Here is a 57,671-nt window from a genome sequence, read left to right as displayed (position 1 = left end):
AGTACAAAATCCATCATTGTAGATGAATAACCAAGTTGACGGATCATTGCTGTTATATTCCCTCTATGATATGTACCATGATTTACGACGTGTTGCACTAACTCTAAAATGGAAGTGTCTAATGCACCTGCATATGGGTTCTCAATAACAAATACAGTATTTACGTCTTGTATTGTACTTAAAAATTCTTTATATTGATTTGCCATGTTTTCAAACATTTTTTCTAATTCATGTAACGATTTAGTTTCGATTTGTTTTCGTAATTTTTCTCGATCTTGTATTACTTCACTCATACTTTTACCATGCAATATGTGTAACCACACTTGATCTGTAATATAAATATGCGCAAAAGTATCCTTAATTGATGGAAATACACTCTGTATCTGTTCATTAAAAATTGTCTCATAGTTTGGTAACTCTTTTAGTCGATTGAATAATCGTGTATTAGCCCAAGCATGGTAATCAAACTGTTTTAACATATAATCTTTCAATTTAAATCGCCTCCTTATTGTATGAAACGAATGTTTTGTTCCTTCATTTCCGATTCTCTATCAGCTTTTACAATCCCTTTTTCATTCATTTCATGTTTATTTATAGTTTTATATTTTACGTACGTATGAAATTCCGTTTTAAATGGAAACGGTGTAATTTGAATTGTTTCTTCATCCACCCATTCAGCTTGAATAGGCTTCTCCCTCTTACTATTAAACATTTCTGTTCCTTCAAAACCCTCTTTAAATAAATCAATTTCATCTTTCTTTTTTACACCAGGTTTATTCATACATACATATAAAGAAAGTTCATCACAAAACTTTAATAATCTATAATGTTTATCGAACATCGCATATTGTTCTTTTGTTAACGTTTTCAAAATTCTTTTTTGTCGTTCCAATTCATGTTTATAAAAAGACATCATCTCTTCATTTTCCTCATTTAATGGAAATGATAAAAAGTGCTTACTACAAAGTAGCGCCCCGTATGGATTAGAATCTTCAATTTCATTCAAACCAATCGTATAAAAAACAAAGCGTAATGAACTTGGACAATCCATAAATGTATATGGAATATTTTTAGCATCATTCAAAATTGGTACTTTATCAAGTTCTATCCATCCTCTATCATGTTCATATATTGCATCAATTGTCTCTTTTAAGTATCTTTTATCTTCAAAGAACTCCTCTTTTATATAACTTGCAATCTCACCAGCTAAAAAACCATGATCATGTTGACGAATTAATATACTTTGTTTCTCATTCTTTTCACGAAAAATCATCCGTATACTCCCCCTCATCTTCATATTATAGCTTGTCGTATGCATCAATTCTTAATAAATCCCTTTTAATTTGCAGGGATTCAGTTTCTTTCAACGAAATTAACATAACTATATAGCATTCTTTCTAACAATATAAATAGCTTTATCTTTATTATCCATTATACTAAATCATTCATTCCAAAAAATTTTTTTATGAGGTGAAAACATGAACAAAACAGAATTAGTTAAAAACGTGGCACAATCCGCTGATATTTCTCAAAAGGAAGCTTCTGCAGCTGTACAATCTGTATTTGACACAATTGCTACTGCATTACAATCTGGCGATAAAGTTCAATTAATCGGCTTTGGAACTTTTGAAGTGCGCGAAAGATCTGCTCGTACAGGACGTAACCCGCAAACTGGCGAAGAAATTCAAATCGCTGCTGGTAAAGTTCCAGCATTTAAAGCAGGTAAAGAGTTAAAAGAAGCTGTTAAATAAACAAAAAACCAGCCATTTTATAGGCTGGTTTCTTGTTTTATTTAAGTAATTCCTTTATATTCTCAGCATGATATACTTCACAAATATAAAATATGCATTTGCAATTACTTACAATTTGATATTTTCTAGTTGGATAAACATTTGCCGTAACAGAGCATCCATCAAACAATTCAATAATATTCCCAGATGGCTGATATCCTTCGTATAATACGTTTCTTCTTACTTCCATCTTTTCTATAAGTTTTTCAACTGGAATATTTCCACTCTCTAATTCACTCTTAATTGTATTTGGTAAAAACGAAGTGTCCGCAAAAATTAGATTTTCAGATAACACTTTTCCTTTATAACTAACATTGGATACACGGTAAAGAAATGTTCCGTTTTTATCAAAGAAATTCTTTGCTTCTTTCGGGATGTACTGTCTATCAATTACCTCTTGTTCGAGAACATCAAACTGAACTGTATCATTCAAAAGCTTCTCTAAAGCATGAATAGATGATGTATCTTCAGAAAATAAAATATTTTTAATTGCTTGTACATTATAAGTAAATTCACTTTTTCTATTTTCCGCTACTAACATGAGGAACACCTCTTCTATAAGATTTTTTATTTAACTTATTTATAATTTAAAAGCGCTACTGCGTCTAACTGTGTAATTTCAGTTACTTCTTTACTAAATATTGCAACGGAAGCCATATAATCTACACTTGGCCTTATATCCTCCATCATTGTATTTTCTACTAACTCTTGCCTATCCTTAAAAACCAACAAATTTGGAGGATCATTTGGAGCTGATACAATAATACCTACTGGTGGAATCATTAGACCTTCACCTGTCGCTTTGAGTACCGCTTCTTTTCGAGTCCAATATGTTAAAAAACCTTCTATTTTCTGTTCATTAGGTAACTTCATAACTTGCACTATTTCAATGTCTGTTAATACGCCCTCTGCCATTTTCATAACATCTACATTTGGATTCATTTGTTCAACATCAACGCCTACAGGTGCAGACTTTGTAAATGCAACAACAACCCACTCACCCGAATGTGAAACAGATATTTGTGGCATACCTTCTGGTAATTGTGGCCTACCATGTTGTAACTTACATACTGGGCACATTCGATCAATCGGCACTTGAACGGGTGACATAGAAAGTATCTTTCCAAGGACTAATCTACTAATTACGCAACCTATTATAAAACGTGCACGATCTGCCGAATGATGATATGAATTTGCTTTCTCTCGTTCAACATCATTTAGTAAATTGTAATGCCATGATTGTAAATCTGAAATTCTCGCCCACCATATTTGACAACTATTCTCATTAAGAGTTGGTACAGAATCTACAACTTTACTCTCCATCATGTAAACTCTCTCCTTTTAAATGCCAATATCACTTTATTTCAAAAGAGTATTAGCATGCTACAACTTATTCATTTACAACTTCTTTCTCTTTTTGTAATACAGATAACGGCTTTTTATTCTTCTTTGACATTACTTCTTTATCAGAAATACGTAAAGAAAATAGTAATGCTATAAGTAAAAATATTGCTGATCCAATTAATGCAGCTTGATATGGTAAGAAATCTGACTGTGCATTATTCTGTATTTCATTACTTCCAAATCCAGATAATATGCTAGCTAAAACAGCAACTCCTATCGCTGAACCTAAACGGTTTTGCACATTGAATATAGTAGTCGCTCTCCCCATAGAAGGTGGTGCGATATTGTTAAATGCAGAAAATTGAACTGCTCCAACAGACTGGCCTAAGAAAATACCGATACCAAACAATAATGCCCGAATTTGCCATGGGTTCGTATCGTGATTTACAAAACTTAATAAAACAAAGATAATCGCCGTACAAATTAATCCAATAGAAATTACCTTTCGAGCTCCTAATTTCTTATATGACCATGGCACAATCTGTGACGATATCATTAACCCAATCGCCTCCGGGAATGTCGTAAGACCTGATTCCAATGCGGAAACTCCTATTACATTTTGATACATAAGTGGAAAAACAAATAACATTCCTAGTAAACCAGCGGATGAAAACAATGAAATAAGACTCATTTTTCTAAAGACTGGTTCTTTTAATAAGCGTAAATCTAACATCGGTTGCTTTACTCTAAGTTCTACAATGATGAACAAAGTAATGAATACAATCCCAGCTATCCCAGTACTCATAATTTCTGGAGAAACCCAGCCTTTTGATGCTCCTTGGCTAAGTGCATAGATTAGCATCGCAAATCCTGGTGCTGAAAGAACAAAACCTAGAGAATCAAAGCGACCAGCTGATTTTTCAATATGCTCTTTTAAAAATAGAAGACCGAATAGTAACGCTACGATTCCAAACGGTAAATTAATATAAAATGCCCAGCGCCAAGACATTTGATCTACAAAAAAACCGCCAATAATTGGTCCTACTGCCGGTGCTACAGCAATTGGCAACACAATAAACCGTGAAATTTTCGGCCTTTCCTCTGGTGAAAATGTTCGGAATAACATCGCCATCCCAACTGGTGTTAAAAGCCCCCCGCCAGCACCTTGCATAATACGAAAAATATTCAATGAAGTAATATCGTTCGCTATTCCACATAATGCAGACGCAGTTGTAAATACGAAAAGAGCGGTTAGAAATACTCTTTTCGTACCGAAGCGATCTCCTAACCAACCAGAAATCGGAAGGAAAACAGCTAAGCTAACTAAATACCCAACATTAACCGTCCCCATTGCAGATGGAGGCACTTGTAATTCTTTACTTATCGTTTGCAGTGCTACATTCACAATTGTTGCATCCATCGCAGCCATAAACATCGCTGTTATATATACGATACTTACAACTACTTTTGGATTTATTTTTGCCTTCATTATCGTTTTCCTACTAATATTTTTTCGCCAACTTGATTACTTTTTGGATTCAAATCTTTCCAGGTATTTTCAACATATTGTAAACAATCATTCCTACTTGCCTCTTCATGTACGACATTCCAACCAATAGGTACATCAAGAAAGACAGGCCAGAGAGAATACTGGCCCTCCTCATTTTTTAATACCTTATATGTGTAATTATCATTTTCAAATGGATTCGTCATACTGTACTTACCCCTTTCTTATTCTGCAAATATTTCGCTAATACTTGTCCAATTTCTGTAAGTGGTCCTGGTTGACATAAATCTTTATGTCGACAATCAATATCGTGTTGCACAATTTGCCCATCTAAATAATTTAGCCACGTATTTGGAGAAATAGGATCAAACCAGTCTGGTATAACAGTAGATCTAAAGAATAAAATATCTCCGTTATAAACTTTCGGTACATATTTCCCTAACAATCCTACCGAATTTATATATGTTTCTTTCAAGTTCAAAATAGTCTCTTCTTCCAGACTTGCTAATGCACTTCCATCTTTACGAAGTATTTCCACCGCACTTTCCATAGTAAGTGGTTTCCCATCCATGTTATCTGGATCGTATCCCCCTAAAGCAAGTAATGCGATTAACGCTTCTTCTTCAGTAGGTGCTTCCGTATTCGGTAAGAAGTGACCAGGATAAGAATCTAGCATAACGAGTAATTCTACTTCTTCCCCTTCATTTTGCAGTTGCGCCGCCATTGCATGCACAACATTTCCTCCGAGCGACCAACCGAGTAAACGATATGGTCCGTAAGGCTGTACTTCACGAACGTGTTTTAAATAATCGGCCGCCATCTCCTCTAAACTTTTTGGAAGTTCTTCATTTTTAGCGATACCACGTGCTTGGACACCGTAGATTGGATAATCTGTTCCTAAAGATTTCATAAGTCCTGCATAGCACCAACTTAATCCACCTGCTGGGTGTACACAAAATAGTGGTAATTGGTCTCCGCTTGCTCGTAATGGAAGCAACACATCGAGTGCACTTTGTCCATTTCCCACTTCAAGTCTTTCAGCAAGACCTGCAACAGTAGGTGCTGCAAATAAAGTTCCGATATTTAGTTCCACCCCAAGTGCTTCTTTAATACGGCTCATAAGCTGCACTGCAAGAAGTGAATGGCCACCTAGATCAAAGAATCCGTCATCAATTCCAATTTGAGACACACTTAAAACTTCTGTAAACAAGTCACATAACATTTCTTCTTGCGGTGTTCTTGGTCCACGACTAGAAGATGATGCGATAAATTCTGGAGCTGGCAATGCCTTTCTATCTAATTTACCGTTTGGAGTTAAAGGCAACTCATTTACTACTACAAAAGCGTATGGAACCATGTAATCTGGTAAACTCCCTCCAGCATACTGACGCATTTCATTCGTATCAATCGTTTCATTATTTGAAGCGACGATATAAGAAACTAATCGTTTATCCCCTGGTTGATCTTCCCGGACAATAACGGCTACTTGTTCAACTTTATCGTGTTTCATTATGACCGCTTCTATTTCCCCTAATTCAATTCGGAATCCACGAATTTTAATTTGATGATCTGCACGTCCTATATAATCTAACGTCCCATCTTGACGCCAGCGTGCTAAGTCTCCAGTACGATACATTCTTGTACCTGGCTTACCAAATGGATCTGCGATAAACCGTTCAGCCGTTAATCCTGCTCTTCCTAAATATCCACGAGCTAGTCCGGCACCTGCAACATACATTTCTCCAACTACTCCAGGTGGCACTGGTTGTAAATAGTTATCTAATACGTATACTTTAAGGTCAGGTATACTGCACCCAATTAAACTATTTGCTCGTAAAGAAACGATACTCTCATCTAACTCAATATAACTAACATGTACCGTCGTCTCGGTTATACCGTACATATTAATAAGCTTCGGTGCGTTATGAGGATGACGACCATACCAATCTTCTAATCGACTTAGTTCAAGTGCTTCTCCTCCAAAAACAACATATCGTAAAGATAATTTTTGACCAACCTCTTCATTTTCACGATCTGCTTGCATCAATTGATAGAACGCTGATGGAGTTTGGTTTAATACAGTAACCTTTTCCTTAACAAGAAGCTGTAAAAATTCTTTCGGCGAGCGACTTACAGTATGTGGTACTACGACTAAACGCCCTCCGTATAATAATGGTCCCCAAATTTCCCAAACCGAGAAATCAAAGGCGTATGAATGGAACATCGTCCAAACATCGTCTGCGTCAAATTGGAACCAATGATCAGTTGCTCCTAAAAGTCTTACTACATTTTGATGAGGTATCATAACGCCTTTCGGTCTACCAGTTGAGCCTGACGTATAAATAACGTAAGCAATATGTGAAGGAGATAATGGTTTAATGCGCTCCATTTCATCAATATTGTCTTCACTATATTTCTCAATTTCTTCTATTACTTTCACATCATCAACTAAAATCTTTAGTGCCTCATCACATTCAATTTCCACATCTGAATTTGTTAAAACACATGATGGTTTCGCATCGTGGAGCATAAATGAAATACGATCAGACGGGTAATCTGGATCTAACGGAAGGTATCCCGCACCAGCTTTCAGAACAGCTAGTAAGCTTACAACCATATTTAAAGATCTCGGCATCGCTAAAGCAACGAGTTGATCAGGGCCTACTCCTTTTGCTATTAACGAACGAGCTATTTTATTCGCTTTTCTATTTAACTCTTCATAAGTTAGCTTTTCATCTTCAAAGACGACAGCAATAGAATTTGGATTTACATGAGCCTGCTTTTCAAATAATTGTGGCAATGTCATTTCAGGTACAATTTGAAAACCGCCATTCCACTTTTCTAAAACTGTATTTCGCTCTGCTAAAGTTAATATTTCTAATCTACCAATTGATTGATCCGGGTGTTTCGCTGCATCATCTAATAACAGAATAAATCGTTCTATTAGTTTTTGAACTGTTTCATGTTTATATAAATCGGTACTAAACTCTAACAATCCGTGTAAGCCGTTTGGCGTACCATCAACTCCGTTACTCTCTCTAATTTCAAATGTTAAATCAAATTTTGCAGAGCCAACACTTTGAATTTCAAGGCTCGCTTCTATATCCGGTACATTAAACGTTGCTTCTGGCGTATTTTGGAAAGCTAACATAACTTGAAACAGCGGATGACTATTTCGAGTTCGTACTGGATTTAACACTTCAACAAGTCGTTCAAATGGAACATCTTGATTTTCATAAGCTGCAAGGTTTACCTGCTTCACTCTATCCAATAATTCTTTAAAGCTTGGATCTCCTGATGTATTTGTACGTAAGACTAATGTATTTACAAATAAACCGACTATGTCAGAGAGTGCATCATCGTTTCTTCCAGCAATTGGACTTCCAATCGGTATATCAGTACCTGCACCTAATCTTGTAAATAGCGCACTAAGTCCTGCTTGCAACACCATAAACAAACTAACTCCATTTTTCCGTGCGAGCTCTACTAACCTACTATGCATACCTTCATCTATATGAAATTGAATTGTTTCCCCGCGATAACTCGTTTCAATTGGACGCTGGTAATCTGTAGGTAACTCCATTTGATCTGGTAAACCTTTTAGCTCTTCTTTCCAAAAATCTAATTGTGTTGAAATAAGACTCTCTTGTGTAGTTTCATCACCTAGTAGTTGCTGTTGCCAAAGTGAATAATCTGCGTATTGAACTGGAAGGGTTTCTAATTGAACACTATCACCTTGACATCGTGCTTTATAAGCTACTGTAAAGTCTCTCGTTAACGGTTGTAATGACCAGCCATCTCCTACAATATGATGTAAAAGAATTAGTAATACATGCTCATTTTCACTTACTTTAAAAAGTTGTAAACGAACTGCTGGCTCAACATCAAGGTTAAAGCTATATTTTACCGCCTCTGAAAGTACACTTTCTAATTCATCTTTACATGTTTTTGTTATAATCATTTCTAGATTTAAGTCTTCCATATTTAAAATTTTCTGATAGGAACTACCTAATACATTAGGAAAAATTGTTCTCAGTGTTTCATGTTTCTTCACTACATCATAAAAGGCACCTTGCAATGCTTCCTCATTCAATTTTCCAGACATACGAATGACTAACGGAATATTATAAGTAGGACTTGGACCTTCTAAACAATTTAAGAACCATAACCTGCGCTGTGCAAATGAAAGTGGAACTTCATTTGGTCTTCTTACTTTCTTAATTGCTGGTCTTGCAGTTTTTGCTTGATCCAATTGCTTCGCTAGTTCAGCAACAGTTGGCGATTCAAATAGTTTTCCAATTCCTAATTCGACACTTAACGTTTCACGAATTCTTGCCATTAAACGAGATGCAAGAAGTGAATGACCACCCATTTCAAAGAAATTATCATCAATGCTAATGCGAGAAACATCAAGTATTTCTGCAAATAAATCACATAATATTTCTTCTCTCGGATTTCTAGCAACTCTCTCCTTGTTCATTTCATTAAAATCAGGAGCAGGTAATTTCTTTCTATCAACCTTTCCATTTGGTGTTAACGGTAATACTTCAAGCACAACAAATGCTGATGGTACCATATAATTCGCTAAACTTTCTGAAACATAAGAACGAATTTCCGCAAAGTTAATTGTTTCCTTCTCTTCAGCAACGATATACGCAATAATTCGTTTATCATTTGGGCGATCTTCTCGTACCATTACTACCGCTTGTTGAATATTTTCATGTCGTTGTAATACCATTTCAATTTCAGCTAATTCAATTCGGAAACCACGAATTTTAATTTGATAATCTGCGCGACTAACGTACTCTAATACACCATCGTTACGCCATTTCACCAGATCACCTGTGCGGTACATGCGCTTCCCTCGTTTTCCATAAGGATCTGCAACAAACCGTTCAGCCGTTAACTCTGGTTTTCCTAAATATCCGTTCGCAAGCCCTTCCCCTGCAATATATAGTTCACCAATTACTCCAGGTGGTACTGGTTGTAAACCTGCATCTAATACATACACGTCTGTACTCCAAATTGGCTTTCCAATAGGAGGTATACCAATTCCATTTTCATCAATGTTCATGACAGTAGACCAAATAGTCGTTTCAGTTGGTCCATATAAGTTTGTAATAGAGCAACCTAATTCTTTTAATGTATTTGCTAAATGGGCTGGAAGTGCTTCACCACCAACGAGCGCTTTTAGCCCTTGTAGTCTCTCTGGATATTCCGTTACTAACGCCTGCCAAAGCGTCGGTGTAGCTTGCATAATTGTCGCTCTTTCTTCTTGTAAAAGTGCAGTTAACGCAGTTGGTTCTTGAATTACCTCTTTTTGTGCGATTGTTAAACTTGCACCACTAATAAGAGGTAAATAAATTTCTAGTGCAGAAATATCAAATGCAAACGTTGTAACTGCTAATAAATGATCGTTTTCATGTAATGAAAACATATCGTCCATAGCCAATAAAAAGTTACTTAAAGCTTTCATAGGAACAATTACACCTTTTGGATTTCCGGTTGATCCTGAAGTGTAAATTGTATACGCAGGCTTTAGAAGTGATCCATCAATTCTAAATGGTAGATTCATATGAGAATATGCTTTTAATGCTAGTTCTGTTTCTTCGCGATCTAATTCGATTTTTTTCATATCATTTTCTATAACTAAATTAGATGAAACAGATGAATGTGTGATGAAACAAACTGGTTTTGCATCATTTACTATATAATTTATTCGCTCAGCTGGGTATTCTGGATCTATTGGTAAATACGCTGCACCTGCCTTTAAGACTGCTAGCATACTAATTACCATTTCTATTGATCTTGGAAATACTAAAGCCACAAACTGATTTGGCCCTATTCCTTCTTCTACTAAATAGTGCGCCAGTTCATTCGCTCGCTCATTTAGCTCTTTATACGTAAGGTCTACTCCGTTACAAGTAACCGCTATTTTATTTGGATTTTTTTGTACTTGTTTTTCAAATAATAAAGGTAGATTAATTAGCTCTTCAGCTTCCTTCGTTTCATTCCATTTCAATAAAACTTTATGATTTTCTTCAGGAAGAGTAATGTTTATTTTTCCAATTGACTCGTTTTTCTCATAATTATTTACTACTAATTCGAATAGATTCATAAATCTTTCTTTATGCAATGCTAGTTCCGTATCGCTATATACTTCCGGATTCGCATCAAAATGAATCATTAACTCATTTTCATCGAAGCGCTTATATACATTTATCGATAAATCATCGACAGGTCCTGCTGATAAATTATGTGTAATGCCACGATTCCCAGCAAAGTTAAGCCCATAATCAAAAGGCAGAACATTCACTAACGGCCCAAATAACCTTTGATTTTCACCTAGTAACTTTAAGTCTCTTCTTAATTCCTCATGACGATATTTATGATGACGACGTACGTCTCGGATTTCTTTAGAAACTTGCTGTATGAATTCCGCAAGAGTTATATTTGGAGTTACAGTGAGCCGAAGTGGAACTAAATTCATTACCATGCTTGGTGTATGAATAGATGCAGAACCTAGACGCCCCATCATTGGTAAACCTAAAACAATATCATTTGCACCTGTTAATTTATGCATGTAAATACTTGTTACAGCGACAATAAATTCTGGCCAACTTGTTAACGAAATATTAATATCTTCTAGTAAAGTTTTCGTGCTAGAACTGGATAAATAAGCTGTTTCTCGTAAAAATCCATTTGATGTTCTCGGCGCTCGTTCTGCCAAACTTACAACTTCCGGTTCATCTGCAAACTTCTCTAACCAAAAAGTACGATCTTCCTGAAATTGTGTAGATTCACGATACTCATTATCTTCTTGTACAATTTTTGCAAGAGAGCCAAATGACTTTCCATTCTTATTTGTTTCTTCTATAAGTGATGTATACTCATTGGCTACCTTTTGGCTAAGAATTGAAAACCCATAACCATCCATCACAATGTGATGGATGCGCTGATACCAAAAGAAACGATTATTTTCAACTTGAATAAGTACTTCAGTAAATAATTTATCTGTTTTCAAATCGACTGGCATAGATAAATCATTTTTCATCCATACTTTAGCAGCCTCTTCAGGATTTTCTTCTTTACGAACGTCAATAAAATGCATATGAAACTGTAATTCTTCAATAACTTGCCATGGACCAATTTCATCCTCTTCGAAACGAACATGCAGTGCTTCTGCTTCCATTACAACTTTACGTACTGCTAATTCAAAAATATCTTGATTAATATTTCCGTTTATTTCTACATATTCCCCAGTATTATAAATTGGATTCAGCGGATCTAATTGCTGTGCAAACCACATACCAGTCTGCGCAGATGATAACGAATGGCGAACCTTTTGACTATTAGGCATTCTTTACTACCCCTTTATTATGTAGTCTATTTGTTACAGTACCTGTGCTGTCTGTGAAGATAGTAAACTGTACCAATCTGAAACAGTTGGACGTTCTGCTAAATCTGCAAAAGTTATTTCTTTCCCTTCGCGACGCCACTTCTCTACTAAACTCATAATTCTGACCGAATCAAGTCCTCTATTTAGTAAGTCCTCATCAATATCAATACTCTCTACTGGCTCACGAAGTAGTTGTGCAACTAGTTCATGCACTTCCTGTATAGTGACTCCTTCACTCTCATCACCTTTTACACTTTGTAAATTTTTTAATAGTAAGTTTGTTGATGTCGTTACTGCACATCTACTAGATGCATACTCTAATGCTTGTTTATGATGCTCTAGTGAAAAATCAGCAACTGCATCTGCTATAAAGAACGGCTCTATTCCATCCATAAATGCTTCACAAGCTGTTAAAAGGCAGCCAATATGTGCATAAATACCGCAAATAATAAGTTGATCTCTTCCCTGTTCATTTAAAATTTCTAATAGATTTGTCTTTTTAAATGCACTATATCTCCATTTTGTTAAGAATATATCATCCTCATCAGGAGTAAGTTCATCGACAATTTTCTTTTTATCTGGTCCAGCAGGAATACCGTCCCCCCAGAAATCTTGTAATAACCCTCGTTGTTCTAACGTTTGTCCACCTGGTTGTGCTGTATAAACTACTGGTATACCAAGTCCCTTACATCTTTCTCTTATCACCTTAATATTTGAAATGAGTTCTACTTTTGGTGATTCTTTATCGCTATATGCATCAAGAAAATATTCTTGCATGTCATGGATTAGAAGAACCGCACGCTTCGGATCTGGTGTCCAGTTCACTTTATTTTTTGGTAGTTCTGATTCAACTGGCATTTTGTATACTGAAATAGATGGGATAGCCATCTAATCACTTCCTTCCAATTTTTATATTTTTTATCGTTTTGCCGTAATAAGTTTTTCAGTAATGACTTTACGTAACTCTTTTTTGCTTACCTTTCCAACACCTGTTTGCGGGAATGATTCAATAAATTCAATTCGATCTGGAATCTTATAAGCTGCTATACCGCGTTCTCTTAAAAACATTTTTAATTCGCTTACTGTTGGAGCTTGTCCTCGAGCTATAACAAAGGCACAAGTACGTTCTCCTAAATAATCATCAGGCATCGATACAATCGCTACATCATGTATCGCATCATGTGCTAATAGATGATTTTCCACTTCTTCCGCAGCAACTTTCTCACCACCACGGTTAATTTGATCTTTATCCCTACCTTCTACAATGATGTAACCTTGTTCATTTACTTTTACAAGATCACCTGTGCGATAAAATCCATCCTTTGTAAATGATCGTGCATTATGCTCTTCTGCTTTATAATAGCCTCGAATTGTATATGGCCCTCTTGTTAATAAACTCCCTACTTCACCAGGTTTTACATCGTTATCATTTTCATCAACAACCCGTACTTCATCGAATGTAGACATCGGTCTACCTTGTGTATGAATGATGATTTCTTCAGGATCATTTAATCTCGTGTAATTTACTAACCCTTCTGCCATACCGAACACTTGCTGTAACGTACATCCAAATGTAGGGCGAATACGCTTTGCAACTTCGGCACTAAATTTCGCACCTCCTACTTGAATCACTTGCAAGCTCGATAAGTCGTTATTACGGGAAGATGCCGCATCCAGCCAAATCATTGCTAATGGCGGAACGAGGGCGGTAATCGTAACTTTTTCTTTTTCTATAAGTGCAAATGCCTCGTCTGGACTCCCTCCAGTTGCCAACACTACTTTTCCACCTGCATAGAAAGTTCCAAATGTCCCTGGAGAACTCATCGGGTAATTATGTGCTACTGGAAGAATTGCCATATAGACGCTCTCTGCATTTAAATTACAAATTTCAGCGCTAACACGTAAACTATAAATATAGTCATCATGCGTTCTAGGAATTAATTTAGAAAGCCCTGTTGTCCCTCCCGATAATTGGAGAAACGCAACATCACTTGGCTTAACTTCTGGTAATGGAACGGAATCTATATATAGATCACTTATGTTCACAAACTCTTCTTCTTCTCCCGCTACAATTACATGTTGTAAAGTGGGCACTTTCTCTTTCACTTCTCTTGCTAGTTTTCGATAATCAAAGCCGAGAGCCTTATCTGAAATAACGTATGCACTCGCCTCACCAAACTCACAAAAATAACTAATTTCACTGCTTCGATGTGAAGGTAGTGCAAAAACAGGAAGTGCTCCAATGCGAAATAGCGCAAAGCATATTTCGAAAAACTCGATAATGTTAGGTAATTGGATTACAACTCGATCCTCTTGCTTTACTCCTAAATTCAGTAAGCCTGCAGCTAAGCGATCTACTTTTTTATCAAGCTCACTATATGTTATATGCGTATCACCACTTACAACCGCAATTTGATCTCCATATTTTTCAGCACGCTCTCTTAATAACGAACCAAATGTTTCTCCAAGCCAACATCCTTCTTCTCGATAACGATTTGCAAATTCTTCTGGCCATTCCGTATAACCTGTTAACATTCTTTCTTCCCCCTATTTTTCATTCAGCGAATTATCTCTTAGTCCTAAAGCCTTCAGCATTGTTTGGAACTTAGCTGATGTTTCTGCTAACTCATCTTCTGGTTTTGACTCAGCAACAACTCCTGCTCCTGCAAATAATCGAAGTGTATTTTCTTGCACTTCAGCACAGCGAATTGTAACAATCCATTCACCATCTCCATTTAAATCGCTCCATCCTAGCATTCCTGTAAAGAATTCACGGTCAAATGGCTCAATTTTTTGAATAGCCTCTCTCGCTTCTTCCATCGGCGTTCCGCAAACTGCTGGCGTAGGATGAAGAGCAATCGCTAATTCCAAAGAAGTAGTATTTGGATCCTTTAGTTCACCTTTCACTTCAGTAGACAAATGCCACATCGCTTCACTATGAATAACGGATGGTTTTCCTGGAACATGTAATGTATGACAGTATGGACGAAGCGCAGCAGCAACCGCTTCCACTACTACCGCATGTTCATGTAAATCTTTCGGAGAAGAAAGTAACTCCTCTGCTCTTTTCTTATCTTCCAATGGATCATCACTACGTGGTCTTGAACCAGCTAATGGATTAGAAATAACTTGCATACCATTACGTGAAACGAGTAATTCAGGGCTTGCCCCAATTAATGTCTTACTATTCCCGTTTTCACTTTTCGGTAAATTAACAGCAAATGTATAACCGTGCTTATTATGCTCTGCTAATTCGCGAAGTAGTTTTTGTTTATCAATCTTCTCTGAAGATTTAACATCTAACGATCTAGATAGAACGATTTTCTTTAAATCTCCGTCCTGAATTTTTTCAATTCCTTGCTTCACACCATTCATATAAACTTCAGGAGCTGGAACCGGTGTCATTTCGAATGTCAGTTTCTCATTTCGTTTTATCTCATTTGTTGTCTCTAACTGTAAACGCTCAGTAATTCTACTATGTTCTGGTACGATAAGTTGAACTTCTTTTCTACGATCAAAAGGCAAAGCACCAACAACGATAGGATTCGGATTTCCAGCTTGTTTTGCATTGCTTAATACCGCTTGTACAAGTTCTGGAAAACTTTCAATTTCATGATGCTTTACTGTAGTAAACTCTCCTTCTGTCAATATCGTTCGAGTTGGTGAAGCGAAAAAGAACGAAGATTCAGTTTTATAATCTTCTAATAATTCTTCTGACAGTTCCTTTACGGCTATAAGTTCATTCATAGTATTAAAACCTCCTGAATTTTTTATTAAACTCCTAATGTAGCTCCGCCATCGACACATAAATTGTGCATTGTAATATGACTCGCTTTATCAGAGGCTAAAAACAATACTGCTTCAGCAATTTCTGAAGGTTGTGCAATTTTTTGTAACGGTATACCGATTCTATATGTATTTTGAGAACCAGCAATTATATTTTCAGCTCCATTCTCATCAGCCCATAATAATCTTTGCATTTCAGTTTCAGTAGAACCTGGAGAAACTAAGTTACAGCGAATGTTATACGCTGCAAGTTCTAACCCTAAACATTTCATAAACATCGTCGTTGCAGCTTTTGATGCAGCATACGCAGCCATCTCCATTCTCGGAGTATTTGCCGCATTTGAGCCAACTGTAACAATTGCCCCTGACTTTCTTACCATCATACGTTTACTTACTGCTCGGGACATATAGAAAACTCCTGTAGTATTTACAGAGAATGTTTTATGCCAATCTTCATCACTTAAAGAGTGAATCGCTCCCATGCGTAAAACACCAGCAACATTTACTAATATATCTATTGGTGCTATATCATTTTCAATACCGTTTATCATATCTTCAACAGCGGCACTATCACTCACATCTAAATGAAACGTCTTAATACGGTTTTCATTTAGTGCATAATGATTTAAGAACATATTAAGCCCTTCTGCATTTTGATCAACCGCAATAACTGTAGCTCCTCTTTCTAAAAACATTTTTGCTACAACACTACCTATACCTTGCGCTGCACCTGTTACTAAAACGGTTTTTCCATCAAATTCCCCTAGGCTCATTTCCTCTATCCTTTCATATAAAAATTAATCAAGTTTAACAACACAAATGATAACGATTTTCATTATCACTTATGATGTAAAAAATAATACACTTACTAAACTAATTGGTCAAGTGTACTTTTCATCAAATCAAACCCGTTGATAATGATTTTCATTTTCTCTATCTACATCGAAATGATAATGTTTCTCAATATACTTGTCAATCTTTTTTTATTTTTCAGATAAAATATTTTTTACGTTTCTATGCCAGACTGCATCCATAAGCATTAAAACGTACTTTAAATAAAAATTTAATCCATAATTCCTTATCATCTTTTTTGAAATTGAAAAAGAGAACCTGTAGATTTCTTCGCCCACAATACTTTATCAAAAATTTAAGTTTTTCTTTTCTCAATATTTTTCTGAAAATATTTTACTTTACATCTTTCATTTCTCAATGCATATCTTATATATAATCTAAGATTTTCATATATTATGCGTGACTCAATAATATTCCAATATAATCCAATCAGGTATTTTAATAACTCTTTTATCAGTAAAATTCCGTAAATAATAAAGACCGGTTAGAGAAAAACTATTAAAATTAGTTCATAAATAAAAAAGGAAAGTGGTTCGATATCCACTTCCCTTTCGTAATTTTATTATGTATCGGAAAAAAGCACCCTATTTTATAGGGTACTTTTTAGTTGCCTTAGTGCTATAGAAAATTTAAATACTTACGCTACACTGCGATACTCTTCTTCTTTTTCTTTTTTCTGATTAGGTGCTTGAATTAAAATTGCGATAATAAATGATACGACACATAATACGCCGATCACCATGAATGTTGGTTTGAATCCACCTAGAACTGCACCGATAAAGGAGCCAGCGAGCGCTCCAAATCCAAATCCTTGATACACAATTCCGTAGTTTTTACTATGGTTTTTCATACCGAAGAAATCACCAACAATAGCTGGGAAAATAGTGATATTTCCACCAAAGCAAAACGCTACACTTGCTACACAGACGAAGTAGATACCATAATTTAAATCTACGAAACTTAAAACTAAGACTGAAGCCGCCATAACAACAAAAGTACCAGTAACGATTTTTAAACGGCCGATTTTATCTGATAACGGTCCTAGAATAATACGACCTAATGTATTGAAAATTGCAACCATAGCCACCGCATTAGCTGCTGTTGCTGCGCTAAGCCCTACAAGTTGAACACCGATGTCTTTTACCATACCAATTAAGTATAAGCCACTCATACATGATGTAAATAACATAATAAATAATAAGTATACTTGTTTTGTGCCTAACATTTCTTTTGTTGTATATTCCTTAGTTTTTGTTTCATGAACTGCACCTTGATCAGCAGCTTGATGGATTAAACATGCGCCAATTACAATCATAGCTGTAACAATTAAACCCCAGTATATAAACGCTTGTGATACACCAACTGATTCAATCAACTGTGCATTAATGTATTTAAAGATTAAGCTACCCGAACCATATGCAGAGACAGAAATACCAGCAATTAAACCTTTACGCTCTGGAAACCACTTTATTAAATTGGATAGTGAAGTGATATATGCTGTACCATCTGCATAACCTACAACAACTCCCGCTAATACATAAAGCAATATTAATGAGGAAGCTTGTGAACTAAGTATTAATCCTAGTCCTAATGCTAGTCCAGCTATCATAATAAGTTTACGAAGTCCCCATTTTTCTTGCAATTTACTCGCAAATAAAGTTGAAAATGCTAAGGAAAGACTAGTAATTGAGAAAGTTATAGCAACAGCGTTTAGACTCCAACCGTATTTACTAACTAATGGCTGATTGAATAAACTCCATGTATATATCGTCCCAAGCCCCATTTGTACTATGACTGTGCCAAGGACAACAAGCCATGGATTAACAGTTGATTTTTTCATATCATTCCGCCTCCTCTTTCTATTTCAATGCTATTCGCTAAATATGCTTTTTTTATTTTCATTTTCGCCACCTCATTCGATTTAACAACTTCATTGTATAAGATGTTTTCACTTATGTAAGCACTTACAAGATAGAGCGTCAAAAATATGGAATCAGTTACAGAAAACGAAGGGTGAAATACAAAAAACTACTTGTTAAATACGTAACAGCTTTTATAATGTTTTACATCAATACGACTTATGTGTGTTTTCATATCCTCTTTTATAAAAAGTTATGCGCCCTGTTACACCATGGCTAGACTCCAAAATTTTGATTATCCTATACAACAAAAAAACACCATATTCTTTTTAACGCTCCAGCTTTGTAACCTGTTGCGCCCGCATTCCTTGATACAAGTCATTTAATAGTCCTATAAACTGGCTTTTCGTTACAAGGCTTGTGCTCAAAAATCCCACTCTTTTTGTATTTCCAATTTCGTACATAAAAATAGAAAATATACAATCTATTTACATAATGTTGCACTTTCAGTTTATTAAACAACAAATATTTTATTGATAAATAAAACTAAACATTCACTAATATATCTATACGTGGTTTAATATATATAATAAACAAACAATTCCGTCTTTTATAAGGAGGTACTATGAAAGCAAACGTAGGGGATACTATACTATTTCAACGAAGTAACTTAAAGATTACAGGATCTGTACTAAAACTATACACTGAATCGGTCTTAGTTGAAGTTACAGATGTGAGCGGTGGTACTTTTGAATTTGACCGAACAATTGTAAATCATAAAAATTATAAAATTTTAAATGCAAATAAATAAAACAATACAAAATAGCCCCTGCTTAACAGCGGAGGCTATTTTGTATAATAACACTTCATTAATTTATATATCCTAAAACACTAACAATCTTGCTTGCTTTTAAATTATTAATGTAATAATAAATTTCTAACCCTCTTCTCTCAGCTCTTAACACTTTACCTTTCATTTTTGATAAATGCTGCGAAACAGTCGATTGAGGAATATTTAATATTTCTGTTAATTGTGTTACATTACAAGTTTTGCGTGCACTTAATTCATTTACGATTTGTAATCGTATTGGATGCGCCATTATTTTTAAAATATCCACATCTTCTTCAGTTACTACACTTTTTTTTATCTCGCTCGTATGTGTTGTCATAAGACATTCCCCTTTTATTTGAATTCCTTTTTATTTATAACTGCTTCTAAATAAAATGATATCTCTAACATACAATTAAGACCCTTATATAGGAATAATCGGATTTTCATCATTTAAAAACACAAATGTTATAAAATTTGATTTATTTGGTACATATACATAATATAATTTCAATTTGTGCTGTATGTGAAGTTCGCATAAATTTAGGGTGAAGATTTTTCAAATAATTATAACGTTTTTTGATACTATAGGATTCATTTAACTTTCTATATTTTTTTACAGAACTAATAATTCTACCGATAATTAACTATCTAGCGTTTTTAACACATGTTAGGCATTTGTATATACTATTACAAAACACATTATTATTGAGGGGGAATTATAATGCCAACACCATCACAAGAACAAGTTGAAGAAGCTCGTGAAACATATGTCAGTCGTATTATTTTAGTTGGTGGTTCAGCTTTATTTTTAACAGGTGGTGTTATATCTGCGATTTCAGCTTTTAAAAGTTATAACCGTTTGGCAAATACGCCACCTTCTTCAGACAACTCATAGATATATAGTAAAAGGCAGTCTCAATGTGAAACTGCCTTTTGTTTGTCATAATGTCCACATTTAATCCACTTGCAGAAATTATCTACTTCTCTTTTGCAAGATTTCTAGTAAAGTTAGAGATCGAGCAGAACTCGTTTCACAAACTTTGAAGAAAAACGCAAAAAATGAGGAAGGGAACATATAATCTCTCCCCTTCCTAAAGTAATTAACATTAAAGAACAATTTCAGAAAAGCTCGACGAGGTATTCGAAAAGCGTGACCAAAACTGTGACTAGTAATAAAAACCGAAAAAATCGACCTATTTCACTACAAACCTCGTCTGACTACACCCATCCTTCTGCTTCGTTACTTCTAATACAGCTGGCATTGCGTTTTTCAGCTCTTGAACGTGTGAAATGACACCGATAAAGCGGCCTGATTTTTGTAAGTCGATTAGGGCGTCAACTGCCTTCGTTAATGACTCTTCATCTAATGAACCGAACCCTTCATCGATAAACATCGTTTCGATGGAAATACCACCTTCATACGCTTGAATTACGTCTGCCATTCCAAGTGCTAGGCAAAGTGATGCGTTAAATTTCTCACCGCCAGATAATGTTTTTACATCTCGGGTTTGACCTGTGTATGCGTCATATACATCTAAGCCTAATCCACTTTGTCGATTTCTCTTTTCAACTCGTTCACTTCGTTTTAAATAAAATTGTCCATTTGATAATTTACGTAATCGTTCGTTTGCGATTTGAACGATTTGTTCTAGATACTCAATTAAGATGTAACGTTCAAAGGATATACGACTTTCATTATCGCCTTTCATTACTTCATATAAATCAACAAGTTCTTGGAATGCTTTTTCTTCCTCATGAATTTGTTCATCAATTCGTTTAATGTTTTCATGTAAATCAGAAATATATGTTACCGCATTTTGCGCACGTTGACGTTTTTCTTTTATTATATCAAGATTAATTTGTAATTCTGTTATGTGTTCACCTAATGCCGTAATATCCATGTACTCTTTATCTTTTAATTCAGCATGTAACTCTTCAATTTGTTTTGCAAGCACTTCAAGAGATGAATAATAACTTTGAATTTCTTTTTGTAACATCTCCATCTCGATATCATTTAATTTAGCTTCTTTATACATGATTTGATCTGTAAATCCGCTCTGTTCAAGCTCTTTCATAAAGCGCGCGAAAGTCTCTTCTTTCTTCACTTTTGTACTTTCAAATTGATTAGAAGCACTTTCCTGTTCTGCTTGAATACGTATATTTTCATTTTGCCAATGTTGATACGCTTCCTGCACTTTCTTCCATTCGTCTTCCATTAATCTGAGTTCATGCATAGCTTGGTCAAACTGAACTTTCCAAGCTTGTACTGTTTGTAAGCTTTCAGGAATACTTTTCTTATCATGTTCATATGACGTACGAAGCTGCATACACTCAATTTCTATACGGTGCTGCTCTATTTCTACCTCACGCTTTTGTTTCTGAAGTACATCTACTTTTTCTTCTACGCTTTTTATATTCACAGCAGTTTGCTTACGCGTTTCTTCGCTTGCTTTTAACGTATTCACTTCAGTTGCTACTTGTTTTCCCTTTTGAACAAGCGCACTGTATGTTTCAACTAATTCTTCCGAGCGATAGCCTCGCTTCTTAACTTCTTCTATTACCTGTTCATATTGAAGCTGATAGAAATTCCATTTCTCCTCTAATTGAACATGTAATTTTTCAGCAACATTCTTCTTGTCTCTTAAATCATTTAACTCTTTCTCATCAATCGCATCACTTTGCTCTGTAGCTTTTTTCGGATGGTTCGTACTACCACATACTGGACAAGATTCACCATCATGTAAATGAAGAGCTAATATACCAGCTTGTTCACTTAACCAGCGACGTTCCATATTTTCATATGCGTTAACTGCCAATTGCATCTTATTATATGCCGCTTCTTTTTCTTGCTCGAATTTTTGTTTTTCTTGCCAAACATCATATGCTTGCTTTAAAATTTTTGCATCTTCTCGCATATTCGTTAGTTCTTCTACTTTAGCTACATATTGTTCAAGCGCTACTTCTAATTGCTGTAATTCATCAGACATTAGCTGTTTTTGATTTGTATGCTCCTCTAATTGTCGATCTAAGTTTTGCATACTTTCTTTTAATTTCTCTACTTGAATTTCTGTATTTTGTAAATTCAACTGTTTCTCAGCTAATGATGCAATGATCGGTTGTAACTCTTCTAATCTTTGAACGAGTTTTTTTGCATTTTCTCTCTCAGGCTCTTTATTCTTTACTGCTTCATATTTCTCCTGAGCAAGTTCAAAGTTATTCGTTATATTTTCTTTTTTGGCGATTATCTGTTTTAACAAACTTTCAGCCTTCCGCTCATTTTGCATTGCTTCTTCGTACCATTGTTCAAATGGTAATAAGCGCTTTGCTTGTTCCGCACGTTTAAAAGATTTTTCTTTCATTTCAATAACTGTACGTTTTTCTTGTAAAGTATTATATTTCTCATTCTTTTGTTGTAAATCTATAAATTTCTCATTTACAGATTTCGCTGCATGAAAACGTGTTTCAGCATCCTTTAATTGCTTCGTTTGAACATCTTGTTCTACTTGTAATTGCTCAACCTCTGCCTTATACGCAGCTGTTTCTTGTTCTAATGCTTCTACTACTTGATGCGTATTTACATGTTCTTGTTCCACTAATGTCTCTAATAATGATCCATCGCGAATTGGTAATTTAAAAACATTACGGAAGTATAGCTCTCGTTCTTTCTGCTTTTCTTGTAAGACGTCTTTCCATTGTTTTCGTTTTTGATCAAGTAACTCACGCATTAACTTATAACGATCTGTTTTAAAAATACGACGTAAAATCTCTTCTTTATTTTCTGTTTCAGACGTTAATAGCTTTCGGAACTCTCCTTGCGGTAACATTACTATTTGGCTAAATTGATGTTTACTTAATCCAATTAAATCTTCAACTTTATTATTTACATCCGTTACATGAAAACGATCGACACAAGGAACCTTTTCTTCATTAATTACTTCATATAATTCAACTGCATGTCCTGTAATTGTTTTATTCCCTTGTTTTTTATGCCCCAGTTGTCGCTTTATTTCATATCTTTTCCCTTTTAATTGAAAGGTTAATTCCACACTTGTATAAACATTATCATCAGCAAATTGACTACGGAGCATGCTTGTATCACTACGCTCTTCCCCACTAGCTTCTCCATATAACACATAACAAATCGCATCAAAAATCGTTGTCTTTCCAGCTCCTGTATTCCCAGAAATGGCGAAGATACGATGATCTCCAAGATCGTTAAAATCGATTACTTCTTTCTGTTTATAGGGCCCAAATGCTGTCATAATTAGCTGAATCGGTCTCATTCTCGCTCACCTTCCCGTTCTTGCACTGTTTGTAATACCTCTATAAATAGACGTTCTTTCTCTTCTGATAACTCTAACCCTTTCATTTCTTTATAAAAAGCTTTTAAAAGTGATAAATCATCCGTTTTATGTCTTGAAATAGTTACTTCATTTTCATCTGTGAACTCTCGTCTTTGAATAGATCTTTCAACATGCATTGCATTTAGGTATACAGAACGTATTTTTTCCATTGGCTGCAAGACTGGATTTTCGTCTAATAATTTCACAAATACATAATCCTCATTTACTGGATGATGTAATAAGTCATCTATTTTTGCTTCTACTGTACGCATTTTACGACGTGGTGTAAGTAACTGTTTTTCAATTGTTGTTTCACCTTTTTCATCCAGTTCCACAATATAATATCCTTTTTTATGTTTTTCTTCAGAGATAGAATAGGCAAGTGGCGAACCTGAATAACGAATTGTCTCATTACGTACAAAATGCGCTTGATGTAAATGACCAAGCGCCGTGTAATGAAACTTATCAAAATAATGGCTATTTACATATTCAGCACCACCAATTGAAAGTGGTCGTTCCGCATCACTTGTATTTTCCTCAGCCTCTCCTGAAGAAGTTACAAATGCATGTCCTACAAATACATGTCTCACTTCTTTATCCATCGTTTCAGAAAGTTCATTCATAAAAATACGCATCGCATCATCATGAGAACGAATATCTTCATTTTTCAATATATGTCTAACAATACTTGGATCCGCATACGGAATGAGATGGAAATGAACCTCTCCGTATTCATCATTTAAAACAACAGGATTATATGGAAACTGGAATTGTCCAACAATATGTAATCCTTGTTTTTTCATTAAATTACTACCAAAATGTATACGGTCCGGACTATCGTGGTTTCCTGCAACTGCGATTACTGGTGTTTGTAAATCAATAACTATTTTTTGTAATACATCATTTAATAAGTCTACTGCTTCTGTAGGTGGAATTGCTCGGTCATATAAATCTCCTGCAATAATTACAGCATCCGGTTTTTCTTCTTCAACAGCTTGTACAAACTGATCTAACACAATTTTTTGATCTTCAGTCATATATACACCATGAACAAGCTTACCTAAATGCCAATCTGCTGTATGAAAAAACTTCATATTATCCTTCTCCTTTTAGTTTACTGATTGTAGTGAAACGAGCTGATAGTTTAGTGTAGTTTTTCCGTTCTCCCATTCTAACTTTTGGACAATTGCACTACCGATTCTTTCTTCGTTTGATTTATATAAAGGCAATATTTCTTGAACAGTAAATAGATGATAACCATCTAAATTTAATTGGAATAAATTATCTTCTATATGTAATCTTACTTCTTTTTCATTTGAAATAATTTTTGTGTGCATCTCAAATTTCATGCTAGATACAACCCCTTTTTTTCTAATCTCTACATTTTAATAGTATAGTGGTCATGCAAGATTGACAAGTAAATACACTACGATGTACACACTTTTTTAATTATAAGTATTTTATGTTTTTTTTACATAAAGTACGGTATGTGAAATTTTAAATCTACAAAAATAAAAATGCCATTTAGGCATCCTTATTTTTGTAAGTACTCTTTCATAACGTAGTACAATACAGTTATTAAGACAATCGCTACAAAAAACGCGAAGACGGCCACTACATACCCATCTTTATTTAGTAAAAAACATATGGAAATAGATATTATAAAAATCGGAAACACGAGACGCACCTTATCCTTCACTTCTTCTGTCGTATCTGTATGATGAAAATACTGTGTAATTCCTACCATAAGAGATGACAAAATAATTACCGACAATAGTAAAGGTCCTGGCATTCCGATCTCTCCTTTCTCTATTTCTAATTATATACAAACCCCACGTTCTTTAAAAGTTAGACAATTCAGCTTTTTAATCTTTTCTACATCCACTCTTTAATAAATTGTTACGCCACACATAATAACTCAATATAAATTATACATATAATAGCGCCTTCAACACTATAATTCCAAATAATTGCGCTTACAGTAATGTTGTAATATTCCTCTTCATTCTTCAAAATCCTGCAAATATAACTCGTCAAAATATGCGGAGTACCTATTAATCCTTATAGCGCCAATATTAGACAAATTTATAAAGGACATTTCATCATGTATCAAGAAATAAGAATAGGAAGATATGTAAGGGAGGATTTATAATGACTGAACACGTTTTATTTTCTGTTAGCGAAAACGGCGTTGCATCTATTACTTTAAACCGTCCAAAGGCACTTAATTCTTTATCCTATGACATGTTAAAACCAATTGGGCAAAAACTTAAAGAATGGGAACAAGATGATCAGATTACAGTTATCGTTTTAAAAGGAGCTGGAACGAAAGGTTTTTGTGCAGGTGGCGACATTAAAACGCTATACGAAGCACGTTCAAATGAGATTGCATTACAGCATGCAGAACAATTTTTTGAAGAAGAATATGAAATTGATACATTTATTTATCAATATAAAAAACCAATTATCGCCTGTTTAGATGGAATCGTAATGGGCGGTGGTGTTGGTCTGACAAATGGAGCTAAATATCGAATTGTAACAGAACGTACGAAGTGGGCAATGCCTGAAATGAACATCGGTTTCTTCCCAGATGTCGGTGCTGCTTATTTCTTAAATAAAGCTCCAGGATCTACTGGCCGATATGTTGCTTTAACAGCATCCATTTTAAAAGCTCCTGATGTATTATATATAAACGCTGCTGATTATTTTATGACATCAGATTCATTACCAAATTTCCTTACCGCACTTGAAAATGTAAATTGGAATAAAGAAGATGTACATACTCATTTAAAAGAAGTTATTCGTACATTTGCAACTGCTCCAAACTTAGATGGCAATCTTTCTTCTTCATTAGAAGAAATTAATTCGCATTTTGCATTCGATACAATTGAGGGAATCATTCAATCGTTAGAGAAAGATCCAAGTTCCTTTGCCCAAGCAACGAAAGAAAAGCTATTATCAAAATCCCCTGTTTCATTAAAAGTAACATTAAAACAATTTATTGATGGCCAAGAAAAGTCAGTTGAAGAATGTTTCGCGACAGACCTTATACTCGCTAAAAACTTCATGCGACATGAAGATTTCTTTGAAGGAGTACGCTCCGTTGTAGTTGATAAAGATCAAAATCCAAATTATAAATATAAACAATTAAGTGATGTTTCAGAAGAAGATGTAAATCGTTTCTTTAACTTACTTAACGCCTAAACAACGAGGCCATATATTGTAGCTTACTCTCAGCTACTCTATATGACCTCTTCTTTTTAGTTAAATAATTTTAAATATAATTTAATTTTATTTAACTAAAATATATGTTAAACTAACGTTAATCGAATTTTCTAAAAACAACAAAGGAAGGCGGATAACATTATGGAAAATTATTTTTTGTTTATTATCATGTCTATATGTCTTATTATTCTACCCGGTCCTGATACAGCAATGGCTACGAAAAATACATTGGTTGCTGGAAAAATCGGCGGCGTAAAAACTGTTTTTGGTACTTGTGTTGCACTTTTAATTCACACTTTAGCTGCTGTAATTGGTCTTTCTGCACTTATTGTAAAGTCTGCTCTTTTATTTTCTATTTTTAAATATGTTGGTGCTGTATATTTAGTCTATATTGGTATTAAAGCCCTTTTAGCAGTAAGAAGCACAGAAGACTTAACTACAAATGAAGTTCCAACAAATAATGAAAATAAACATACTTCTTGCTTTCGCCAAGGGTTTCTTACAAATTTACTAAACCCTAAGGTTGCAGTTTTCTTTTTAACTTTTTTACCACAGTTTTTAAACCCAAATCATAATACATTTATACAACTTCTCGTTATGGGACTTACTTATCTCATTTTAACAGTCATTTGGTTTGCATTTTATATATTTTTAATTGATAAAATTAGTGCTTTTATGAAAAAACCGAAGACACAGCGTTATATTCAAGGGGTTACAGGACTCGTCTTAATTGGATTTGGTATTAAATTAGCCTTTGAAAGAAATAATTAATACACAATAAAAAACCACTCTTTAGAGTGGTTTTTTATTGTAACAACTTACATACTACTTCTTAAAACCAACGCTCAGTTACGACTTTTTTGCGTGTATAAAATTGAACGCCATCCGTACCATTTGTACCAAGATCTCCAAAGAATGAAGCTTTGTTTCCTGCAAATGCGAAGAATGCCATTGGTGCTGGAACATTAACATTTACACCAATCATACCAGCATCAATATTGTCTCGGAATGTTTGTGCATGTTTTCCATTTGATGTATAAATAACAGCACCATTCGCAAATTTCGATTGATTTGTCAGCTTAATACCTTCTTCTAGATCTTTTACTCTTACAATACTTAATACTGGAGCGAAAATTTCATCTTGCCAAATTTTCATTTCTTGATTTACACCATCAAAGATCGTTGCACCAACAAAGTAACCTTCCCCAACTTCTTCATTGATTTTACGACCATCGACCAGTAAAGTTGCTCCATCTGTTACACCGCTATTAATATAGCCTAAAACACGTTCTTTATGAGATTCACGGATTAATGGTCCAACATAATTATCTTCGTTGAAACCGTCACCTACTTTTAGCTTTTTCGTCTCTGCTACTAGTACATCGATGAACTCATCAGCGATTTCATCTACTACTGCTACAACAGAACATGCCATGCAGCGCTCGCCACTACTTGCAAACGCAGATCCAATTACACCTTGTACTGTTTTTTCAAGATTGCAATCTGACATTACAATCGCATGATTTTTCGCACCTGCTAACGCTTGTACACGTTTTCCATGTTTCGTACCTGTTTCATATACGTAACGAGCTACCGGTTCAGACCCAACGAATGAAACAGCTTGAATATCTTTATTTTCTAAAATGCTATTTACAACATCTTTTCCGCCTTGTACTAAATTTAATACTCCTTTTGGGAAACCAGCTTCATAGAATAACTCTACAAGTCGCTCTGCTAAAAGTGGCGTTCTTTCAGATGTTTTTAATACGAATGTATTACCGCAAGCAATTGCAAGTGGGAACATCCATAATGGAATCATCATTGGGAAGTTAAACGGTGTAATACCAGCAACAACACCGATTGGATAGCGCCAAATCGACCCATCAATTCCGCTAGCAATATTCGGAAGAGCTTGTCCCATCATTAAATTTGGTGCTGATGTTGCAAGTTCTACTGCTTCAATACCACGCTGCACTTCACCAGTTGCATCCGTTAGTGTTTTACCATTTTCTAGCGTAATGATTTTTGCAAGCTCTTCTTTGTTTTCTTGTAAAAGCTGTAAATATTTATACAATTGTCTTGAACGATTCGGAACTGGTACTTTAGACCATGTTTCATATGCTGCTTTTGCCGCTTCAACAGCTTTTTCAACATCTTCTTTCGGAGATAGCGGAACGTAAGCGATAATTTTTCCAGTCGCTGGATTTGGAACTGCTTCTACTTCTGTACCAGTAGACTCTACCCACTCACCATTAATATGATTTTTTACTCGTTTAATTTCAGTTGTAATCATTATATTCTCTCCTTTTTTATCATGGTTTTTATAAGTGCACTATTTTTGATTAGAAATTAATTGTTCGCTAACTTTCTTATATAAAGCAGCCATATCGTTTTCACCATATCCTGCCTCACTTGCTTCTTCATATACGCTTAATAGCATTTCGCTTACTGGTAAGTGAAGTTCGCTTTCTTTAGCTAAATCTACTGCAAATCCTAGATCTTTCTTTAATAAATTTACAGTAAAGCCAGGCTCATAATTTTCTGATGCAATGAAACTTTTATAATTACGCTCATAAATTCTACTTTGACCATAACTTACATTTAAAATATCAAACATTTTATCTAAATCCATATTGTTCTTTTTCGCTAATGTTAAAGCTTCACTCACACCAGCTGTATAAAAACCAATTAATAGATTGTTAATTAATTTAACAGTTGTACCGCTATCAATCTGCTCACTAACATGGAAAACATTCGCTCCAAGTACTTCCATGACAGATTCAGTTTTCTCATATACTTCTTTCGATCCACCAACCATAAACGTTAATGTACGGTTTTCTGCACCAATTACCCCGCCACTAACAGGTGCTGCTAAAAAGTCTACTTTCTTTTCCTTCGCCGCTTCCTCTAATTGTTTGTTTAATTGTGGAGATACTGTACTTGTATCAATTAAAGCAACATTCGAGTGGCTATTTTCAAATAATCCTTCTGCCCCAAAATATACCGCTTCCACAGCACGAGGTGAAGGCAAACTTGTAAAAATCACATCGCACGTCTCAGCTAGTTTTGAGATTGATAGGCCGATAATTCCTCCTTCTTTTTCAAAGGAAGCTTCCGCCTCTTTATTCAAGTCCACTCCATATACTGTGTAGCCTGATTTAACTAAATTTTTAGACATCGGAAGACCCATGTTACCTAAGCCGATAAAACCAATCTTTTTCATATCGCTTTCCTCCTATTTACACAATATATTTCCCGCGATTTATAATAACTTTCGCAATGTCTCTCTTTTTCGTAAATAAGTTCGAGTATAAAGGCACTAATAATTGACGGATTTCAGCTAATATTTCTTGTCTATTTTGTTCTTCTGTGACAGCTGCTGAAAGAATGGAAATCGCAGCTTCTTCTACTTTACGATATCCTTCTTCACAAATAACATCTGTTATCATTTGCTTCGTACGCTCTTTTTCTTCACCATTTTTATTAATTGCTTTACTCGTACGTAAAAATGCTGATTCCATGACGTACACGTCCGTCAACATATTTGATAATACACGTGAATATTCTTGCTCCTGATCAATTTTTAAGCCCGGAGTTTTAGAGAGCGTTTTCAAAGATTGTTTCAACAATTTTTTCGCTAATAAAATGTAACGATGGTTTCTTTCTACATTTGATATCTCACTTTCTACTACATGATCTTCAATTTGCTCGAATTGTTTCATTAACATTTTAGCAACCGTTAATCTATTAATTTCGTTCGTTCCTTCAAAAATACGACTAATTCTAGCATCACGATATAAACGTTCTACTTCGTATTCTTGCATATAACCGTATCCACCATGAATTTGTACAGCCTCATCTACGATATAAGCAAGTGTTTCAGAAGCGTTCACTTTATTCAGTGCACATTCAATTGCAAATTGGGACATTTTTTTCATAAGGTCCTCATCACTCTCATGAATTGCTTCATCAATTACACCTGCTGTACGGTAAGCTGCACTTTCTGCTCCATATGTAGCAATGATCATATTTGCAATTTTCTCTTGAATCATCGTAAAATCTACTAATTCCGTTTGGAACTGTTTTCGCTCTTTTCCATATTGAACTGACAAACCGATTGCTTGTTTTGCTGTTCCAATATTTCCAAAAGCAAGTTTTAGTCTAGCGAAGTTAAGAATATTAAGAGCTACGTGATGCCCTTTCCCAACTTCCCCTAAAACATTTTCAGCAGGAATAACAACATCTTCTAAAATAAGAGTCGCTGTTGAAGAACCTTTTATCCCCATCTTCTTTTCTTCTAATCCAATAGATACACCTTCACATGTTCTTTCGACAATAAACGCTGTCATTCCTTTATTTGTCTTCGCAAAAACAACGTAAACATCTGCCATATGAGCATTTGTAATCCACTGCTTCTCACCATTCAGCTTCCAAGCAGTACCATCTTCATTCAATACTGCACTCGTTTTTGCACTTAATGCATCCGAACCAGCATTTGGCTCAGTTAAAGCATAAGCACCAATCCATTCTCCTGATGCGATTTTCGGCAAATACTTTTCTTTTTGTTCTTTCGTTCCGTAATATATGTAAGGCAACGTACCAACACCTGCGTGTATATTAAAAGAGACGCTAAATGCACCAGCGTAACCCATTTTTTCTGCTACAAGACCTGAGACAGCCTTTCCTAACTCGAACCCGCCATAATCTTCTGGTACCTCAATGCCTAATAATCCAAGTTCCCCAGCTTTCTCAAATAATTGACGAGAAACTTTATAGTTATGTTGTTCAATATTCTCAATTTGTGGAACAATTTCTTGTTTAACGAATTGTTCTGTCGTTTTTGCAATTAAATCTTCATCCCCTGAAAAATCTTCAGGTGTAAAGTAAGTATTGTTCACATCTTTATTGAGTGAAAAAAATTCATCCCAAGGTAACTTCGTTTTCTCCATCTGAATCCCCCTATCATTTCGGCCTTCATTGCTCTTTGCATATGCTCGTCTACGATGAGTGGAATATCTTTTTATTGAAAACAGAAGGCGATGAATTTTCACATCAAGCAGTTCGTTTTGCCAAAGATGTATTCTCATCGCCTTCGTTGTTTTATCTATTGATCCTCTGATAATACTGTTTTTGCAATTCCAGTATCTAGTTCTTCAAAGTCATGATATGAAATTGTTTCATATAACTCACTTCTCGTTTGCATATTAGAAAGTGCATCTTTTTGAGAACCTGTTTCCTTAATTAAAGTAAACACATTCTCATACGCTTTCGCTGCAACACGAAGTGAAGTTACAGGATAAATAACCATTTGGAAGCCCATATTCGCAAATTCCTCTGCACTATAATACGGCGTTTTCCCGAACTCAGTCATATTCGCTAATAAAGGTGCATTTACTTTACTATTAAATAGACGGAATTCCTCTTCTGATTGAAGTGCTTCAGGGAATATTGCATCTGCCCCTGCTTTTACATATGCGTTCGCTCTGTCAATCGCGGCATCTAATCCTTCTACACCGCGAGCATCTGTGCGTGCTACAATATATAAGCTTGGTGCAACTTCTTTAATCGCTTTTATTTTTTGAACTAATTCTTCTGTAGTAACAAGTTTCTTACCATTTAAATGTCCACATTTCTTTGGTAATTGTTGATCTTCAATTTGAACTGCTGCTACTTTCGCTTCTACCATTTCTACAGCTGTTCTCGCTACGTTTAATACACCGCCAAATCCTGTATCAATATCAACAAGGACTGGTAAATCTGTAGCTCTTACTAAATCTCTTGCTCTCTCTGCTACTTCAGTAGACGTCACGATGCCTAAATCTGGTAGCCCTTTACTTGCAGTGTAAGCAGCTCCCGATAAATAAAGAGCTGAGAAACCTGTATTTTTCGCAACAAGAGCCGCCATTGCATCATGAGCACCTGGAATTTGCAAAATTTCATTTGCTTCTACTAAAGCTCGGAAGCGATTCGCAAGCTCCTCTTGTGTTGACTGTTTATTCACAACCCAAGCCATTCTAAATTCCCCCTATTATTAAATTAAGAATAGATCTACAAATTCGTTTACATTCATATTTTCTAGTTTTTCTTCATTTAAACAAACTTCATGAATTTGTTCTTGTTGCTTACTAGAATAATGACCTGCCATATTTGCAGTGAATTTTTGAACAACTTTTGGAATCGCTTCGTCTCTACGGAAACGGTGACCAAGTGGGTATTCACATTCCACGTTTTCTGTTACAGTACCATCTTTAAAATGAACTTGAACAGCGTTGGCGATTGAGCGCTTGTTCGGGTCAAGGTAATCTAAACTGTACTGTTTGTTTTCAACAACAACCATCTTATTACGTAATTCATCTACACGTGGATCATTTGCTACTACATCTTCATAATCGTCCGCAACGATATCTCCTTTTAATAAACCAATTGCCGTAATATATTGTAAACAATGATCACGATCAGCTGGGTTATTTAATGGACCTTCTTTATCGATAATACGAATTGCTGACTCATGAGTTGTAATTGTAATACGATCAATTTCATCTAATCTTTCTTTAATTTCCGGATGTAATTTCACTGCACATTCTGCCGCTGTTTGTGCATGGAATTCTGCTGGATATGATACTTTAAATAATACATTTTCCATTACATAAGACTCTAGTGGTCTAGCTAATTTTAATTCTTGTTTGTTAAATAATACATCTTGGAATCCCCATCCTGGCGCAGATAATGCTGTTGGATAACCCATTTCACCTTTTAGAGCAGTCATTGCAAGATGAACACCACGGCTCGTTGCATCACCTGCTGCCCATGATTTACGTGAGCCAGTATTTGGAGCATGACGATATGTACGAAGACTAGAATTATCAATCCATGCATGTGATAATGCATTAAAGATTTCTTCACGTGTTCCGCCAAGCATTTTCGCAACTACAGCAGTTGTTGCTACTTTTACATATAATACATGGTCAAGACCAACACGGTTTAAGCTGTTTTCTAAAGCAAGTACACCCTGAATTTCATGTGCTTTAATCATCATTTCTAGTACTTCACGTACTTTTAATGGTTCTTTTCCTTCTGAAATACGAACGCGACTAATATAATCTGCTACTGCTAAAATTCCGCCTAAGTTATCAGATGGATGTCCCCATTCTGCTGCAAGCCAAGTATCGTTATAGTCTAACCAACGGATCATACATCCGATATTAAATGCACCTTTTACTGGATCTAGCACATAAGATGTTCCTGGTACACGTGTACCATTTGGTACGATTGTTCCTGGTACAACTGGTCCTAGTAATTTCGTACACTCTGGATATTGTAGTGCTAAAATTCCACATCCAAGTGTATCAAGTAATACGTAGCGAGCCGTACTGAATGCTTCGGCACTTGTAACCTCTTTATTTAATACATAGTCCGTAATTTCTTCTAATAATGCATCTTTTTGTTTGATTTCATTTGTTTTAATCATGCTAATCTTCCCTTTCTGTCGAAAATTCGTTATTATTAATGATGGGTGTCGGTCAAACACCCATCTGGCGGGCGGCGCTAACAACTCCCCAGTTGTTTTTATTTACTAAATGCATGTCGCTCGCCTATATAATTTACACGTGGACGGAACAAACGATTGTTCGCATGTTGCTCAATAACGTGCGCACATAGTCCTACTGTTCTAGAGCTAAAGAAGATTGGTGTGTAAAGTTGAATTGGAATACCAAGCATCCAATATACTGGAGCTGCGTAATAATCAAGATTCGGATAAATTCCTTTTTCCTTCTCCATGATTTTCTCTCCGGCTTCACACATTTCATATAGTGTATAATCACCTTTTACATCACAAAGCTGTTTTAAAGCTTCCTTCATCATCAGTGCTCTTGGATCCATCTTCTTCATATACACACGGTGTCCAAAGCCCATTATTTTTTCCTTGTTATAAAGTTTCTTCTGTAACAACTCTTCAAACTTCTCAACATTTCCAGCTTCTAAAAGCATGTACATAACCGCTTCATTTGCACCGCCATGTAAGCTTCCTTTTAAAGATGCAACTGCACCTGTTAAAGCACCGTATAAATCCGATTGTGTTGATGCAATTACGCGAGCTGTAAATGTAGAGTTTGGCATTTCATGTTCACTATATAAAACAAGGGAACGATCAAAGATCTTTTCCTCAAGTTCAGTTGGTTTTTTACCAGTTAACATATAGAAGAAATTCGCACTATATGACAATTCCCGAAGAGGCTCAATTGGCTCCTCATTATTTAAAATATGATAGCTATTCGCTACAATATTTGGCACTTTACTTAAAAGCTTGTACCCTCGACTTTTATTCACTTCTAACGAGCGGTTTTCGATATCACTATCGTAACCAGCTAATGCAGACACACCTGTACGTAACCCATCCATAGGATGCGTTTCCTTAGGCAATGCCTTTAGCACGTTGAATACACCTTCTGGCACTGCATATTCTTCTTTTAATTTCTTTTCAATTGTTGCTTTTTCATCTTCATTCGGTAGATGTTCTTCCAATAAAAGGTGCACAATGTCTAAATACTCTTTTGTTTTTGAGAGTTCGATTAAATCATACCCTTGAATTACAATTTCACCTTTCACTGTGTCAAGAAACGAGATCTTCGTCTCCGCTGCCACTATACCATCTAATCCCGGGGAAAATTTTTCTTCAGCTTTCATCATTATTTCCTCCAATCCTAATAGATCTTCGTGCACATAACTGTAAGCCTTTACAATACTGTGAAACTACATTTCTATTTCAATGTATCAGAGTTTTTAGAAGATTTCAATTTATTTTATAATGATAAGTTTTCTATACTTTTACCGATGTAACAATACAATTTTTCGAAAATAATTTTCATATTTTACAAAAAATTACTGCTATCTTTTTACGATTTTTTAAAACGAAATATAACGATCATCCATATAATCCCACTAAATATACCTTTAACCTCTTTTTCTTTAACAAATATAAAAAAACGAGCTGTACTCATGCACAGCTCGTTTTTGATAATATTTATTTCACATTCCTATAAATATAATTCTTATATAAAATTTATTTATTTTTAATAAAGTTATTATTTTACATAATTAAATTGAATTTCTTCCGTTTTTTTACGATAGCTGACAACTAAATCATAGTTTTGAAAGTACGAAAGATCATCAAAATCTATAAAAATAAACTATCACCTTTCTCAACTGACACTATTTCCCGAACTAGTTTCTCAGAAACAATTCCTAAGAATATCCTAGATAAATTGTACTATTTCCTCCGCACATTACAATAAAGTGAAACTTTAATCAGTGGGTTTTTTGTTCATCCCCTACTGCTTATTAGCCTTCATCAATCGGACGTTTACGGGCAGCAGGGCTTCCACCGAATTTTGAGGTGAGAGTCTTACTGCCCGCAAGTAGCGGGATAAATCAAATTGATTCATCATACTTTATACGCAATTCTTCCTTAAAGCATCGTCGAGCATCGTGTTCAATTGAAATTTTCACCTTCGCTCTTCCTATTTACGCAAAATCTTTTTTGCCTAATCGTTGTTTTACAAAAATGACAAATATAATTAAAGCTATTAACCCTGAAATTGCACTACCTGCGAATAAAATACGGTAACCAAACATTTGTGAAACAACTCCAAGTAAAATCGCACCTAATCCAATCCCTAAATCAAAAGCGGTAAAGAATGAAGCGTTAGCAACTCCTCTTTTACTAGGATCAACAATTGTCAGCATCGCTGCTTGCAAAGCAGGCTGTGCTGAACCGAATCCAACACCATATAATGCCGCTGCAATCATTACACCTGTCAAACCATTTGAAATCGTTAGTACAACTATCGCTAAAATAGTAATACATAGTGCCGGAAGTATGATAAAAACTTCTCCATATTTATCTAATAGTTTTCCTGAAATAGGTCTTACAATTGTTAAAGCAATTGCATATACAAGAAAGAATGTCCCAGGATTCACATCAATTGATGACGCGAATAACGGTAAAAATGTTGTTATTCCTCCATATGCAAATGATAAAAAGAAAACAACAATCGTTATTGATAAAACGGATTTTTCAAACAGCTGAATTTTCCCTTTTTCTTTTTGTGGCGTGAATGGCATCTTCGTTATTAACGATAATACGACTGCCATAAAGGATAAAAGAGTTGCTAACAAGAATAGACCATGAAATGAATAATTTTGTACAACCCATAATCCAATCATCGGGCCAATTGCCATCGCGATCGTCATCGCCATGCCATACCAGCCCATTCCTTCACCACGACGTGAATCTGGAATAATATCAGTTATCGCTGTTCCAACCGCTGTTGTAGAAACAGCCCACGTCACTCCGTGAATAACGCGTAAAACAGCTAAAAGGACAATAGTCGATGCTAAATTATACGAATACATCGTTATCCCAAAAAATATGAGTCCGAAAATAATAAAAGATCTTCTACCATATTGATCTAACATACCTCCAATAATCGGCCGTATTACAACTGCTGCTATTGTAAACATTCCCATCATCAGTCCAACTTGCGATTCATTTCCACCAATCTCTTTAATAAAGAGCGGGAGCGTTGGAACAAGTAAATAAAACCCCGTAAATAAAAATAACATCGCGATAGTCATTTGTATAAATGATTTCGTCCATAATCGTTCCATTAAAATCCCTCCATAAACACGTAAAATATTGCAATCAACACATCAATTGTATATTTTTCATGTTCCCTTGCCCTCCGCTAATAGACGTATCTTTTCATAATAAATGGTCTACCGTCAATTTAAGTTGGTCTTACGACTTTATACCTATGTTTTAAGCAAAAAACCTATATATGTACCTTTATATGTTCTAAAAGAATATACTATTTTATTATTAAACTTAGGAGTGATCGTTTTCATGTGGGTATCACCAAGAATAACCGCCGTTGTACCATCAGCTCCCTCAATACATGTTCCTGTCGTTCATACAGCTAGTTCCGATGTTGGTATCGAGCTTCCTGCCGCTTGGCAACAATATCAATCGACTGACCAAGTCACCCCTTCATTTTGGCATCATGGTACACACCCTAGTAGTACTACTTTTTATAGCCCTAGTTATCCAATACCTCCGACTCAAATTTTTTATCATTTCCCATCAATTTACTTTCAAAATTTCTATGGTACTTTTAACATTTAAAAATAATATTACTCTTTATAATACAAAAAGCACCAAAGAAACCGTTTTTCCCGGTACCTTTGGTGCTTTTAAAATGAATTATTTATTGTCCATTATTGGAAGGAGCCTCTCCTGTGTTCCCACCAGTAGTTGGTGGGGTTGGAGTTTCCTGCCCACCCCCAGTGGTTGGTGGATTTGGAGTTCCTTGGCCACCTCCAGTGGTTGGTGGATTTGGAGTTTCTTGCCCACCCCCAGTGGTTGGTGGATTTGGAGTTCCTTGGCCTCCACCAGTGGTTGGTGGATTTGGAGTTCCTTGGCCTCCACCAGTGGTTGGTGGATTTGGAGTTCCTTGGCCTCCACCATTGTTCGGTGGAGTTGTATTTCCTTGACCATTTCCATTGTTTTGTTCATTTTGCTTATTCTGTTCATCTTGTTTCTTTTGCTCTTCTTGTTTCTTTTGCTCTTCTTGCTTCTTAAGTTCATCTTGTTTCTTTTGCTCTTCTTGTTTCTTAAGTTCTTCCTGTTTCTTTAATTCTTCTTGCTTCTTCTCTTCTTCAGTTTTTTGCTGTTGGTCTTGCTTTGGTTGCTCAGTTGTATCCGGTACGCTCGTATTTGGAGATGAATCACGTTTTTCACCTTTTATACGTAACTCACTACCTTCTTGAATAACACTACTTGGCATTTTAAAGCGTGATTTATCTGTAGCCATCTCGCTCATCATTTCTTTAAAGATCAACTGTGCAATTTTCGTATTTTTACTACTAATATACTCGTCTTTACCATCTTTCATATATCCAGTCCATACTGCCATCGTATATTGCGGCGTATATCCTGCAAACCAACTATCACGAGTTGCACTTTCTGGAATTTTATATTTCGCTATTTGTTTTGAATCATAGTTTGTTGTACCTGTTTTACCAGCTACATCTAAAGAGCCCACATTTGCTGCTGTACCAGTACCAGATGTCACTACTGAACGAAGCATATCAGTAATCATATATGCTGTAGAATCAGCCATAACTTGTTTTGGTTTTTGTCCAAAACTTTGCGACTTGCCGTCTGGATAAACTACTTTCTTAACAAAGTGCGGCTTCGTATACTTACCATCATTACCAAATGCCGCATAAGCACCCGCCATTTCAGTTGGTGATACTTCGTTTGTACCAATAGCTGTAGATTCTGCTGGCGCTTTATTAAATGTAATACCTAATTTCTCAGAGAATTCCTTTGATTTATTAAGTCCTACTTCTTTTGCAGTTTTAACCGCTGGAACGTTACGTGACATTTTTAATGCTTCACGCATAGTAATTGGGCCTAAATGACTTCTGTCCGCATTTCGAAGTTCTTGTCCAGTTGAATATTTAAATGGAGAATCATCAATTTGATGATACGTAGCCCATTTTAAGTATTCAATAGCAGGGCCGTAATCAAAGATTGGCTTCATTGTCGAACCAGCTGCACGATCTAATTCAATCGCCATATTATGCCCTTTAAATACTGCTTTATTTTCACCACGCCCACTACCTATAGCGCGAACTTCTCCTGTCTTTGTATCCATAAATGTGAAAGCACCTTGGAATTTATCATTTGGGTAATCAATAATATTTGTATTTAAAATATTATCAGCTAATTTCTGTGCTTTTGGATCCAATGTTGTATAAATCTCTAAACCGTCAGAACCAATATTAGCATCTGGTAGTTCTTTTTCTACTTCTTTCACAACCGCATCCATAAATGCTGGATATGGCATTGCTTGTAGTTCAGTTGCAGTCTTAAGTCCCTTTTCTACGTCAACTTTCGATGCTTCTTCCATTTCTTGTTTTGTTATATACCCATGTCGATTCATTAATCCTAGTACAGTATTTCTTCTTTCTGTTGCCCTTTGAACATTTTCTTTTTTCGTTGGGTCATAGTTATTCGGTGCTTTTGGTAAGCCAGCTAGCATCGCAACTTCTGGTAATGTTAAATCTTTTAATTCTTTACCGTAGTAGTTTTGTGCCGCTGTTGCGATTCCATATGAACGGTTACCTAAATTAATTTTATTTAAATACATCTCTAAAATTTCATGTTTTGAATACTGTTGTTCTAGCTTATACGCTAAATATATTTCCTGAACTTTACGTTTTGACGTTTTTTCCATCGATAAGAAGTAGTTTTTAATAACTTGCTGCGTTATCGTACTTCCACCTTGAGAGCCATAATCTCCTTTAAGACTGACTAAAACCGCACGTGCAGTACCTTTAAAGTCTACTCCACTATGCTCATAAAAACGTGCATCTTCTGTCGCTAAAAATGCATTTTCTACTAATTTAGGAATTTGATCATACGTTACATTCGTCCGCTTTTCTTTCCCATATTCATATACCAAATTCCCGTCTTTATCATAAATTTTTGAGGATAACGGATTAACAAGTTTTGCTTTCTCAAGTTTTGGCGCATCCTTTATCATAACGAAAAAGGTAGCAACCCCCGCCACTAAACCAACAATACCAAGTAATAAACAACTAATTAAAAACTTACGAAAGAATGATGTTTTACCTTTTGGTTTTTGTGTTTTAGAAGCTGGCTGTTTTTTCTTTTGAACTTGTCGTCGCTCCTCTCGAGAACGATAATTTTCTGACATGTTACTTTCTCCTGCCTTTCAATTCTCCCGTTGATTTACTTAAAAATATTGAGGTCACTTTCTAAACTGAATTTAATTAAGAAAGTATATTGACCTGGAGCATTCAATATTTTCCCAATTCACAGATTATAAATTTTAGAATACTTCTTATACAAACTATTTTCACTTCTATTTTTTCTAATAATGCTGCCCCTTAAAGCATAGAATGTAAGAAGTGAATTTTTAATACCTCGTATAAATAATATACCTTTTTTTCAAATGGTCAATATTTTCTTATTTATAAATCAAAGGTGAAATAAAAATAGCACAACGATATGTACTTCGTGTGAACTTCCTTATAATTACGTATAAAGAACATTTGATATATTGCATATAAATATAATACCTCTTTAATTATTAGGATTTCAACACGACAATCCCCTTATCAAGAAGAAACCACCTAAAATGAAAAGTAAGGAGTTGCGTATTGATGAAGCTCTCTCCCGTTATCTCAAAAAATATAGTTGCTGTTGGCTATAATCCTTTTTCGATGATTTTACGTATTCAACTGAAGAATGGTATGTATGATTTCTTTAACGTACCAGAAAGTATTTACACCGGTTTATTAAACGCACACTCTAAAAGTTATTATCATAATACCTATATTAAAAATTCTTACCGCTATACTAAAATTTAAACTTGATTGGCATACAAAAAAGAAAGGCGAATCAAATTCCCTTTCTTTTTTGTATGTTTTCACTTGCAATTCACCTTCTATCTTCTTTTATTAATTTCATCGTACGCTTGAATTTGTCTTTTAAGTCGCCTGTCGGCTTTTTTATCATGTACGACAAGAACTGCGTGTATCGCTCCTGGAACCCAAAAAATTAAAGTTAAAATGAAATTAATAATCGCTTGAAACGGCTTTCCGCAAAATAAAACAGCTACCGGCGGAAGTAAAATTGCTAATAAGTACATCATGTCTAAAAAACTCCTTAATGTTTATTTTTCAATTCTCACCCATCCATCTCCTATACTAACAAACCTATGAAATTATGTTATTTCTAAAAGCATATATAAGAACTCATCATTACAAAAATCACATATAATAGTACAACTAAATGAGGAGCGTCTCACTAACGTTATCAAGTTATTTTCACTTGTTCATTTATATGTATATTCTACACCTATATGAAAAAGCCTACAAAACAATTAACACATCCATCTTGTCCTACTTCTAAAATTGAAATACTCCAAACTTCATTGAAATGAGTATTTCATCACCTTTTCTTAGATTCCAATCGTTGTTCCTCTACTATTTCGGTTAATCCAATTGCTGAAATTACAGTACCTATTGCCTGTATCCAAATACCTATTAGCCCTATTATACGTTGATCTTCTTTATCTATATTACTGTCTTCGTTTCCCTTTTCTTCTTTTGATACATTTTGAATACCTTGATATGCTTGTAATCCCGCACCTAGACTTTGCATTGAATTCCCTAATACGATAATCCACTGTATTCCATTTATCTCATTCAATGCTACTTCTACTCCTAAAAAAGCGCCAATTGATTGCAAACTATTTCCAGTAATTATAAGGAAATCATTTTCTTTCATTTGTTCATTGAGATTAAAATACGTTCCTATTACATTAGAAATATTACCTAAAGCTAATAACTCAATCCCCGTTTTTGCTAGCGCCTTATTTTTGTTATCTATAGTTACCTCTTGCTTCTCATCTTCATCTTTCGCATCATTAGTTGCTATAATTTGTAATATATATCCGAGAGCTTGTAATGAACTCCCTACAATAACAAGATCCGACTCAATCTTTTCTTCCCCTGCAAACCCTCTAGTTGTTCCAATTGCTGCTATAAGATTTCCTCCTACTTGAAACCAAGCCCCTGTCAATTCTAAATCGCGTAGGTTCATTTCCCATCACCTATATTTAAATTTTCTAGTACATTCGAAACAAACAAATATCACCTTTAATTCATTATTTTATTTTTCATATGTAATTTTGTGCATCACATAATGTACTAATAATACAAAAGAGCACCTTTCAGGTGCTCTTTTTTGACAAGGGCTTTCTCGATAAATGTCTAATTTGCAAATGCTTTCTACATACTTCAATATATACTTGTCCTTCAAAAATGTGCATATCACATTTAATACCTATCTAAACATTAAATGCATACCGGACATGTCAATGAGTCACCGTTTTTATCTATTGATATATTTAATATATAATGAATTGCTTTATGTGACCACATTTCAGGTGTAGGAGATTCTTTTACATATTGAGGTGCACATAAGTGAAGCATTGGAGTGCTAATACTGCCACCTGGATCTAAGGCAACTACAGCCATGCCATTTGGTAGTTCCATTGCCATGGACTGCGTGATACCTTCAATAGCAAACTTCGAAGCACAATATGGCGCAAGTTCAGCCTCACCTTCTCTTCCCCAACTAGAGCTCATATTAATAATAATCCCTTTTTTTCTAGCTATCATCGCCGGGACGAACGCCCTAATGACATTTACTACCCCGTTCACATTTACACTCATTACACTTTCAAATTCTTGAGCGGGAACTTTCCATAACGGTGCGTTTTGATTAACAATCGATGCATTATTTATTAACATATCAGGAGCCCTATACTTATTAAGAATACTACTTGCCCATTTACTAACTTGTTGATGATTTGAAACATCAATTATTTGAAAATCATGTGAAGCACCATAATATTTATTAAGCTCTTCAATTTTATTTTTTGAGCGTCCACAGCCTACTATGTTCCATCCCAATTCATGAAACCTATCAACCAATGCACGTCCTAGCCCTTGCGTTACTCCAGTAATAATTACAAGTTTTCCAATGTCGTTTCGCTCCAACTTCATCTCCTCCTTTCAATTAATGTTACTCTTTTTATTCTTATTCAAATTCTTACTTAAGTATCAATTCATCTCATACTTTAGAAGTATTTTTGATAATACATATTACAAACAAAAAGAGTAACCATCATAGTTACTCTTTTTGTTTGTATCTTTATTATTTTTAAATTATATCTGCACTTTCCTACATTTCTCATATCAATAAATCTAGGTTACACAATGATGAAAGTATATTTATGTTTACGGTTCGATTTATCCAAATACTTTTCAATCCACATTTTCAACATAACATGGTCCACCTTTATCCAAGTATTTTCACGTAGACTTAAACACGCTTTTATTTAAAGTCTCAATCTCATTTTGCAACTTTTTAAATTGTTCAAAATGCATTGTTATAGATTGAGTACTATTCCTTTCAACATTTTGCTTCACTAATAAAACGCCTGTATCGTGAAAAATCGCTTCAAGTTCTTTCCTTATAGATACTTTCGTAATATATGCTGTTTTAATCGCCGATAAAATCGCTATTTCATTAAACTTTAATTTTATTTCATTAGGACAAAATGCTTTTTCGATCAATGTAACATCATTACTACAAATAAAAGCAACAAGTTTACTTGATTCTGCATCTGTTAAATCTACTGTTTTTATAACATTATCCATTACATTTTGCCTCCTTTAATTCCGTATATATTGATTATTCAAATTTATACTTTTTAAAATTCAACTCTTCGTTAATTCTAACATACTTTTTGCCCAATTAATTAAATAAAGCTTCAAACGTTTTCATATCCCACAATATTTGTCAAACGAACCAATTAGACTATACCTTCATATAGTAGTGCAAACAATTACTTATAAAGTAGGTGAAAATTATGCCCTCAGTTGTTGGGAATTTAGTTGTACAAAATAGTAACGGGTCTTTCAACTTAGGTGATTTCTATAACGTTTCTCCAAAAGAGAATACAAAAGCTTATAACGGTTCTGGCGCATCTAACGTTGGTTTCGTTGTGAACACTTTTAGTGGGGTTAGCGCGACTAATACATTTGATTCTGATTTAGCAGATCAAAACCAAGTTGGTACGGCCTAACCAGATCTGTATAATATTTTTAAATTTGTCTATACTATACTCAGGCTGATAAACAGCTATCGTTGATTTTTTGAGTACCCAATCTTTTTCTCCCTTTCCCTGGGGCTAAGCAGCTAGTTTGCATCTAGCTGCTTTTTCATTTCATTCTTCACCGCTTCAAAATAGTAAGGGGTTTGTCCATTATCCATTGACTATTAACCCATAACAATTGGGCTTTTGCAGGCAGCCTGACGTACAGTCAAATTTTGGGGTATGAATCTAACTGCCCGCCAATAGCGAGACAAATTAAAAAAGCTAAATTTCAAAATTCAGCTTCTTTTAGGTTACATCAATTATGTCCATTGTAGAAAATATATATGTTTTATAAAATGCATCTGTACATTTTACAATTTGTTGAATAGGATTTATATGAACCACTGTCATATAACTTGTAAGTATGTATCCTTCTTCAAAATATGTCACTAACATCTCTTCTTCAGACAATAATGAAGTTAATAACTTGTCTGAAATACTTTCTTTCGCTTCATTCGTTATTAGCGGTCTTTGGACTTTTAATTTCTCTCCAATAATTTTTTTCATACTCAATAATTGTTCCGACATTACTGTAAACGGAACCCACTCTCTTCCTTTTTCTTGAATATTTACATAATTCATTTTCTTTACTCCTCAATTTTCTATATCTATCCATTCACAAAATAGAAATTTCACTTCTAAATACACTTTGTCCATCTCTTATTTAATATATAGCGTAGCTTTCCAATTCAAAACTATTTATGAATTTGTAGAAATCTCCACTACCTAAAGAACGTTTGTTCTTATTATACACGAACGAACGTTCTTTAGGTAGTGCAACATGTAAATTTTTCAAACAAAATGTAACTTTAATCTATGAAGTTTATCCATACTCATTTATTACTTCCTATTATTAATCAATTTTCTTTGCACTTCCTATCGCATCATTGAATACGTGTAGCAACAATAAAAGCGACTCCACCCAATGTGGAGTCGCTTTTATTTTTCTACTTTTCTATCCTAACTAACGTTCTTTCTGGAATACAAATTTCAGCTACATCAAAATGATTTATTTTCAAGTTTAATTCCCAAACTTTTTTCTGATCTTCATCACCAACCCAACAACTAAATAATTCAAAGTATTCCCCTTCTTTTAAATACTCTTTCATAATTGAGCATAAAATTAAAAGTTTATTTTGAGCTTCTTCCTTCTCTTTTAAGCTTTGCCACTCAACTAGTTCAATTACCCATCCTGATGATACTTCGTAAATATAATTTATTTGAAATTGATGCTCTTTTACAACTTCAAGTAAACCTTCATCTGAAAAGCACGGTCCAATTATGATTAAATCATTGGAATCTTCAGAGGTTAACGGCACTTCTACATTACAGCCTATAACTAGCTAAACTTATTTTTAACTCCTCCAATATTGTTAAACAAAGCACTTTATAAATACATTTATACATTCATCTCCTGCATAGATAAAAGAAGTTTTAGTTTTACTATTCATTAACCATCCAACGACATAAGCATATACTTTTATTATGAATCAGTAAGGACGAACAAAATCAAAACTAATCATTTCATTACTTTATTTTCTCTATTGATTAAGTTTAGGTTTCATAATAATATGTAATTCTCTCTCTGTTTCTGTTTTTTTCGGATTCCGATAATATTCCAGTTTAAATTCTAATACTTCATACTCAATCATCCCAATCTTTATCCCTTTTGTTTCTTTTAATACATCTAGTAGAATACTTATATTTTCATTAGCTGATTCGAAAATTTTCCCTCCGCCTTCTCTTTTAAAAATAACTTTCATATATTCTCCTCCAAGTTAATTTAATAATTTAGTAAATCTAAAATTATTCATATCATAATGTAGAACACTTTTTGCAATAAAAAGAGTTCTACATTTCATTTCGTATAAAGTCAATTTACTCTCCGATAATAGGGTATGTATCATTCTTTAAATTATGTCTTCTATTCATTTTCTAAGAAAATACAAAAAATATATTTAGTTTATATTTAACAAGATTAATTAACAAAACATTATCATTTCAACATTTTGCGAATTAAATTGCTTATTCCTTTTATCTACATCCAAAATTTCCCATTGTAATTCTTAATATTTAAATGTAATATTGTGTTGTCTTACTATTTATTTATAACTCACACACTAACGCGAAAAGGGAACTCTATATGAGTTCCCTTTTCTATTGAAAATAAAAAAACAGAAATATAGCATTATGCTAAATCTCTGTTTTTCTTCTAAACCTTATTTCTCATCTAAGAATTTAAATGTATCTTTAAATTCTTTATCTGTTACTTTAATATCCGCTTCTTTCAATAGATCATTGATTACTTGTTGTTTCCATTTACCTGTCGCATCTTGCAGTCTTTGTTGTTCTAAATCTTTTCGAATCGTATCTTTTACTTCATCAAATGGTTTCAATTCTTTTTTATCCGTCACTTTTATTATATGATAACCATAAGATGTTTTTATCGGTTCACTTACTTGTCCTGCATCTAATTTATACGCAGCTTCCTCAAACTCTTTCACAGTTTGACCAGGAGCAAAACCAGCAATTTCTCCGCCCTGTTCCTTTGAACCAGTATCTTCCGAATATTGTTTCGCTAAAGTAGTAAAATCTTCACCATTATTTATTTTCTCTTTTACTTCTTTCGCAGTTTTTTCATCTTTCACTAAAATGTGACTTACCTTCATTTCAGGTTTATGGTTATCTTTCACATCTTTATCTGTGACAGTCGCTTTAATCGCTTTCTCAAGTGCAATTTCTGGCTTCATTTTCTCTTTTAGTTCATCCTCATTTTTTAACCCTACTTGCTCTAAAGCCACTTCAAACTTGTCACCCATTTGTTCCTTTGCTGCGTCTACTTGTTTTTTAGCTTCTTCATCTGAAACTTCATATTTATCTAGCAATGCCTTATTTAACATCATTTGAGATAAAGTACTTTTTCCATATGTTTGCCTTAATTCTTTACTTAACTCTTTCTCTGTCACGTTTCCTACTTTTGATGTTGCAACATTTTCTGAGGAACCACACGCAGACAATGCTAGCGCCACACATGTAATAATAGTTCCCATAAATAACTTATTCTTTTTCAATTCAAATACCTCACTTTGATAATTGTATATTAGGAACTATACAGCGCTATTGTGAAATTAATGTGTTTTCCGCAAGTATTTCTCTTCATGTCAGCGGCAAGCTTTATTAAACACTATAAGCTGGCATGAATCCGATTTTTTCACATCATTTAATCTGAACATGTTCTTCTTTGATCCATTTGTTTCCACCTAGATCTACATATCCATCCTGACGATTCCAAATACGATAAGGAATTTTCCCATCGACCGCACCTGTATCATTCCCGTTTGGTCCATCGTACGTTCTAATTTCATATCCAGGTGTGTATTTTGAGTACGCATAGTACCATTGCACATTAAAATGCTCTAACTTAGCCCACTGTTGTTCTCCACCTAAACAAATCATATCTTTTTCGCCACCTCCCCAATAACCTTTATAGATTATATATGGGATTTTTTTCGTAAGTCTTCCTGTAAACTGTGGATTCGCAGGGTTCTCATATAAATTAATACCGTATCCATCATCATATTTTGAAACTGCAATACCAATTCCATTTGGTTGCTTACTATCTCCAATACTAGATTGATTTGTTTGATTTGAACCTATAAACCAAGAAAGATTTTTATTCCCAATTAATTGATTCAAATCACATTTTCCGATACCAGGAACATTTCCTGAATCAGTATATTGCCAAATATCACAAGGATATGCTGGTTTATTCCCTCCATAACGAGGAATCCATATAAAATCAGCATCAATATTGCGTGCTCCAAATGATACATACGTGTGATGTCCTACATATAAACCAATTTTTTTTGCACCTAATCGGCGTAATTCATCAATAAATGCTTGAGTCCCGCCTTGCATATCTACCATTGTTTGAACTTCTACGTCTGCTACCCAAAATTTAGCATTTTTATCGCCACGATTCCAAAAATCTTGCGCTTCTTTTTTTGCATCTGAAATAGATATAAAACGACAAAATGCATAATTCCCAAATGGGATACTACGTTTCTTCATTTCTTTCACATAACCTTGATACATAAAATCGACCGTATTCGAACCATCTTGAACTCTAGCAATAACTAAATCTAGCTGAGACGCTGCAATATCCCAATTGATATTTCCATTCCATTTCGAAATATCTACAATATAACCCATTACTAATCAACTCCTTTTTTATTAGCTTATTCAAGGCTTGTTTTATTGTTAGACCCATATGCCTAATAACAAGCTTCTATAAAACAAATAAATATATTTTCATTATTTTTTATACTATATAATTTCTTTTTATCCATAATAAACAAATTCTTCTCTTTTGCATTTATTAACGAGAGGTTTGCGTTTTCTTCATACTAAATAATGGGATAAAACTATAAATAATGTGCATACTATATATAAGCAATTTTTGCTTATACTCATGAATGACCTCCAAGATTTTTCAATCTCCCTGTAAAAAGGTAGCTAAAAAAGCTGCCTTTTTACAATTAATATTTAATTATTGCTTACTCCCTCGTATTCATATTTTTTAAGCTTTGTATTAGCATGGTATATATTTTTTCACAGCGCTATTTTGATACGTATTAGAAATAACTTTTCCTATTTATTGAAAATGTCCTTTCCTTTACATAGTTATTAAACAATTTAGAAACAGCATTTTAAATTTCCACATCTTACTTTCAAATAGCATAGTGAAATAACACCCCATCTACTAATACCGTATATATAATAATCAAATACAATAAAATTACATATTATATTAATATGTCTTCCTAATTAAAAAGTAATAAAAATATAACCCCTATTATAGAAGGAGTTGATTCAATGAAAAAAATCCCTATCGTATTCAAAGTTCCCCCGAATTCAAAGCTAAAAGTTACATTCTACGGTCCTTGTAACGAAGTAATTACAAACGTATCTTTAATTAATCAACTACTCATCCCTAACTGCCAGACTGTATCTCAATATCCAGACTTCAAGAAATATATAACTGAAGTCCGATCATTATCAAATGGTTAATCATATAATTTGTGATTTTTCCTTTCGAACCGTTCGATAATAAAAAAATAGAAAGAGCCGAATCTTTCTAAAGAAACGGCTCTTTTTTCATTTCACAAAAACATAACTTCAATAAAAAACTAAAATAACTCATTAATTGATATTCTATTGATATTTCGTTGATATTTTACACATATTAATAAAATGTGCATATATTATCTTATGGAGCTACTCCACTCATAAAACCTATCTTTCTTTTGAGTATACTTTATTTGTATACTCTTTTTTTATTCTTTACTTACCATTACCCTGTTCATATTTCCGAAGATCCCCCATACAAACATTAAGTATTTCAAAAAATCATCTTCTTATTAATCGCTATGAATATAAGTTTAACAATTTATGTATAGCTGCATTTTTAGAATCACTTAAATCGACGAAATATTGAAGTTGCCATTGTTGACTCTTCTTAGCCTGATTACTAACAGGTTTATCCCAAATAGGGTAAACCCTCATAGCCATTTTCCCTTTTTGGTTTTGAGTTTTTAATATTTTTTCTTTTAGAAGAATCTCTTTTGGAAAAATAAATTGTCCTAGTTTATTATCCGCTATACAAGTAATAACTAAAAGATTAGGAGCCGAATCATAAGAAAATGCCTGATTTCTCATGGAAACATCCTTCTCCCAAAAAGAAACAAATTGTCCAATCTTATTAGGCGTAATTTTTGATACCCTAAATCGTATACTTCTATTATTTAGCTGGAATATCCCTCCTGCATATTCTGAGTTTTGCTTTTCTTCTTTTTGGTTAGTAATGAATAGATTATTAGGTTTATAAATCATTTTATCTAGTTTTTCAACTATATTACTAAAATCAGCCATGTAAACGCACCTTTTTTATTTTTCAGTATATCAAGAACACTCGTTCTTGTATATTGAACTTAAAATTTAATCAAAAACACTGTAAAGATACTTAAACAAATGATGACTTTGAATAGTCTTTTCAAAGATTATTTTATCCACTCCATCCATAACTTCATGTTTACTTTTATAGTATTTATTACATAACTCTTCCATTTTTTCTCATTATTCATTATTATATTAATATATCAACAAAAAAACGAGGTACATATTTACATGACTCAATCAAAAATTGACTTTGGCTCCATAGAGCACCCTTTCTTCCTATTAGTTTTATATCTTATCGCAATTCTTTTAACACTCGGCATTACATTTAGTATATGTCATTCCCTTTTACTAAATTTAAATGCACCGAGTTGGGTAGCAAAACTATTAGCTATCGTATTAACTCTAGGTGTCGCTTATCAAGTATTAATGAACTTATTTTAATATATTACCAATTTAACACCTTTAACTAAAAGGCCCTACCATAAGGTAGAGCCTTTTTTTTAAAAATAGTCCATAAATCACAAACATGCCTTTTATTTTATTGGAGATGGGAATCTTGCAGCTTCAAAATGCGTACTAATAAATCCTGGATCATTTTGTATAATCATTCCATCTACATCACTCTCAGCAAAAATTTCAACTACATCTCCTGCATGTAATTGAAGTATTGTTGAAACAGCTACGACATTTACAAAATTGGGTGGAGCAAAAAAGTCATTATCTATCGCTATAGCTGGATTATCATTTACCCGTATTTCTACACGCGCTCTATAATTCGTATTACTATCATTAGGTGCAAAGCTGATTGTACCAATAATAGAATAAACCCCTCTAGTCTTCGGAATAAAATCTGATGTTACTGGATTATATTCATTCGCTAAATCAAACTGTTCATTTTGGAATAATACTTTAACAAAAGTATTTGCAGTGACATTTTGATCTACTGTACTAACAGCTCTAAAAGCAGATGCCCTTACAAGTTTATCTTTCTCATTATCACAACACTTATCGTAATAATCTGTACTCTTCTTACAACAAGTATGCTGTGTCTTTTTATAGCCATTGCAATGCTTACAGTAATAATAAGACATATTTATATCCCCTTTCTAAATCTATTATTGTATACTATGCAAAATAAATTTAAAAAGTTTGGACAAGCTATTGCTATTATGAAAATAAAAAAACTCCACCGAAAAGCAGAGTTAATAATTTTTTTCCTCTTTAATATTTATACAATTGGAGATGGAAATCTAGCAGCCTCAAAATGAGAACCATCTTCTGAACTACTAATAACCCCATCTATACTACTTTGCGCAAAAATCTCAACAATATCATCTGCATGTAATTGAAGTATTGTTGAAACACTTACGACATTCCCAAAATTTATCGGACCAAAAAAGTCGTTATCTATAGCAATTGCCGCATTTCCATTCACTCGAACTTCTACACGCGCTCTATAGTTTACATTTGTATCGTTTGGAAAGAAACCAATCGTTCCAATTACGGAATAAACGCCTCTAGTCTTCGGAGTAAACTCTGATGTTGCCGGGTTATATTCATTCGCTAAATCAAATTGTTCATTTTGAAATAATACTTTGACAAAAGTATTGGCTGGAAGGTTTTGATTAACTGTATTTACCGCTCTAAAAGCGGATGCTCTTACAAGGTTTTTCTCCCTATGTTTGCAAGAACAATCATCATATTTTTTACTGCACTTATTATTATAGTCACTTCTTTTTTTACAACAATCATGATTTTTCTTTTTGTAACTCTCACAATTCTTACAGTAATAATAACAAGACATATATATTGCTCCTTTCTACTCTATTACTACATATTATGCAAGCTAGATTTGAAAGGTTTAGACTAGTTTGTTGCTATTACAAAAATAAGAACGTGCTGCCATAAGACAGCTTGAAGAGAAAGTATAAGTATAAAACAAAGCTTTCATGTAAAAATTTTGATTATATCACTAATATCAATTATCCCGTTTCATCAACTCGGATTTCCAGCCTTCTCCTCCGTACAATTTTATTATTATTAAATAGATTACAATATTCAGTACGATATGCAATATTTCATATTTTGTTATTTCAATATCCCTTTATTGTCAATAAGATGATAATATCCTCTTAAATTTCCTATAAAATCAACAATCTCCCTATAATAAATTATATTCCATCTTTCGGAATTCCCCTTAAACATTATATTCAAATATCATCATTGTAAATTATCGACCTGTACAAACGTAAGGTTTTTGTGTATTCTATGGACAAGGAGTAAGGTAAGAGTTACTCTTTGCCATTTTAGGAAAGGCCCTGTTGGAGACAACAGGGCCTTTTTTCAAAAACTAAATCGGTAAAAGTTCCTTACTAATTGGCTTTCTTTACCTGAACATCATACAGTTTGTTATATACAACGCTGCTCTTCTTCGACTGTTTTTCATTTACAATCATAAGGCAATATTTAATAGTACATCGTTAAAACACTTCATGCACTACAAATAAATTACCCGTTCTTAGACAGAACCAATATAAATTTTGGAATATGCTAATATTAACTTACTTACAAGTTTTTATACCACTTATACTTTTGGAGACCGGAATCTTGCTGCTTCAAAATGCGCACCATCTTCTGAAGCGCTAATAACGCCCGCTATACTACTTTGCGCGAATACCTCGACTAAATCTCCTGCATTTAATTGAATTATTGATGAAACAGCTACAGCATTAGTAAAGTTTATTGGACCAAAAAAATCATTATCTATTGCAATTGCTGGATTTCCATTAACACGAATTTCCACTCGTGCCCTATAATTTAAGTTTGTGTTATTAGGAGCAAAAGCAATCTTTCCAATTACAGAATAAAACCACGTTCATATAAGCTCTAAAACAGTAGCAACGGATAACTACTGCCTTATTCTCATAAAAGTTATCACGTCTCATCATCAACTCGTTATAAACATAGGAGTCTTTCACTTTCTCATTCCCTAAATACTTTAACTTAATAATCTGCCGCTGATTTTTATAAAGCGCATTCTGTAACGTTCGTTCAATTTATTTACAACGCATCTCATAATTCTTTTCGTCACCTTTCATTTAGGAAAAAGGATAACGCCACCTGTTTTGGCCTGCTCTTCTTGATTTTTCATCCGGACGCACAATGCTTTGTGGTTTTTCAGCTCCTTCACCACAAGTCTTCGCATCTCCTTTTCATCGATGTCCTCAAAAAAATGGCAATTGATTCATACGATACAGTTCCCCTCTGTTCGATCTACTTACTTCTAAAAGGATTATTTTGTTCAGATTCTGAAAAAGTGTTAATTTTCTTCATAAAGGAGGTCTACTGATGAAAAATTTATGGAAGAAAGTTTCTTTAATTGCTTTCATTGTAATTGTCCTTTTAATAATTTTATATTTTTGCGGTATGTCATTTTTCTGGAACCAACCCTAAATTACATAAAAAAAATTAAGCCCTCACTGAATAAAACTAAATTTCCCGTCAATACTGTAGACAACATTATATTTTCTCCGGTTCCCCCTTGGAGACGAGCAGTTAGCTTTTGCTGGTTGCTCTTTTGATTTGCCCCCCAACCAACGAATGCAGTAGTTATATAACTTTCCATCAATATGTTCTGTAAACCCATCGTATTTAGCTTTCGTCCCACAAACTTCATCCATTTCTAGGTCACTGCTTCTTGCTGTAAAAATATTATCTAAGCTTGTCAGATAAATATAGTAGTGTCCCAATCCTGAATTACGAACCACAGCTTTTCCTTTGCAATCTTGCTTCAATTTATTTCTTAGTGTTTCAATATACAGTTATCACACCTTTTTCTATAAAATGCAATTTTTATATTAATCTCAATTACACATTTAATTGAATATTACTTCATCAGACACGAATCATTTCTTATAAGGGCGCTCTGTACTTGCGCCCTTATATACACACTCAAATTTATTCCCCTGCATATTTTTATAAATTGTATACAGTTCCATATGGAATTGTTGAAACAGAAATTCCGTATGGTGTAATATGATGCATTGGGTAATAATACTCCATAGATGAATAATACGGTTGTATGCCTTGCTGCATTTGTTGCATTTGCTGCTGTGCTTGTAACGCTTGTTGAACAGCTTGAATTGTAGTTTGTGCTCCGCTATACGTAATACCCGCCGTACCATACGGACGCATTCTAGCTCGGGTATTAAAATATGAATAAAACATTATTATTCAACTCACTTCCATATAAGTTATTACAACGTATATTATGAGTATTAATTTCAGTGAGTGTTAAAAACTAGTCCACTAGCTTTTATTCAAATAGCGTTTTTGTTCACCTTCCTTCTTTTGACTCCGAACTTTCCCGGAATATTCAGACACCACTTTACATTCACGGCCAACCTTTTCACTGACAATCAATCGGTCTACATTTGCAAGCATCCACGGGTATTCAGGATGCTGCAGGATTGCATTTCTGCGTTGTACCTTTAAATCCGTACGCTTGGAATCGACTTATGGCATCTTGTAACTTTTCGGCATCGATAGACGTTGTCATGATACCTTCTTGCTCCTGTGGATCAGCTTTACCATAGCCATTGTGCATGGACATCGGTTTTTCTAGCATCTAGTTCACCTCCTTAAAAATGCAGGATTTCCCTTTCCAATATTGAATTAGTAACATTTGGAAAGGAGGTGTAACATGGCGAAAATTAAAGTGGGACTTACACAATTTTTAGACTTCACACTGAAAAGTAGTGCAGCTAAAACAAATTTTGTAAAGAATTTAAAATCTCAACCTGAATATCACCCGGTTTTTGATTACTGGAAACAATTACGAGAAACTGTTATTAAATTTCATAAAAACGAACTACCTTTTGACTGTTTTGAAACATTAGTACAAACTGTTGATCAGAAGAAAAAGCAAAACTACATTGATGTTATAAAGCAGTACAAAAAATTTATTAAAAACAAAGAAGTCTCTTGGTTTGATCCAGGTAAATCACATTGGTTATCAGATAATTTAATCGTCCGCTCATCACCTGAACTCGGTTTGCTCATTAATGATGAGCCGCATCTTATTAAACTGTTTTTCAAAGGAAAAAAAGAGCGAATTGATAAATATAACATCAACTCAACACTAACATTATTAAATGAATCAACATTTTCAAATGAATATAACGATGCGAATTATACTGTCCTTAACATCCAAAAGAACAGAATGTATACGAATAACTCTATTAATAATGATCATTTAATAGCTCTTGAATCAGAAGCCCACCAGCTTTCTTATTTATGGAATAAGGTGTAAAAGGCTATAGGTATCTATTTCAATACCTTGTTCATGCGTAATTTGGGCACAATTTTCAAAAATCCAATTCGTTTCTTTTAAGTGAAGCTCACCTTCTTGTTTCTCACAAACAATGCAAGGTGGGCGTTTTTTCGGAAATAGTTTCTTTAACCATTTCCGTATCCTAACTCACCTCCTCCGAAAGAGTGATATAATGAGCTCTTTCCACTAAATCAGCGTTACCCCCCTGATTTTTAATTGATGAAGAAGTTCTTCGTTTTTTAGAACATGCAAAAAAAAACGTTATTATATCGCTTATCTTCTTGCTATTACATGTGGAATGCGTAAAGGTGAAATCTTAGGTCTACAATGGAAAGATATTGATTTTGAGAGACGAACGTTATCTGTTAATCGATCCCTCTCTCATATTACAAAGGAATTCGATGAACCAAAAACATCTTCTGGAAAGAGATTGCTTGTTTTACCTGACATTACATTAATGGCACTTCAGGAACATCTTCAAAAAATCTCAGAGGAAAAAGAGAGATATGGTGAAGGTTATAATGACTACGATTTGGTGTGCCCAACGTATAACGGTAACCCATGTGATTTCAGAAGTTTGACACAGCTCTGGAAAAAGCTTATAAAGCAAAGTGAGATTCCTGATATTCGGTTCCATGATCTGAGACATACTCGTGTAACAATTATGTTAAAACAAAGTATACATCCAAAGATTGTAAGTGAACGATTAGGACATAAAAGAGTAGGTATCACACTGAAGACCTATTCACATGCTGTACCAGGACTTCAGGAAACTGCGGTGGATCAATTTGCAAACGAATTATTCGGAAAGAAATACTTTTGTTAGAAGTTTTCGTTTCTAGGTAAAAATATTATTGATATTGACTTACCTGCTTTAAGAAAGGGTATTAGAGAAGGAGAAGTAACAGACGTTGCTATTTTGAGCCCTAAGCAAATAGATCGTTTAATAAAGCAAGATTCCGCAACTACAGATCATTGGAAAAATCTCGCTTTAAATTGGACTAAAAGGGATACTGAATACCTTATAAGAGGGGAAATTCCTAGTAAGTACTTTAACATTAAGAAATGAGAGGGATATTCGCTATGAAACTATACTTTAAAGACATACATTTAGGTGATATTTCAAATGCACATGGTGATGGTTTTTGGATGTATGGGGATATTAACTTCACTAATAATATTTCTGATTTCAAAGATTTCCTTAACAAAATGGTTGATGAAAATAATCCATCTTTAGATGATGTAAGTCCAATTCTATTGGATGAAAACAATTGGTTTGTATCTAAAAATGATCAATTAGAGGGAATTGGAATACCCGCTGTCTATTTTGATTCAAATGAAATAGAATGGCGTTGGAGATAAATAAAAAGTTTCTCGGTTGAGAGAACTTTTTTTACCTCAATTCACATGGACATAAGCTTCATTTGCATTTACATATTATGTTTAGCACTTTGGATTGTACGGATGCATTTGGTTTGAATACCGAATTTAAGTTTGATGAGTTAGTGGATATCCAACAGGTCAAATTAATGCACCATTACCAGGTGGATTTACCAAATAGAGGAGGAACATAAATGTATGAAAAAGTAGATGCAGTATTATCTGAAAATAGCTCAGATAAC

At 34.3% G+C, this 57,671-nt stretch carries 52 protein-coding genes and 4 pseudogenes (1 of these 56 running past the window's edge); 13 read left to right on the top strand and 43 right to left on the bottom strand.

Features of this window, described 5'->3' with window-relative positions:
• Both Q3V31_RS27250 and Q3V31_RS27245 read right to left on the bottom strand, forming a co-directional pair.
• A protein-coding gene (locus Q3V31_RS27250; protein WP_000656392.1) for a DinB family protein crosses the window boundary here: on the bottom strand, window positions 1-491 show its 5' portion. It extends 40 nt beyond the left edge of the window; only the first 491 of its 531 coding nucleotides appear in the window; it begins with the start codon at window positions 489-491; its stop codon lies off the left edge, out of view.
• Between the two features lie 14 nt (window positions 492-505).
• On the bottom strand, window positions 506-1,273 hold the full coding sequence (locus Q3V31_RS27245; RefSeq protein ID WP_000577306.1) for a DUF3891 family protein: 768 nt from the start codon (window positions 1,271-1,273) through the stop codon (window positions 506-508).
• Between the two features lie 205 nt (window positions 1,274-1,478).
• Between Q3V31_RS27245 and Q3V31_RS27240 the strand changes: the two genes are divergently transcribed.
• The gene (locus Q3V31_RS27240; protein ID WP_001043960.1) at window positions 1,479-1,751 is read left to right on the top strand and encodes an HU family DNA-binding protein; all 273 of its coding nucleotides are present in this window, start codon (window positions 1,479-1,481) and stop codon (window positions 1,749-1,751) included.
• A 37-nt stretch (window positions 1,752-1,788) separates the two neighbouring features.
• Here Q3V31_RS27240 and Q3V31_RS27235 read toward each other — a convergent pair whose 3' ends face one another.
• From Q3V31_RS27235 to Q3V31_RS27190, 10 genes are all read right to left on the bottom strand, one after another.
• Window positions 1,789-2,331: a hypothetical protein gene (locus Q3V31_RS27235; RefSeq protein ID WP_000959130.1), complete on the bottom strand. Its 543-nt coding sequence runs from the start codon at window positions 2,329-2,331 to the stop codon at window positions 1,789-1,791.
• Window positions 2,332-2,366: 35 nt separating this feature from the next.
• A complete protein-coding gene (gene sfp, locus Q3V31_RS27230) occupies window positions 2,367-3,116 on the bottom strand; it encodes a 4'-phosphopantetheinyl transferase Sfp (RefSeq protein WP_000970684.1) in 750 nt (249 codons plus the stop codon).
• A 64-nt stretch (window positions 3,117-3,180) separates the two neighbouring features.
• Window positions 3,181-4,623, bottom strand: a complete 1,443-nt coding sequence (locus Q3V31_RS27225; RefSeq protein ID WP_000644786.1) for an MDR family MFS transporter — start codon at window positions 4,621-4,623, stop codon at window positions 3,181-3,183.
• The gene (locus tag Q3V31_RS27220) at window positions 4,623-4,847 is read right to left on the bottom strand and encodes an MbtH family protein (RefSeq protein ID WP_000184071.1); all 225 of its coding nucleotides are present in this window, start codon (window positions 4,845-4,847) and stop codon (window positions 4,623-4,625) included. Before Q3V31_RS27220 ends, Q3V31_RS27225 begins: the two co-directional genes overlap by 1 nt.
• Window positions 4,844-12,001, bottom strand: coding sequence for a non-ribosomal peptide synthetase (locus Q3V31_RS27215; RefSeq protein WP_329767532.1), 7,158 nt, complete (start codon window positions 11,999-12,001; stop codon window positions 4,844-4,846). The genes Q3V31_RS27220 and Q3V31_RS27215 overlap by 4 nt, the downstream gene beginning before the upstream one ends.
• A gap of 33 nt (window positions 12,002-12,034) precedes the next feature.
• Window positions 12,035-12,928 (bottom strand): isochorismatase family protein, encoded by an 894-nt coding sequence (locus tag Q3V31_RS27210; RefSeq protein WP_090813364.1) that lies wholly within the window; start codon window positions 12,926-12,928, stop codon window positions 12,035-12,037.
• A gap of 30 nt (window positions 12,929-12,958) precedes the next feature.
• The gene (locus tag Q3V31_RS27205; protein ID WP_329767531.1) at window positions 12,959-14,575 is read right to left on the bottom strand and encodes a (2,3-dihydroxybenzoyl)adenylate synthase; all 1,617 of its coding nucleotides are present in this window, start codon (window positions 14,573-14,575) and stop codon (window positions 12,959-12,961) included.
• A 12-nt stretch (window positions 14,576-14,587) separates the two neighbouring features.
• A complete protein-coding gene (gene dhbC, locus Q3V31_RS27200) occupies window positions 14,588-15,787 on the bottom strand; it encodes an isochorismate synthase DhbC (protein ID WP_090813362.1) in 1,200 nt (399 codons plus the stop codon).
• Between the two features lie 26 nt (window positions 15,788-15,813).
• Complete coding sequence (dhbA, locus tag Q3V31_RS27195; RefSeq protein ID WP_016129371.1) at window positions 15,814-16,599, bottom strand: 2,3-dihydro-2,3-dihydroxybenzoate dehydrogenase; 786 nt, start codon at window positions 16,597-16,599, stop codon at window positions 15,814-15,816.
• Window positions 16,600-17,315: 716 nt separating this feature from the next.
• Window positions 17,316-18,518 carry an L-lactate MFS transporter gene (locus Q3V31_RS27190; RefSeq protein WP_000750123.1) on the bottom strand — a complete coding sequence of 401 codons (1,203 nt, stop codon included), beginning with the start codon at window positions 18,516-18,518 and terminating at the stop codon, window positions 17,316-17,318.
• Window positions 18,519-19,162: 644 nt separating this feature from the next.
• Between Q3V31_RS27190 and Q3V31_RS27185 the strand changes: the two genes are divergently transcribed.
• Window positions 19,163-19,348 (top strand): YkvS family protein, encoded by a 186-nt coding sequence (locus tag Q3V31_RS27185; protein ID WP_000646796.1) that lies wholly within the window; start codon window positions 19,163-19,165, stop codon window positions 19,346-19,348.
• A 58-nt stretch (window positions 19,349-19,406) separates the two neighbouring features.
• On the opposite strand, the gene Q3V31_RS27180 is transcribed toward Q3V31_RS27185, so the two are convergent.
• On the bottom strand, window positions 19,407-19,706 hold the full coding sequence (locus Q3V31_RS27180) for an ArsR/SmtB family transcription factor (RefSeq protein ID WP_000207284.1): 300 nt from the start codon (window positions 19,704-19,706) through the stop codon (window positions 19,407-19,409).
• A 384-nt stretch (window positions 19,707-20,090) separates the two neighbouring features.
• Here Q3V31_RS27180 and Q3V31_RS27175 point away from each other — a divergent pair, with 384 nt between their 5' ends.
• Complete coding sequence (locus tag Q3V31_RS27175; protein WP_001143088.1) at window positions 20,091-20,264, top strand: hypothetical protein; 174 nt, start codon at window positions 20,091-20,093, stop codon at window positions 20,262-20,264.
• A gap of 298 nt (window positions 20,265-20,562) precedes the next feature.
• Here the strand turns inward: Q3V31_RS27175 and Q3V31_RS27170 are convergent, their stop codons facing one another.
• The 4 genes from Q3V31_RS27170 to Q3V31_RS27155 form a co-directional block, all read right to left on the bottom strand.
• Window positions 20,563-23,652 (bottom strand): AAA family ATPase, encoded by a 3,090-nt coding sequence (locus Q3V31_RS27170; RefSeq protein WP_097872569.1) that lies wholly within the window; start codon window positions 23,650-23,652, stop codon window positions 20,563-20,565.
• Window positions 23,649-24,806 (bottom strand): exonuclease SbcCD subunit D, encoded by a 1,158-nt coding sequence (locus Q3V31_RS27165; RefSeq protein ID WP_329767530.1) that lies wholly within the window; start codon window positions 24,804-24,806, stop codon window positions 23,649-23,651. The genes Q3V31_RS27170 and Q3V31_RS27165 overlap by 4 nt, the downstream gene beginning before the upstream one ends.
• A 15-nt stretch (window positions 24,807-24,821) precedes the next feature.
• The gene (locus tag Q3V31_RS27160; protein WP_000667340.1) at window positions 24,822-25,061 is read right to left on the bottom strand and encodes a DUF2584 family protein; all 240 of its coding nucleotides are present in this window, start codon (window positions 25,059-25,061) and stop codon (window positions 24,822-24,824) included.
• Window positions 25,062-25,246: 185 nt separating this feature from the next.
• Window positions 25,247-25,504, bottom strand: a complete 258-nt coding sequence (locus Q3V31_RS27155) for a hypothetical protein (protein WP_001119412.1) — start codon at window positions 25,502-25,504, stop codon at window positions 25,247-25,249.
• A 359-nt stretch (window positions 25,505-25,863) separates the two neighbouring features.
• Here Q3V31_RS27155 and Q3V31_RS27150 point away from each other — a divergent pair, with 359 nt between their 5' ends.
• On the top strand, window positions 25,864-26,916 hold the full coding sequence (locus Q3V31_RS27150; protein ID WP_000134895.1) for an enoyl-CoA hydratase/isomerase family protein: 1,053 nt from the start codon (window positions 25,864-25,866) through the stop codon (window positions 26,914-26,916).
• A 159-nt stretch (window positions 26,917-27,075) separates the two neighbouring features.
• Complete coding sequence (locus Q3V31_RS27145; RefSeq protein WP_079999122.1) at window positions 27,076-27,708, top strand: LysE family translocator; 633 nt, start codon at window positions 27,076-27,078, stop codon at window positions 27,706-27,708.
• 61 nt (window positions 27,709-27,769) lie between these two features.
• Here the strand turns inward: Q3V31_RS27145 and Q3V31_RS27140 are convergent, their stop codons facing one another.
• The 8 genes and pseudogenes from Q3V31_RS27140 to Q3V31_RS27105 all read right to left on the bottom strand — a co-directional run bounded on the left by Q3V31_RS27140 (window position 27,770) and on the right by Q3V31_RS27105 (window position 37,605).
• Window positions 27,770-29,230: a CoA-acylating methylmalonate-semialdehyde dehydrogenase gene (locus tag Q3V31_RS27140; RefSeq protein WP_000633354.1), complete on the bottom strand. Its 1,461-nt coding sequence runs from the start codon at window positions 29,228-29,230 to the stop codon at window positions 27,770-27,772.
• Between the two features lie 39 nt (window positions 29,231-29,269).
• Window positions 29,270-30,160 (bottom strand): NAD(P)-dependent oxidoreductase, encoded by an 891-nt coding sequence (locus tag Q3V31_RS27135; protein ID WP_000719405.1) that lies wholly within the window; start codon window positions 30,158-30,160, stop codon window positions 29,270-29,272.
• Window positions 30,161-30,176: 16 nt separating this feature from the next.
• On the bottom strand, window positions 30,177-31,886 hold the full coding sequence (locus Q3V31_RS27130; RefSeq protein WP_000416034.1) for an acyl-CoA dehydrogenase family protein: 1,710 nt from the start codon (window positions 31,884-31,886) through the stop codon (window positions 30,177-30,179).
• 155 nt (window positions 31,887-32,041) lie between these two features.
• Complete coding sequence (prpB, locus tag Q3V31_RS27125; RefSeq protein ID WP_000312647.1) at window positions 32,042-32,950, bottom strand: methylisocitrate lyase; 909 nt, start codon at window positions 32,948-32,950, stop codon at window positions 32,042-32,044.
• A gap of 18 nt (window positions 32,951-32,968) precedes the next feature.
• Window positions 32,969-34,405, bottom strand: a complete 1,437-nt coding sequence (prpD, locus tag Q3V31_RS27120) for a 2-methylcitrate dehydratase (protein ID WP_000598135.1) — start codon at window positions 34,403-34,405, stop codon at window positions 32,969-32,971.
• Between the two features lie 98 nt (window positions 34,406-34,503).
• Window positions 34,504-35,625: a citrate synthase gene (gene mmgD, locus Q3V31_RS27115; RefSeq protein WP_329767529.1), complete on the bottom strand. Its 1,122-nt coding sequence runs from the start codon at window positions 35,623-35,625 to the stop codon at window positions 34,504-34,506.
• Window positions 35,626-36,020: 395 nt separating this feature from the next.
• Window positions 36,021-36,231: pseudogene (locus Q3V31_RS27110) on the bottom strand (HesB/YadR/YfhF family protein); the annotation flags it as partial.
• Between the two features lie 228 nt (window positions 36,232-36,459).
• On the bottom strand, window positions 36,460-37,605 hold the full coding sequence (locus Q3V31_RS27105; protein ID WP_000440687.1) for an MFS transporter: 1,146 nt from the start codon (window positions 37,603-37,605) through the stop codon (window positions 36,460-36,462).
• Window positions 37,606-37,840: 235 nt separating this feature from the next.
• Here Q3V31_RS27105 and Q3V31_RS27100 point away from each other — a divergent pair, with 235 nt between their 5' ends.
• On the top strand, window positions 37,841-38,119 hold the full coding sequence (locus tag Q3V31_RS27100) for a hypothetical protein (protein WP_000270172.1): 279 nt from the start codon (window positions 37,841-37,843) through the stop codon (window positions 38,117-38,119).
• 82 nt (window positions 38,120-38,201) lie between these two features.
• On the opposite strand, the gene Q3V31_RS27095 is transcribed toward Q3V31_RS27100, so the two are convergent.
• Window positions 38,202-40,721 (bottom strand): PBP1A family penicillin-binding protein, encoded by a 2,520-nt coding sequence (locus Q3V31_RS27095; protein ID WP_001294012.1) that lies wholly within the window; start codon window positions 40,719-40,721, stop codon window positions 38,202-38,204.
• Between the two features lie 469 nt (window positions 40,722-41,190).
• Between Q3V31_RS27095 and Q3V31_RS27090 the strand changes: the two genes are divergently transcribed.
• Window positions 41,191-41,397 (top strand): KTSC domain-containing protein, encoded by a 207-nt coding sequence (locus Q3V31_RS27090; RefSeq protein ID WP_000777813.1) that lies wholly within the window; start codon window positions 41,191-41,193, stop codon window positions 41,395-41,397.
• Window positions 41,398-41,474: 77 nt separating this feature from the next.
• Here Q3V31_RS27090 and Q3V31_RS27085 read toward each other — a convergent pair whose 3' ends face one another.
• The 4 genes from Q3V31_RS27085 to Q3V31_RS27070 form a co-directional block, all read right to left on the bottom strand.
• Complete coding sequence (locus tag Q3V31_RS27085) at window positions 41,475-41,681, bottom strand: YqaE/Pmp3 family membrane protein (RefSeq protein ID WP_000990221.1); 207 nt, start codon at window positions 41,679-41,681, stop codon at window positions 41,475-41,477.
• A gap of 299 nt (window positions 41,682-41,980) precedes the next feature.
• On the bottom strand, window positions 41,981-42,634 hold the full coding sequence (locus Q3V31_RS27080) for a DUF6944 family repetitive protein (protein WP_001053415.1): 654 nt from the start codon (window positions 42,632-42,634) through the stop codon (window positions 41,981-41,983).
• Window positions 42,635-42,888: 254 nt separating this feature from the next.
• A complete protein-coding gene (locus Q3V31_RS27075; RefSeq protein ID WP_000440729.1) occupies window positions 42,889-43,596 on the bottom strand; it encodes an SDR family oxidoreductase in 708 nt (235 codons plus the stop codon).
• A gap of 315 nt (window positions 43,597-43,911) precedes the next feature.
• Window positions 43,912-44,259: a hypothetical protein gene (locus tag Q3V31_RS27070; protein ID WP_000370914.1), complete on the bottom strand. Its 348-nt coding sequence runs from the start codon at window positions 44,257-44,259 to the stop codon at window positions 43,912-43,914.
• A gap of 212 nt (window positions 44,260-44,471) precedes the next feature.
• Here Q3V31_RS27070 and gerPF point away from each other — a divergent pair, with 212 nt between their 5' ends.
• On the top strand, window positions 44,472-44,687 hold the full coding sequence (gene gerPF / locus Q3V31_RS27065) for a spore germination protein GerPF (protein ID WP_001141569.1): 216 nt from the start codon (window positions 44,472-44,474) through the stop codon (window positions 44,685-44,687).
• 318 nt (window positions 44,688-45,005) lie between these two features.
• On the opposite strand, the gene Q3V31_RS27060 is transcribed toward gerPF, so the two are convergent.
• From Q3V31_RS27060 to Q3V31_RS27040, 5 genes and pseudogenes are all read right to left on the bottom strand, one after another.
• Window positions 45,006-45,341 (bottom strand): YolD-like family protein, encoded by a 336-nt coding sequence (locus Q3V31_RS27060; protein WP_016129360.1) that lies wholly within the window; start codon window positions 45,339-45,341, stop codon window positions 45,006-45,008.
• 365 nt (window positions 45,342-45,706) lie between these two features.
• Window positions 45,707-46,112, bottom strand: a pseudogene (locus tag Q3V31_RS27055) (hypothetical protein).
• A 188-nt stretch (window positions 46,113-46,300) separates the two neighbouring features.
• Entirely contained in the window at window positions 46,301-46,522 is a 222-nt protein-coding gene (locus Q3V31_RS27050; RefSeq protein ID WP_000864199.1) for a hypothetical protein, read from the bottom strand.
• Between the two features lie 456 nt (window positions 46,523-46,978).
• Complete coding sequence (locus Q3V31_RS27045; protein WP_071734133.1) at window positions 46,979-47,830, bottom strand: peptidylprolyl isomerase PrsA; 852 nt, start codon at window positions 47,828-47,830, stop codon at window positions 46,979-46,981.
• 145 nt (window positions 47,831-47,975) lie between these two features.
• Window positions 47,976-48,971, bottom strand: a complete 996-nt coding sequence (locus Q3V31_RS27040) for a glycoside hydrolase family 25 protein (RefSeq protein WP_016129357.1) — start codon at window positions 48,969-48,971, stop codon at window positions 47,976-47,978.
• A 663-nt stretch (window positions 48,972-49,634) separates the two neighbouring features.
• Here Q3V31_RS27040 and Q3V31_RS27035 point away from each other — a divergent pair.
• Entirely contained in the window at window positions 49,635-49,829 is a 195-nt protein-coding gene (locus Q3V31_RS27035; protein ID WP_000723691.1) for a hypothetical protein, read from the top strand.
• Between the two features lie 357 nt (window positions 49,830-50,186).
• On the opposite strand, the gene Q3V31_RS27030 is transcribed toward Q3V31_RS27035, so the two are convergent.
• Complete coding sequence (locus Q3V31_RS27030; RefSeq protein ID WP_000763127.1) at window positions 50,187-50,690, bottom strand: MepB family protein; 504 nt, start codon at window positions 50,688-50,690, stop codon at window positions 50,187-50,189.
• 255 nt (window positions 50,691-50,945) lie between these two features.
• Between Q3V31_RS27030 and Q3V31_RS27025 the strand changes: the two genes are divergently transcribed.
• Window positions 50,946-51,158: a hypothetical protein gene (locus Q3V31_RS27025; protein WP_000194439.1), complete on the top strand. Its 213-nt coding sequence runs from the start codon at window positions 50,946-50,948 to the stop codon at window positions 51,156-51,158.
• Between the two features lie 92 nt (window positions 51,159-51,250).
• On the opposite strand, the gene Q3V31_RS27020 is transcribed toward Q3V31_RS27025, so the two are convergent.
• The 6 genes and pseudogenes from Q3V31_RS27020 to Q3V31_RS31040 form a co-directional block, all read right to left on the bottom strand.
• Window positions 51,251-51,808, bottom strand: a complete 558-nt coding sequence (locus Q3V31_RS27020) for a C1q-like domain-containing protein (RefSeq protein WP_016129355.1) — start codon at window positions 51,806-51,808, stop codon at window positions 51,251-51,253.
• Window positions 51,809-51,945: 137 nt separating this feature from the next.
• Window positions 51,946-52,521, bottom strand: coding sequence for a C1q-like domain-containing protein (locus tag Q3V31_RS27015; RefSeq protein WP_001278079.1), 576 nt, complete (start codon window positions 52,519-52,521; stop codon window positions 51,946-51,948).
• Between the two features lie 780 nt (window positions 52,522-53,301).
• Window positions 53,302-53,583, bottom strand: a pseudogene (locus Q3V31_RS27010) (ABC transporter permease); the annotation flags it as partial.
• A gap of 1,109 nt (window positions 53,584-54,692) precedes the next feature.
• Window positions 54,693-54,944: a DUF3947 family protein gene (locus tag Q3V31_RS27005; RefSeq protein WP_016129352.1), complete on the bottom strand. Its 252-nt coding sequence runs from the start codon at window positions 54,942-54,944 to the stop codon at window positions 54,693-54,695.
• A 135-nt stretch (window positions 54,945-55,079) separates the two neighbouring features.
• Window positions 55,080-55,226, bottom strand: a pseudogene (locus tag Q3V31_RS27000) (YqaJ viral recombinase family protein); the annotation flags it as partial.
• A complete protein-coding gene (locus Q3V31_RS31040) occupies window positions 55,171-55,344 on the bottom strand; it encodes a hypothetical protein (RefSeq protein WP_000890607.1) in 174 nt (57 codons plus the stop codon). The pseudogene Q3V31_RS27000 and the gene Q3V31_RS31040, both read right to left, overlap by 56 nt.
• Window positions 55,345-55,419: 75 nt before the next feature.
• Between Q3V31_RS31040 and Q3V31_RS26995 the strand changes: the two genes are divergently transcribed.
• The gene (locus Q3V31_RS26995; protein WP_016129351.1) at window positions 55,420-56,028 is read left to right on the top strand and encodes a hypothetical protein; all 609 of its coding nucleotides are present in this window, start codon (window positions 55,420-55,422) and stop codon (window positions 56,026-56,028) included.
• Here Q3V31_RS26995 and Q3V31_RS26990 read toward each other — a convergent pair.
• Window positions 56,011-56,190, bottom strand: a complete 180-nt coding sequence (locus Q3V31_RS26990) for a hypothetical protein (protein ID WP_071734201.1) — start codon at window positions 56,188-56,190, stop codon at window positions 56,011-56,013. The genes Q3V31_RS26995 and Q3V31_RS26990 overlap by 18 nt on opposite strands.
• A gap of 157 nt (window positions 56,191-56,347) precedes the next feature.
• On the opposite strand from Q3V31_RS26990, the gene Q3V31_RS26985 reads away from it, so the two are divergent.
• Both Q3V31_RS26985 and Q3V31_RS26975 read left to right on the top strand, forming a co-directional pair.
• The gene (locus Q3V31_RS26985; RefSeq protein ID WP_240514181.1) at window positions 56,348-56,875 is read left to right on the top strand and encodes a site-specific integrase; all 528 of its coding nucleotides are present in this window, start codon (window positions 56,348-56,350) and stop codon (window positions 56,873-56,875) included.
• 257 nt (window positions 56,876-57,132) lie between these two features.
• Window positions 57,133-57,411 carry a hypothetical protein gene (locus Q3V31_RS26975; RefSeq protein ID WP_002075825.1) on the top strand — a complete coding sequence of 93 codons (279 nt, stop codon included), beginning with the start codon at window positions 57,133-57,135 and terminating at the stop codon, window positions 57,409-57,411.
• The last annotated feature ends 260 nt before the right edge of the window (window positions 57,412-57,671 follow it).

This window comes from Bacillus nitratireducens (assembly GCF_036320425.1).
GTDB classification, from domain to species: domain Bacteria; phylum Bacillota; class Bacilli; order Bacillales; family Bacillaceae_G; genus Bacillus_A; species Bacillus_A nitratireducens.
This window is presented reverse-complemented; position numbering and strand designations above follow the sequence as displayed.

Bases quoted from the DNA above. Each gene is read 5' to 3' on its own strand.
- Q3V31_RS27245 (WP_000577306.1), bottom strand. From the start codon at position 1,273: ATGATTTTTCGTGAAAAGAATGAGAAACAAAGTATATTAATTCGTCAA.
- Q3V31_RS27240 (WP_001043960.1), top strand. From the start codon at position 1,479: ATGAACAAAACAGAATTAGTTAAAAACGTGGCACAATCCGCTGATATT.
- Q3V31_RS27235 (WP_000959130.1), bottom strand. From the start codon at position 2,331: ATGTTAGTAGCGGAAAATAGAAAAAGTGAATTTACTTATAATGTACAA.
- sfp (WP_000970684.1), bottom strand. From the start codon at position 3,116: ATGATGGAGAGTAAAGTTGTAGATTCTGTACCAACTCTTAATGAGAAT.
- Q3V31_RS27225 (WP_000644786.1), bottom strand. From the start codon at position 4,623: ATGAAGGCAAAAATAAATCCAAAAGTAGTTGTAAGTATCGTATATATA.
- Q3V31_RS27220 (WP_000184071.1), bottom strand. From the start codon at position 4,847: ATGACGAATCCATTTGAAAATGATAATTACACATATAAGGTATTAAAA.
- Q3V31_RS27215 (WP_329767532.1), bottom strand. From the start codon at position 12,001: ATGCCTAATAGTCAAAAGGTTCGCCATTCGTTATCATCTGCGCAGACT.
- Q3V31_RS27210 (WP_090813364.1), bottom strand. From the start codon at position 12,928: ATGGCTATCCCATCTATTTCAGTATACAAAATGCCAGTTGAATCAGAA.
- Q3V31_RS27205 (WP_329767531.1), bottom strand. From the start codon at position 14,575: ATGTTAACAGGTTATACGGAATGGCCAGAAGAATTTGCAAATCGTTAT.
- dhbC (WP_090813362.1), bottom strand. From the start codon at position 15,787: ATGAATGAACTTATAGCCGTAAAGGAACTGTCAGAAGAATTATTAGAA.
- dhbA (WP_016129371.1), bottom strand. From the start codon at position 16,599: ATGAGCCTAGGGGAATTTGATGGAAAAACCGTTTTAGTAACAGGTGCA.
- Q3V31_RS27190 (WP_000750123.1), bottom strand. From the start codon at position 18,518: ATGAAAAAATCAACTGTTAATCCATGGCTTGTTGTCCTTGGCACAGTC.
- Q3V31_RS27185 (WP_000646796.1), top strand. From the start codon at position 19,163: ATGAAAGCAAACGTAGGGGATACTATACTATTTCAACGAAGTAACTTA.
- Q3V31_RS27180 (WP_000207284.1), bottom strand. From the start codon at position 19,706: ATGACAACACATACGAGCGAGATAAAAAAAAGTGTAGTAACTGAAGAA.
- Q3V31_RS27175 (WP_001143088.1), top strand. From the start codon at position 20,091: ATGCCAACACCATCACAAGAACAAGTTGAAGAAGCTCGTGAAACATAT.
- Q3V31_RS27170 (WP_097872569.1), bottom strand. From the start codon at position 23,652: ATGAGACCGATTCAGCTAATTATGACAGCATTTGGGCCCTATAAACAG.
- Q3V31_RS27165 (WP_329767530.1), bottom strand. From the start codon at position 24,806: ATGAAGTTTTTTCATACAGCAGATTGGCATTTAGGTAAGCTTGTTCAT.
- Q3V31_RS27160 (WP_000667340.1), bottom strand. From the start codon at position 25,061: ATGAAATTTGAGATGCACACAAAAATTATTTCAAATGAAAAAGAAGTA.
- Q3V31_RS27155 (WP_001119412.1), bottom strand. From the start codon at position 25,504: ATGCCAGGACCTTTACTATTGTCGGTAATTATTTTGTCATCTCTTATG.
- Q3V31_RS27150 (WP_000134895.1), top strand. From the start codon at position 25,864: ATGACTGAACACGTTTTATTTTCTGTTAGCGAAAACGGCGTTGCATCT.
- Q3V31_RS27140 (WP_000633354.1), bottom strand. From the start codon at position 29,230: ATGATTACAACTGAAATTAAACGAGTAAAAAATCATATTAATGGTGAG.
- Q3V31_RS27135 (WP_000719405.1), bottom strand. From the start codon at position 30,160: ATGAAAAAGATTGGTTTTATCGGCTTAGGTAACATGGGTCTTCCGATG.
- Q3V31_RS27130 (WP_000416034.1), bottom strand. From the start codon at position 31,886: ATGGAGAAAACGAAGTTACCTTGGGATGAATTTTTTTCACTCAATAAA.
- prpB (WP_000312647.1), bottom strand. From the start codon at position 32,950: ATGGCTTGGGTTGTGAATAAACAGTCAACACAAGAGGAGCTTGCGAAT.
- prpD (WP_000598135.1), bottom strand. From the start codon at position 34,405: ATGATTAAAACAAATGAAATCAAACAAAAAGATGCATTATTAGAAGAA.
- mmgD (WP_329767529.1), bottom strand. From the start codon at position 35,625: ATGATGAAAGCTGAAGAAAAATTTTCCCCGGGATTAGATGGTATAGTG.
- Q3V31_RS27105 (WP_000440687.1), bottom strand. From the start codon at position 37,605: ATGGAACGATTATGGACGAAATCATTTATACAAATGACTATCGCGATG.
- Q3V31_RS27100 (WP_000270172.1), top strand. From the start codon at position 37,841: ATGTGGGTATCACCAAGAATAACCGCCGTTGTACCATCAGCTCCCTCA.
- Q3V31_RS27095 (WP_001294012.1), bottom strand. From the start codon at position 40,721: ATGTCAGAAAATTATCGTTCTCGAGAGGAGCGACGACAAGTTCAAAAG.
- Q3V31_RS27090 (WP_000777813.1), top strand. From the start codon at position 41,191: ATGAAGCTCTCTCCCGTTATCTCAAAAAATATAGTTGCTGTTGGCTAT.
- Q3V31_RS27085 (WP_000990221.1), bottom strand. From the start codon at position 41,681: ATGATGTACTTATTAGCAATTTTACTTCCGCCGGTAGCTGTTTTATTT.
- Q3V31_RS27080 (WP_001053415.1), bottom strand. From the start codon at position 42,634: ATGAACCTACGCGATTTAGAATTGACAGGGGCTTGGTTTCAAGTAGGA.
- Q3V31_RS27070 (WP_000370914.1), bottom strand. From the start codon at position 44,259: ATGGATAATGTTATAAAAACAGTAGATTTAACAGATGCAGAATCAAGT.
- gerPF (WP_001141569.1), top strand. From the start codon at position 44,472: ATGCCCTCAGTTGTTGGGAATTTAGTTGTACAAAATAGTAACGGGTCT.
- Q3V31_RS27060 (WP_016129360.1), bottom strand. From the start codon at position 45,341: ATGAATTATGTAAATATTCAAGAAAAAGGAAGAGAGTGGGTTCCGTTT.
- Q3V31_RS27050 (WP_000864199.1), bottom strand. From the start codon at position 46,522: ATGAAAGTTATTTTTAAAAGAGAAGGCGGAGGGAAAATTTTCGAATCA.
- Q3V31_RS27040 (WP_016129357.1), bottom strand. From the start codon at position 48,971: ATGGGTTATATTGTAGATATTTCGAAATGGAATGGAAATATCAATTGG.
- Q3V31_RS27035 (WP_000723691.1), top strand. From the start codon at position 49,635: ATGAAAAAAATCCCTATCGTATTCAAAGTTCCCCCGAATTCAAAGCTA.
- Q3V31_RS27030 (WP_000763127.1), bottom strand. From the start codon at position 50,690: ATGGCTGATTTTAGTAATATAGTTGAAAAACTAGATAAAATGATTTAT.
- Q3V31_RS27025 (WP_000194439.1), top strand. From the start codon at position 50,946: ATGACTCAATCAAAAATTGACTTTGGCTCCATAGAGCACCCTTTCTTC.
- Q3V31_RS27020 (WP_016129355.1), bottom strand. From the start codon at position 51,808: ATGTCTTATTATTACTGTAAGCATTGCAATGGCTATAAAAAGACACAG.
- Q3V31_RS27015 (WP_001278079.1), bottom strand. From the start codon at position 52,521: ATGTCTTGTTATTATTACTGTAAGAATTGTGAGAGTTACAAAAAGAAA.
- Q3V31_RS27005 (WP_016129352.1), bottom strand. From the start codon at position 54,944: ATGTTTTATTCATATTTTAATACCCGAGCTAGAATGCGTCCGTATGGT.
- Q3V31_RS31040 (WP_000890607.1), bottom strand. From the start codon at position 55,344: ATGCTAGAAAAACCGATGTCCATGCACAATGGCTATGGTAAAGCTGAT.
- Q3V31_RS26995 (WP_016129351.1), top strand. From the start codon at position 55,420: ATGGCGAAAATTAAAGTGGGACTTACACAATTTTTAGACTTCACACTG.
- Q3V31_RS26985 (WP_240514181.1), top strand. From the start codon at position 56,348: ATGCGTAAAGGTGAAATCTTAGGTCTACAATGGAAAGATATTGATTTT.
- Q3V31_RS26975 (WP_002075825.1), top strand. From the start codon at position 57,133: ATGAAACTATACTTTAAAGACATACATTTAGGTGATATTTCAAATGCA.